The 57671-nt window shown below is 70.9% G+C and carries 35 protein-coding genes (2 of these 35 cut by a window edge); 15 read left to right on the top strand and 20 right to left on the bottom strand.

Annotation, left to right across the window (positions count from 1 at the left end; all coding sequences use genetic code 11):
- The 8 genes from AC07RM_RS20635 to AC07RM_RS20600 all read right to left on the bottom strand — a co-directional run.
- A protein-coding gene (locus AC07RM_RS20635) for a helix-turn-helix domain-containing protein (protein ID WP_177239591.1) crosses the window boundary here: on the bottom strand, positions 1–225 show its beginning. 669 nt of this gene lie to the left of the window's left edge; 225 of the gene's 894 nt are visible here — the first part of the coding sequence; the start codon lies at positions 223–225; its stop codon lies beyond the left edge, outside the window.
- Positions 226–371: 146 nt separating this feature from the next.
- The gene (locus AC07RM_RS20630; protein WP_495335699.1) at positions 372–1397 is read right to left on the bottom strand and encodes a Bug family tripartite tricarboxylate transporter substrate binding protein; all 1026 of its coding nucleotides are present in this window, start codon (positions 1395–1397) and stop codon (positions 372–374) included.
- A gap of 70 nt (positions 1398–1467) precedes the next feature.
- The gene (locus tag AC07RM_RS20625; RefSeq protein WP_261216515.1) at positions 1468–2379 is read right to left on the bottom strand and encodes an HpcH/HpaI aldolase/citrate lyase family protein; all 912 of its coding nucleotides are present in this window, start codon (positions 2377–2379) and stop codon (positions 1468–1470) included.
- Positions 2380–2406: 27 nt separating this feature from the next.
- Positions 2407–3651, bottom strand: a complete 1245-nt coding sequence (locus AC07RM_RS20620; protein ID WP_093356086.1) for a CaiB/BaiF CoA transferase family protein — start codon at positions 3649–3651, stop codon at positions 2407–2409.
- Entirely contained in the window at positions 3648–4139 is a 492-nt protein-coding gene (locus AC07RM_RS20615; protein ID WP_208508066.1) for a MaoC family dehydratase, read from the bottom strand. Before AC07RM_RS20615 ends, AC07RM_RS20620 begins: the two co-directional genes overlap by 4 nt.
- The gene (locus tag AC07RM_RS20610; RefSeq protein WP_296789359.1) at positions 4136–5371 is read right to left on the bottom strand and encodes an acyl-CoA dehydrogenase family protein; all 1236 of its coding nucleotides are present in this window, start codon (positions 5369–5371) and stop codon (positions 4136–4138) included. The genes AC07RM_RS20615 and AC07RM_RS20610 overlap by 4 nt, the downstream gene beginning before the upstream one ends.
- A gap of 4 nt (positions 5372–5375) precedes the next feature.
- Positions 5376–5876 carry a MaoC family dehydratase gene (locus AC07RM_RS20605; RefSeq protein WP_057593609.1) on the bottom strand — a complete coding sequence of 167 codons (501 nt, stop codon included), beginning with the start codon at positions 5874–5876 and terminating at the stop codon, positions 5376–5378.
- Positions 5873–7243 carry an MmgE/PrpD family protein gene (locus AC07RM_RS20600; RefSeq protein WP_495335698.1) on the bottom strand — a complete coding sequence of 457 codons (1371 nt, stop codon included), beginning with the start codon at positions 7241–7243 and terminating at the stop codon, positions 5873–5875. The genes AC07RM_RS20605 and AC07RM_RS20600 overlap by 4 nt, the downstream gene beginning before the upstream one ends.
- A gap of 147 nt (positions 7244–7390) precedes the next feature.
- On the opposite strand from AC07RM_RS20600, the gene AC07RM_RS20595 reads away from it, so the two are divergent.
- Positions 7391–8287 (top strand): HpcH/HpaI aldolase/citrate lyase family protein, encoded by an 897-nt coding sequence (locus AC07RM_RS20595; RefSeq protein WP_495335696.1) that lies wholly within the window; start codon positions 7391–7393, stop codon positions 8285–8287.
- A 59-nt stretch (positions 8288–8346) separates the two neighbouring features.
- On the opposite strand, the gene AC07RM_RS20590 is transcribed toward AC07RM_RS20595, so the two are convergent.
- The 9 genes from AC07RM_RS20590 to AC07RM_RS20550 all read right to left on the bottom strand — a co-directional run bounded on the left by AC07RM_RS20590 (position 8347) and on the right by AC07RM_RS20550 (position 15101).
- Positions 8347–9084 (bottom strand): IclR family transcriptional regulator, encoded by a 738-nt coding sequence (locus AC07RM_RS20590; RefSeq protein ID WP_495335695.1) that lies wholly within the window; start codon positions 9082–9084, stop codon positions 8347–8349.
- 8 nt (positions 9085–9092) lie between these two features.
- Complete coding sequence (locus AC07RM_RS20585) at positions 9093–9554, bottom strand: YiiD C-terminal domain-containing protein (RefSeq protein ID WP_057593613.1); 462 nt, start codon at positions 9552–9554, stop codon at positions 9093–9095.
- Positions 9555–9586: 32 nt separating this feature from the next.
- Complete coding sequence (locus AC07RM_RS20580) at positions 9587–9772, bottom strand: hypothetical protein (protein ID WP_431509414.1); 186 nt, start codon at positions 9770–9772, stop codon at positions 9587–9589.
- A gap of 13 nt (positions 9773–9785) precedes the next feature.
- Entirely contained in the window at positions 9786–9971 is a 186-nt protein-coding gene (locus tag AC07RM_RS20575) for a hypothetical protein (RefSeq protein ID WP_057593617.1), read from the bottom strand.
- 31 nt (positions 9972–10002) lie between these two features.
- Positions 10003–11037 carry a tripartite tricarboxylate transporter substrate binding protein gene (locus AC07RM_RS20570; RefSeq protein ID WP_495335694.1) on the bottom strand — a complete coding sequence of 345 codons (1035 nt, stop codon included), beginning with the start codon at positions 11035–11037 and terminating at the stop codon, positions 10003–10005.
- 38 nt (positions 11038–11075) lie between these two features.
- Positions 11076–12509, bottom strand: coding sequence for a sensor histidine kinase (locus tag AC07RM_RS20565; protein ID WP_495335693.1), 1434 nt, complete (start codon positions 12507–12509; stop codon positions 11076–11078).
- A 7-nt stretch (positions 12510–12516) separates the two neighbouring features.
- Positions 12517–13182: a response regulator gene (locus AC07RM_RS20560; protein WP_296739584.1), complete on the bottom strand. Its 666-nt coding sequence runs from the start codon at positions 13180–13182 to the stop codon at positions 12517–12519.
- A gap of 59 nt (positions 13183–13241) precedes the next feature.
- Positions 13242–14261 (bottom strand): Bug family tripartite tricarboxylate transporter substrate binding protein, encoded by a 1020-nt coding sequence (locus AC07RM_RS20555; RefSeq protein WP_495335692.1) that lies wholly within the window; start codon positions 14259–14261, stop codon positions 13242–13244.
- 108 nt (positions 14262–14369) lie between these two features.
- Positions 14370–15101, bottom strand: a complete 732-nt coding sequence (locus AC07RM_RS20550) for a GntR family transcriptional regulator (protein ID WP_495317334.1) — start codon at positions 15099–15101, stop codon at positions 14370–14372.
- Positions 15102–15193: 92 nt separating this feature from the next.
- Here AC07RM_RS20550 and AC07RM_RS20545 point away from each other — a divergent pair, with 92 nt between their 5' ends.
- From AC07RM_RS20545 to AC07RM_RS20520, 6 genes are all read left to right on the top strand, one after another.
- Entirely contained in the window at positions 15194–16570 is a 1377-nt protein-coding gene (locus AC07RM_RS20545; RefSeq protein ID WP_495335691.1) for a class-II fumarase/aspartase family protein, read from the top strand.
- Between the two features lie 24 nt (positions 16571–16594).
- The gene (locus tag AC07RM_RS20540; RefSeq protein ID WP_398493403.1) at positions 16595–17950 is read left to right on the top strand and encodes a cation:dicarboxylate symporter family transporter; all 1356 of its coding nucleotides are present in this window, start codon (positions 16595–16597) and stop codon (positions 17948–17950) included.
- Between the two features lie 13 nt (positions 17951–17963).
- Positions 17964–19370: a class II fumarate hydratase gene (locus AC07RM_RS20535; protein ID WP_495335690.1), complete on the top strand. Its 1407-nt coding sequence runs from the start codon at positions 17964–17966 to the stop codon at positions 19368–19370.
- A gap of 277 nt (positions 19371–19647) precedes the next feature.
- Positions 19648–21789 carry a sensor histidine kinase gene (locus tag AC07RM_RS20530; protein WP_495335689.1) on the top strand — a complete coding sequence of 714 codons (2142 nt, stop codon included), beginning with the start codon at positions 19648–19650 and terminating at the stop codon, positions 21787–21789.
- The gene (locus AC07RM_RS20525) at positions 21786–22523 is read left to right on the top strand and encodes a response regulator transcription factor (protein WP_495335688.1); all 738 of its coding nucleotides are present in this window, start codon (positions 21786–21788) and stop codon (positions 22521–22523) included. Before AC07RM_RS20530 ends, AC07RM_RS20525 begins: the two co-directional genes overlap by 4 nt.
- A gap of 290 nt (positions 22524–22813) precedes the next feature.
- Positions 22814–37624 carry an autotransporter-associated beta strand repeat-containing protein gene (locus AC07RM_RS20520; RefSeq protein ID WP_495335687.1) on the top strand — a complete coding sequence of 4937 codons (14811 nt, stop codon included), beginning with the start codon at positions 22814–22816 and terminating at the stop codon, positions 37622–37624.
- Positions 37625–37628: 4 nt separating this feature from the next.
- Here AC07RM_RS20520 and AC07RM_RS20515 read toward each other — a convergent pair whose 3' ends face one another.
- Positions 37629–38480 carry a nucleotidyltransferase gene (locus AC07RM_RS20515; protein ID WP_495335686.1) on the bottom strand — a complete coding sequence of 284 codons (852 nt, stop codon included), beginning with the start codon at positions 38478–38480 and terminating at the stop codon, positions 37629–37631.
- Positions 38481–38613: 133 nt separating this feature from the next.
- Between AC07RM_RS20515 and AC07RM_RS20510 the strand changes: the two genes are divergently transcribed.
- Positions 38614–39390, top strand: a complete 777-nt coding sequence (locus AC07RM_RS20510) for a metallophosphoesterase family protein (RefSeq protein ID WP_093344992.1) — start codon at positions 38614–38616, stop codon at positions 39388–39390.
- A 100-nt stretch (positions 39391–39490) separates the two neighbouring features.
- Here the strand turns inward: AC07RM_RS20510 and AC07RM_RS20505 are convergent, their stop codons facing one another.
- Positions 39491–40195: a glutathione binding-like protein gene (locus tag AC07RM_RS20505; RefSeq protein WP_093344989.1), complete on the bottom strand. Its 705-nt coding sequence runs from the start codon at positions 40193–40195 to the stop codon at positions 39491–39493.
- Between the two features lie 213 nt (positions 40196–40408).
- Between AC07RM_RS20505 and AC07RM_RS20500 the strand changes: the two genes are divergently transcribed.
- The 5 genes from AC07RM_RS20500 to AC07RM_RS20480 all read left to right on the top strand — a co-directional run bounded on the left by AC07RM_RS20500 (position 40409) and on the right by AC07RM_RS20480 (position 54968).
- Positions 40409–41137 (top strand): secretin and TonB N-terminal domain-containing protein, encoded by a 729-nt coding sequence (locus tag AC07RM_RS20500; RefSeq protein ID WP_495335685.1) that lies wholly within the window; start codon positions 40409–40411, stop codon positions 41135–41137.
- A complete protein-coding gene (locus AC07RM_RS20495) occupies positions 41134–41646 on the top strand; it encodes an RNA polymerase sigma factor (RefSeq protein WP_208511719.1) in 513 nt (170 codons plus the stop codon). Before AC07RM_RS20500 ends, AC07RM_RS20495 begins: the two co-directional genes overlap by 4 nt.
- Positions 41647–41736: 90 nt before the next feature.
- Entirely contained in the window at positions 41737–42732 is a 996-nt protein-coding gene (locus tag AC07RM_RS20490; RefSeq protein WP_495335684.1) for a FecR family protein, read from the top strand.
- 124 nt (positions 42733–42856) lie between these two features.
- The gene (locus tag AC07RM_RS20485) at positions 42857–54238 is read left to right on the top strand and encodes a filamentous hemagglutinin family protein (protein ID WP_495335683.1); all 11382 of its coding nucleotides are present in this window, start codon (positions 42857–42859) and stop codon (positions 54236–54238) included.
- 103 nt (positions 54239–54341) lie between these two features.
- Positions 54342–54968 carry an RNA polymerase sigma factor gene (locus AC07RM_RS20480; RefSeq protein WP_495335682.1) on the top strand — a complete coding sequence of 209 codons (627 nt, stop codon included), beginning with the start codon at positions 54342–54344 and terminating at the stop codon, positions 54966–54968.
- On the opposite strand, the gene AC07RM_RS20475 is transcribed toward AC07RM_RS20480, so the two are convergent.
- The gene (locus tag AC07RM_RS20475) at positions 54965–55750 is read right to left on the bottom strand and encodes an IclR family transcriptional regulator domain-containing protein (protein WP_209542791.1); all 786 of its coding nucleotides are present in this window, start codon (positions 55748–55750) and stop codon (positions 54965–54967) included. The two genes, AC07RM_RS20480 and AC07RM_RS20475, sit on opposite strands and share 4 nt — an antisense overlap.
- 200 nt (positions 55751–55950) lie before the next feature.
- Between AC07RM_RS20475 and AC07RM_RS20470 the strand changes: the two genes are divergently transcribed.
- Both AC07RM_RS20470 and AC07RM_RS20465 read left to right on the top strand, forming a co-directional pair.
- Complete coding sequence (locus AC07RM_RS20470; protein ID WP_057596427.1) at positions 55951–56865, top strand: shikimate dehydrogenase family protein; 915 nt, start codon at positions 55951–55953, stop codon at positions 56863–56865.
- Between the two features lie 26 nt (positions 56866–56891).
- Positions 56892–57671, top strand: partial view of a shikimate dehydrogenase family protein gene (locus AC07RM_RS20465; RefSeq protein ID WP_495335681.1) — the 5' portion only. It continues 54 nt past the right edge of the window; 780 of the gene's 834 nt are visible here — the first part of the coding sequence; its start codon is at positions 56892–56894; its stop codon lies off the right edge, out of view.

Genomic DNA, 57671 nt, shown 5'->3' with positions numbered 1-57671 from the left:
CCAGATCACCGTGTCGTCCACGCGCGAGCAGGCGTCCATCGGCAGCAGCACCATCGAGAACATCATGAAGTCCTGCGAGGTCTCGATGTCGAACTGGAAGGGCCCGGCCGTCTTGCGCGTCCAGCGCAGCACCGACACCCCGGTCGACGGCAGGTTCATCAGCGCACCGGCGCTGCGCAGGCCCCACAGGTCTTCCATGTCGTTGAGGTCGCGCAGGGGCAGCATGAGGTGCGTTCGGGAAGAGGCGGCGAGCGCCGAGGCAGTCGAAAGTGCGCGAATTCTCATGCATTTTCCGGGCCAGTCACCGGGGGGTAATCCCGGTCCGGCCGCCGCCCGCGGCGTCCCTTCCGCTTCCCGCGCAGCGCGCGCGGCTACTGCGCCTGCAGCCCGAGCTCCCTCGTCATCGCCTGGTAGGTGGGCCAGGTGCGCTGGATGAAGCGCTGCAGCTCGGCGCCCGTGAGCGGCGCTTCCTCCACGCCGAGCTGCGCCAGCACGTTCCTGACGGCCTCCGACCTGGACGCCGATTCGCGGCAGGCATCGGCGACGCGGCGCACCACGTCGGCCGGAAGGCCCGCGGGGCCCAGGATCATGTTGCACTCGGTGAGGTTCTCGAATGCGGCTCCGGTGAAGCCCTCGTCGGCCCAGGTCGGAATGCCGGGCAGCAGTTTCTCCGAGCGCCCGCCCGAGATGACCAGCACCGGCCGGAAGCTGCCTTTCTGGATCCCGGGGCCCAGGCCCGCCAGCGAACCAGCACCGATGTCGATGTTGCCCGCCATCAGGTCGAACACCATCGGGCCCGTGCCCTTGTAGTTCACGATGTCGAGCCTGGCGCCGGTCTGCTTGGCGAGCTGGGTCATCATGATCTGCCAGCCCGAGCCGATGCCGTAGTTGCCCACCGACACCGGCCGCTGGCGCGCGAGCGCGAGCAGTTCCTTGAAGTTCTTCACCGGCAGGTCCTTCTTCACCACCATCGGCGACACGCCGGTGCTGAAGGCCGCGATCGGCACCAGGTCCTTCGAGGTGTCGAGCGGCACCTTCTTGAGCATCACCGGTGCCTGCGCGAGCTGGCTGTGCAGCGTGATGAGCAGGGTGTAGCCGTCCGCGGGCGAGCGCGCCACGTTGTCCGCCGCGATCATTCCGATGCCGCCGGGCTTGTTCTCCACCACCACCGCCTGGCCCAGGCTCGAGGTCATGTACTCGGCCACCGCGCGCGCGGTGGCGTCGTTGGACGAGCCGGGCGCCTGCGCGGCCACCAGCCGCACCGGCTTGGTGGGCCAGTCCTGCGCGAAGGCCAGCCGCGGCAGTGCGCCGGCGCCCAGCGCCAGGCCGGCCGCGAGCAGCTGCCGCCGCCGGGCGGAATCCAGGGGCAGGGACGGTTCGATCTTGTCTCGTTGCATTTGTTTGTCTCCTTCGGGTCGCTTCAGGTGACGCGGCTGCCGGCGGCAGCGCGTCCACGGGCACGCGCGCCTACATGCCGATGCGGTCGGCCCGCTCGACCAGGTTGCGCACGATGCGCACCGACGCGATGTCGATCATCTTTCCGTCGTACTGCACGGCGCCGAGGCCCTGCGCGAGGGCCTGGTCGTAGGCCTGGATCATGTCGCGCGCACGCGCGACGTCGGCGGCCGGCGGCGAGAAAGCTTCCTGCGCGAGCGCGACCTGCGAGGGATGGATGGCCCACTTGCCGACCATGCCGAGGATCATCGAGCGCCGGCATTCCTCGCGGAAGGCATCGGGGTCCCTGAAGTCGGCGAAGGGGCCGTCGACGGCATCGATGCGGTGCGCACGCGCGGCAATGGTCAGCTTGTGGCGCTGGTAGTGCCAGATGTCGCCGGGGTAGCCGCTGGCGCCGCCGATGTCGCGCAGCGAGATGCCCTGGCTCGCCGAGTAGTCGCCCATGCCGAAGATCAGGCACTCGAGCCGCGGCGTGGAGGCCGCGATCTCCTCGACCCGCATCATGGCCTCGACCTCCTCGATCAGCACGTCGATGCCGATGCGTTTCTTCAAGCCCAGCTTCTTCTCCATCATCGACAGCAGCTTGTCGACGAACTGCACGTCGGCCGCGCTCATCGCCTTGGGCAGCATGATCACGTCGAGGTTCTCGCGCGCGCCCTCGACCACCTCGATGATGTCCTCGTAGGCGTACTCGGTCGTCAGGTCGTTGATGCGCACGCAGCGCGTGGTGCGGCCCCAGTCGAGGCCGTTGAGCGCGTGCACGATCTTCGCGCGCGCGGGGCGTTTCTCCGACGGCGCGACCGCATCCTCGAGATCGAGGAAGACGAAGTCGACGTCCATTCCCGCGGCTTTCTGCATCATCTTCTCGCTCGAGCCGGGCACGGACAGCTGGCAGCGGCGCAGTCTCTGGGGTCGTTCTTGCATGGAACTCGTTTCCTTCAGGCAGTGGTTTCAGTGGATGACGTGGTCGGCGCGCAGCGCCGCGATCTCGGCCGGCGCGAAGCCGAAGCCCTGGAGCACCGCGTCGCTGTGCTCGCCGGTGAGCGGCGCGCGCCGGTGCACGCCGCCGGGCGTGTCGCTCATGTGGACGGGCGTGCCGGCCACGGTCAGCGCGCGCGCGGCGCCCGGCTGCTCGGTCTCCACCAGCATCCCGCGCGCGCGGAAATGCGCGTCCTCGAAGATGTCCTGCGCATCGAACACCGGGCCGAACGGAATCTCGGCGCCGAGCAGCGACGACAGCTCGGCCTTGGTGTGGCGCGCGGTCCATTCGCCGACCAGGGCCTCGACCTCGGCGCGGTGCGCCATGCGCGCCTCGTTGCTCGCGTAGCGCGGATCGCTCGCGAGCTCGGGCCGGCCCATGCGCTGCACCAGCGGCACCCAGAAGCGGTCGTTGGGCACGCCGAGACTCACGTGGCCGTCCTTCGCGGGGAACAGTCCGAAGGGACACAGCAGCGGGTGGCCGTTGCCCTCGGGGCCCGGCGACTCGTGCGAGGCGCTGTACTGGTAGACCAGCCGCTCGCAGATCGCCAGCACCGCATCGACCATCGACACGTCGACGAACTGGCCACGCCCGGTGCGCTGCGCGCGCCAGCAGGCCGAGGCGATGCCGAAGGCGAGGAAGGTCGCGGGCACCAGGTCGCCGACGCCTGGTCCGATCTTGGTCGGCGCACCCGCGGGCACCGGGCCGGTGATGCCCATGATGCCGCCCATCGCCTGCGCGACCGGGTCGTAGGCCGGCCAGTCGGCGTAGGGGCTCCGGCCGCTGCGCGGGTCGCCGAAGCCGCGCATCGCGGCATACACCAGGCGCGGGTTCTCGGCGATCAGCGCCTCGTAGCCCAGGCCCAGCCGTTCCATCACGCCGCAGCGGTAGTTCTCGACCAGCACGTCGGCGCCGCGCACCATGCGCAGCAGCGCGGCCTTGCCGGCGGGCTGCTTGAGGTCGAGCGCAAGCGACTGCTTGTTGCGGTTGATCGAGGCGAAGTAGCCGCCGAAGCCGCCTTCGGCGATGGTCAGCGCGCCGGGCAGGTGCGGGCCGGTCCGGCGCGTGGGGTCGCCACCGGGCGGCTCGATCTTCACCACGCGCGCGCCCTGGTCGGCCAGCATCATGGTGGCGTAGGGGCCGGCCAGCATGCGCGTGAGGTCGAGCACGACCAGGCCGTCGAGCGCGCCGGTGGCGGCGGGGGCAGCCTGCGTCACTGTTGCGCCCAATGGCTCTTGCGCTTGAGCAGCACGGTGCGCTCGGCCTCGACGCAGAGCTTGTCGTCCTGGTTCAGGCCGTAGTGCCGGAAGCGCACGATGCCGGCGTCGTCGCGGTCGGCCGCGCGCGCTTCCAGCACCTCGCTGTAGGCATAGAGGGTGTCGCCATGGAACACCGGGTGCGACAGGCGGATCCGGTCGAGCGCCAGTTCCTGCAGGCACTGTTCGGCCGTGTCCTGGGCCGCGAGCCCGAGCACCATCGACAGGTTGATGCCGCCGAACACCACGCGCTGCGCGAAGATGCCGCGCGCATCCTGCTTCTTCATCGCGTCCTCGTTGAAATGGCCCTCGGCGGTGTTCATCACCAGATTGGTGAGCAGCACGTTGTCCATCTCGGTCACGGTCTTGCCGCGGTGGTGGCGCAGCAGCAGGCCGACCTCGAAGTCCTCGAAATAGTTGTCGGTGCTGGTGAGTTCGGCGCTTCTCATGCCGCGCCGCCTTTCTGCGCCACGGCCGCGAAGGCGCGCCCGGCGATCATGGCCTCGACCTCCGACTTGCCCAGCAGGCTGGTCGCGATGATGCGCTGCTGGATCTCCGAGGTGCCCTCGAAGATCTTCGTGAGCCGCGCGTCGCGCCAGTAGCGTTCGACCGGGAACAGCCTGGTGTAGCCCGCGCCGCCGAAGATCTGCATCGCCTCGGAGGTCACGCGCTCGGCCATCTCGGAGGCGAAGTACTTCGCCATCGAGGCTTCCTTGTCGCAGCGCCGGCCGCTGTCGATCTCGCTGCAGACGAAGTGCATGAGCTGGCGGGCCGCCTCGATCTCGGTCGCCATGGTGGCGATCTTGAAGCGGATCGCCTGGTACTCGGCGATCGGCATGCCGAACTGCTTGCGTTCGCCCGCGTAGGCGATGGCGTCCTCGAGCGCCCCCTGGGCCAGCCCGATGGCACGCGCGGCCGTGTGGGCGCGCGCGCCTTCCAGGCCCTTGGTCATCAGGTGGAAGGCCTTGCCTTCCTCGCCGATCAGGCAGTCCGCCGGCACGCGCAGGCCGTCGAGCGCGAGCTCGAAGGTCTTCCAGCCGAAGTAGCCGATCTTGGGGATCGGCGCGCCGGTCATGCCCTTCGGAAAGCTGCCGCGCTCCTTCTCGATCAGGAAGCAGGAGATGCCGAGCCAGCGCTTGTCGGCGTTGGGCGGCGGCGCGGTGCGCGCAAACAGCGTGATGTAGTCGGCGCCGTCCGCGAAGGTGCACCAGTACTTGTTGCCGGTGATCACCCATTCGTCGCCGTCGCGCACCGCGCGGCAGGAGATCGAGGCCAGGTCGGAGCCGGTATCGGGCTCGGACAGCGCGCTGGCGTTGAGGAACTCGCCGCGCACCACGCGCGGCAGGTACCTGGCGCGCATCTCCTCGGGCATGGCGGCCTTGATCCAGCCGCCCTGGGCGCGCGCGACGATCGAGGCGACCGACATCCAGCCGCGTGCCAGCTCCTCGCAGATCAGGCAGTACTCGAAATAGCCGAGGCCGAGGCCGCCGTACTGCTCGGGAATCATGATCCCGAAGTAGCCCATGTCGGCGATCTTCTGGCGCAGTTCCATCGGGATCTCGCCCTCCGGACCGTCGAGCCTGTTGGCGACCGGCAGCACCTCCTTCATCGTGAATTCGCGCGCCGCGTCGCGGATCATGCGACGCTCTTGCGTCATGTAGCCCAGACCATCTTCCGACATCGTTTCAGTTCCTCGTTTTGACCAGGTTCGTGCGCTTGAAGGCGATGACCTCCTCGCCGCGTTGGTTGCTGCCGCGCGTGTGCCAGGTGACGATGCCGTAGCCCGGGCGGTTGCTCGCCAGGCGCGCGGCCACCACTTCGGAGCGGGCCTCGAGCGTGTCGCCCGGATAGACGGGCCGCAGGTAGCTGAGCTCGTCCACGCCGAGGAAGGGACCGCCGCCCTCGGACAGGTCTTCCACCGACAGGCCGAACACCGTGTTGAACACCAGCAGCGGATTGACCGGCGTGGTCGGGTGGCCATGGGCCTGGGCGAAGGCCTCGTTGGTGTAGTGCGGGTTGTAGTGCAGCGTCAGCGTGGAGAACAGCGTGTTGTCCGCGGCCGTGACCGTGCGGCCCCAGTGGTGCGCGAAGCGGCGGCCGATGTCGAAATCCTCGTACCGGTTGCCGCGTGTCCTGGGCCTGGCCTCGGCCTTCAGGCGTTGGACCGTGATGTCGTTGGGCGTCATTGAATCGCTTCGATCAGGGAGTGGAGGTGGGGGGAGGTGGGGAGTGCCGCGACCGCGTGCACCAACTGCTCGAAGCGCGCGGCGCCGATCACCGGCTCGGCGATCGCGCGCGCCTTGGCATGCAGCCGTTGCCATTGCGCATCGAGGTCGGTGGCGGGAATGGCGACATTGGCCTGCGCGCTCAGCACGCGGCCATCGCGCGTGCGCAAGGTGGCGGTCGCGGTGTCGCGCTGCTGCGTGTCGGCGACATCGAGCGTCACGCGCTCGCGCGCCCGGCGCCAGCGCGGATTGCTTGCCGTCTCGTCGGTGTAGAGACCGAGTGCCGCGGTGTCGGCGCCGTCCAGCGCCAGCGCGGCCAGGTGGCGGATCGAGAACTTGACTTCGAGCCCGGTCGCCGGAGCCTCGATGTCGCAGACGCCGCGATGGTTGCCTTCGCCCGAGACCGTCAGCGTCAGCGTCTCCAGGTCGTCGAGGCCGACGCCGTGGCGCGCGCGCAGTTCGCGGATGGCCTCGATCGACGAGTGCGTGAGGTAGCAGGCGGCGTGGTACTTGAACAGCGTGCGCTCGATCGCGAAGCCGGACGCGGTGTCGATGGTGGCGGGGAAGGGGTTGAGCTCCGGTGCCAGCGTGCGCGCGAAACCCTGAGCGCCCTCGATCGCCTGCTCGTTCGCGGTGAAGCCGCGCGCCGCGAGCTGCGCGGCCATCAGCCCGTTCATCGCGGCCTTGCCCGCGTGCAGCGGCTTGGCCATGGTGCCGAACATCGACTTGAGACCGGCGGCCTGGGTGGCCGCGAGGCCCAGTGCATGCGCTGTGCGCGACGGGTCGAGCCCTTGCAGGTGGGCACAGGCCGCCGCGGCGCCCAGCGTGCCGACGGTGCCGGTCGCATGGAAGCCGTGGCGGTAGTGGCTCGGGCCCACCATCTCGCCGACGCGGCTCTCGATCTCGTGGCCGACCACCACGGCGCGCAGCAGCGCGGGGCCGGAAGCGTCGCGCGCCTGTGCCAGTGCCAGCGCCGCGGGCACCACCGGCACGCTGGGATGGCCGAACATGCGCGAGGCCACGTCGTCGAAGTCGAGCGCATGGCCGGCGGCGCCGTTGATCAGTGCTGCGTCCAGCGGCCGCGCACGGCGGCCGCTCGCGATCAGCGAGGAGGCTTCGCCGCTGCTGCCGCCATATTCTTCCGCGAGTATCCGCACCAGCGGTTCGCTGCTGCCGGCGATGGTCACGGCGAGCCAGTCGAGCATCACGTGCCGCGCCCATTCGAGCGCCAGCGGCGTGATCGCCTGCTGTGCGCCGCCGCCGATCCATTCGGCCAGCAGCCGCGTGGCCTCCACGTCCTTCGTCACGCCGGTGTGCGCTTCGCTCATCTTTTTCCTGCCGTCTGGTTGTCTCGTTCGCTGAAGTATCCGGGCGTGCGTCGGCGAAAAGCATCATGGATGTGATGGTTGAAGACGCGCGAGAACCATCACATATGCGATGGAGGGCGCGCGAGCGAAGCGGCAGACTGCACGCCCATGAATGCACTTCAGCACCCACCGCGCCGCTCGGCGCTCTACGTTCCGGCCTCCAATCCACGCGCCCTCGCCAAGGTCGGCGGCCTCGATGCCGATGCCGTCGTCTTCGACCTCGAAGATGCCGTCGCTCCCGAGATGAAGGAGGCGGCGCGCGGCCACCTGCTGCAGGTCTTCGAAGCCGGACGGCCCGGGCCGCAGTACAGGGTGGTGCGCATCAACGCCATCGGCAGCGCGGACTTCGATGCCGACATGCGCACCGTGGCGCGCTGCCGCCCCGATGCGCTGCTGGTGCCCAAGATCGGCAGCGCGAACGATGTGCGCTTCCTGTCGGAGGCGGCGCTGCGCCATGGCCTGGGCGCTGAATTGCGGCTATGGCTGATGGTCGAGACGGCCGATGCGCTCGCGGCGCTCGACGACATCGTGCGCGCGGGCCTCGGCGCGCGGCCACGGCTCGATGCCCTCGTGGTCGGCACCAACGACCTCGCGAAGGAAACCGGTGTGTTCGCGGGCGACGGCCGTCGCTACCTGATGCCCTGGCTCATGGGTGTCGTATTGAGCGCGAAGCGGCATGGCGTCTGCGTGCTCGACGGCGTCTGGAACGACTTCGCCGACACCGCGGGCTTCGATGCGGAGGCCCTGCAGTCGGCGCGCATGGCCTTCGATGGCAAGACCTTGATCCACCCGTCGCAGATTGCGCCGGCGAACGCGGCCTTCTCTCCGTCGGCGGCGGCGCTCGCGGAGGCGCGGGCGATCGTCGCGGCCTTCGAGCTGCCTCGGCATGCCGGCGCGGGCGTCATCAACCTCGAGGGCCGGATGGTCGAGCGGCTGCACCTCGCGCAGGCGCAGCGTCTGCTGGCGATGCAGGCTGCGATCGAGGCGCGCGGCAACAGCCGCTGAAGGGCGGGCTCAGAAGGTGTGAAGGAACCGTCGCGCGCAGCAGGTTCATTCACACCTTCTCAGCAGTTGCCGGCGGCGGCCAGCAGCGCGGGCAGCAGTTGCTTGCGCCGCTGGTGCAGCCGATCGACCGGCGCACCGATGCCGATCGCCAGCCGCTGGCTGCGGATCTTGGTGGGAATCAGGGTGGCGATCACGCCCGCGCCCGAGGTCGCGAGATTGGCCGATTCGTACCAGCCCTGTTCGCGGGCCTGCTCGACCGCGCGCAGGGTCTGCGCGATCCGTGCGATCGGGCCGCTCTTGCCGCGCTCGGCGTTGTAGCGCCGCAGCAGCAGCTCGATCTGCTCGTCCTTCATCTCGCTCAGCAGCATGATGCCGATGGCGGCGTGGTGCATGGGCCGCTTCACGCCCGGCGAGGGCGAGAAGCGCAGCGCATGCTGCGACTGGATCACCGAGATGTACTGCATCGAGAGGCCGCTCTTGCGCCCGAGCAGCACCGACTCGCCGGTCTCGTTGGCCAGGCGGCGCAGCGTGTCATGGATGGTTTCGCGCTGGCCCGGCATGTGCGTGGCCCATTCGCAGAGGAACGCGACCCGCACCGACGGGCAGTAGCTGCGCGTCGCGCGCTCGTACTCCATGTAGCCCTGGCTGGCCAGAGTCTTGAGCAGCATCGAGACGCTCGATTGCGGCGCGCCCAGCTTCTGCACGATCTCCGCCACGCGCAGCGGCCGCTGCTCGGCCTCGAACAGCTCGAGCAGTTCGAAGACCCGCACTGCGGATTTCACGAGGGTGTTCTGCATGGCCGTTGCTACGCGGTCGGTTCGGGCGGCGGCCGCAGCGCCACGAATTCGCCCGTCAACCGCCCCACGACCTGCCCGCCGTATTCGAGCTGCGACGACACCGAGATGCGGGCCTTGCCCTTGCGCGCCAGCATGCGCGCGAACGGCAGCCACTGCGCGGGTTCGTCGAAGGCCGAGCGCGCGATGAAGTCGCCCTCGATCGGCAGCTCGTAGGCCATGGTGTTGCGCTGGATCACGAGCCGGCTGGCCAGGCCCTCGGCCGTCAGCCGCGTGTTGAGCAGCGACCAGGCCGCGAGGATCGCGACCGCCGAGGCGCTGCCGCCGAACACGGTGTCGCGGTGGTTGATGTTGGGCGCGAGCGGTGCGCGCAGCACCACTTCATGCGGCGCCACCGAGGCGACGGACACGGCCATGGCCTTCGAGAGCGGGATATGGTCGTGGAGGTAGTGCTCCAGGTCTGCGGGGTTCAATGCGGTGGTCTCTTTGGGATGTGTGTGTCGTGCTACTTCGGCCGGTGCGTGTGCATGAGGTCCCACGCCAGGCCCGCGGCCCAGCCGATGCCCACGAGCCAGGCGCCGAGCTGCACGGTGTCGATGTCGGCCGGGGCGAACCAGTGGACCGCGAGGCCGATGAGCAGGCCTGCCGCTGCGCCGACGCAGGAGGTGGGGGAGATCAGGGCTTCGAGCATATCGGCCGGCGGTCTACTTGCGCACCCGCCCCCGCTTGAAGCGCAGGAACACCCCGATCGCCAGCGCCGCCAGGATCCCGCCGAGGATGAACTGCCCCAGGGCCGCGGCCACCGCGGCGCCTGACACCAGGCCGAAGCCGATGAGGGTTTCGAGCAGCTGCAAGGCCGCGTCGAGCTTCGAATGAAAGTAGCGCTTCATCTCGTGTTGCCGTTGCCGTTCGCGATCCGTCTCAAGGATTCCACCGCCGCAACCCCAGTTCCTCCGCCTGCTGCCGATACGCCTGGATGCGTTCCCGCACATAGGCATCGAGCGCGGCCCCCGTGAGCGCGAAGGGATAGAGCCCATGCCGCTCGCGCAGCGCAGCATAGCCGGGCGCGGCCATGGCCTCCTCGAACGCGGTGGTCCAGGCGCGCAGCGCGGCGTCGGGCACGTCGGCGCTGATGTAGAGGCCGCGCACGGTGGGCCACACGAGGTCCACGCCCTGTTCGCGCGCGGTCGGCACGCCCGCGAGCGCACCGCCGAGCCGCGCTTCCGACAGCACCGCGAGCAGGCGCACGGCGGTGCCGCCGGCCATGGCCTGCAGCGCCTCGGCGGCGTCGCCCGCGAACACGTCGACATGCCGGCCCTGCAGCGCGCCGAGCGCATCGCCGCCGCCTTCGAAGGAGACGAAGCGCATCGCGCGGTGGTCGCCGCCGGCGGCGCGCACCAGCAGCGCGGCCTTCACCCAGTCCTGGCTGCCGACGGTGCCGCCGGCGCCGAACACGATGCGCGACGGCGACTGGCGCAGCGCGGCCATCAGCTCGCGCAGGCTGCGGTAGGGCGAATCGCGGTGCACCACGACCACGCCGTAGTCGGTGCCGAGCGCGGCGACCCAGCGCACGGCACTGGTCGGATGCGGGCCGAAGCGGCCCTGCGCGAGGTTGAGCAGCGAGCCGCTCGAGAACGCGACCAGCGTGCCCGGGCCGCCGAGGCGGCCGGTGGCGATGCGGTCGAAGGCGACGGCGCCGATGCCGCCCGGCAGGAAGCGCTGCGCGAGCGGCGCGCGCGCGGGACGCACGGCCTGCAGCGCGTCGCGCGCGAGCGCGCAGGTGAGGGCGAAGCCGCCGCCGGCCTTGGCGGGGATGATGCATTCGGCCGCGGCCTGCGACGGGTCGGCCGGATCGAGCTGCGGCGCCGCGAAGGCGCGCATCGCGCCGCCGGGCAGCAGCAGCGCCGAGAGCGCGCGCAGCGCGTGGCGTCGAGGGTGATCGATGCGGATCGGCATGGCGGGGATTCTGGCCGCGAAACGAGGCGCGAAGGCGCTCAGGCCGTGCCCGGCTTCGGCCACCAGATGATGGCATGCAGCCCGCTGCCGCCTTCGCGTGCCTCGAGCCGCAGTTCGCCGCCATGGCGCTGCGCGATCGAGCGCGCGATGGCCAGGCCGAGCCCGAAGCCGCCCTTGCCGGCGCGCGCGCCGCGCCGGAAGCGCTGGCCGAGCTGGGCGCGTTCCTCCTCGCCGAGGCCGGGGCCGTCGTCCTCGACATTGAGGCTCCAGCCGGCCGCATCGCCGGCCGCGAACACGGTGATGGTGCCCTCGGCCGGCGTGTAGGCGATGGCGTTGGCGACGAGGTTGGTGAGCGCCTCGCGCAGCAGCGCGCGGTCGGCCACCGCAACGAGTTCGACCTGCGCATGCCCCGCGGCCTCGTCGGGTGCCTGGATGCCGAGGTCGATGCGCTTGGCGCGCGCCTGCGGCAGCAGGTCGACGGCCACCTCGCGCAGCAGGCCGGCCAGTTCGAACGCGGCTGGCGCCACGGCCACGGTGTCGCTGCGGCCCAGCGCCAGCAACTGCTGTGCGCTGCGCGTGGCGCGGCCGATCTCGGTGCCGAGCGCGTCGAGCGCGGCGCGCACCTGCAGTGGATCGTGCTGGCGCTGCGCGTAGTCGGCCTGCATCTGCAAGGTGGTGAGGTGGGTGCGCAGCTGGTGCGAGGCATCGTCGAGGAACTGGCGCTGCTGCGCCACCAGGTCCTGCGTGCGCGACATCTGGCGATTGACCGCGGCCACCAGCGGCCGCACGTCGGCGGGCAGGTCGGTGTCGGCGATGCGCGTGAGGTCGTCGGGCTTGCGCGCCTCGACCTCGCGCGCGAGGCGCGACAGCGGCCGCAGCGCCGCCGCCAGCGCGGCACCGGTGCCGAACACCAGCAGCGCCAGCACCAGCGCGTCGCGCAGGGCCGCGCTGCGCACGAAGCGGGTGCTGAATTCCTGGCGCGAGCGCGTGCTCTCGCCGACCTGGATCAGCACGCTGCGCCCGGCGCTGCCCGCGGGCGCGCGGTCGAGCTCGCGCCGGTAGGCCGCGAGCCGCACGGCCTCGCCGAAATACTCGGCGTCGTAGAAGGCCGGCACGCCGAGCGCGAGCGAAGCGGGCGGCGCGGGCAGGTCGGCGCTGCCGAGTTCCACCAGCCCGTCGGAGGTGGCGACGCGAAAGAACACCTGGCCGCTGGCCGTGAGCTCGAAGAACTCGAACATGGTGTAGGGCAGCTCGACCGAGAGCCCGCCCGAGGCGGTCGAGATGTTGGCGTCGATGGACTTGAGCGCGCCGAGCAGCGAGCGGTCGTAGGCCGCGTTGGCCGACGCGAGCGCATCGTGCCGCGTGCGCCACAGCTCGATGCCGGTGACGGCGATCAGCGCGGGCAGCAGCAGCAGCGCGAGCCGCTGCCAGAGGCTGGCGCGGCGCAGCCAGGCGACCGAGGAACGCACCATGCCGTCTTCAGTCCGCCTCGAGCACGTAGCCCAGGCCGCGCAGCGTGACGATGCGCACGCCGCTGCCGTCCAGGCGCTTGCGCAGCCGGTAGACCAGCACCTCGACGGCCTCGGGATGCACCTCCTCGTCGTCGGAGAACACGCGCTCGAGGATCTGCTGCTTCGACAGCGGCTCGCCGCTGCGCTGCACCAGCACGCGCAGCACCGCGAGCTCGCGCGGCGACAGCGCGAGCGCCTCGCCGGCCAGCGTGAACTGCCGCCGCGCGCCGTCGTACACCAGCGGCCCGCAGGCCAGCCGCGGATGCTCGACGCCGCGCGCGCGGCGCACCAGCGCATGCAGCCGGGCCTCGAGCTCGGCCAGCGCGAAGGGCTTGGCGAGGAAGTCGTCGGCGCCGGCATTGAGCGCGCTCACGCGCTCGTCGAGCGAGTCGCGCGCCGTGAGGATCAGCGCGGGCAGCCGCTGGTCGCGTTCGCGCAGCCGCTGCAGCACCGCGTGGCCGTCGAGCCCGGGCAGGCCGAGGTCGAGCACCAGCGCATCGTGGTCGCGCTGCTGCAGCGCGCGGTCGGCCAGCCGGCCGTCGTCCACCCATTCGACCTGGATGCCCGCATGCTCGAGCGCCTTGCTGAGCCAGGTGCCCAGGGTGTGTTCGTCTTCGGCCAGCAGGATGCGCATGGGGCGACTGTAGGGCGCGGCGGTGCCGCCGCCCAGGCGGCTTTCCCGCAGGTCCGCGCTCAATCGGGCTTGATGCCCGCCCGTGCGATCACCTTCTGCCAGCGCGCCTGCTCGCTCGCGATGAACTGCGCGAACTGCTCGGGCGTGCCGCCCACGGCCTCGGCCGCGTCGCCGGTCAGGCGGCGCATCGACTCGGGCGACTTCACGGCGCTCATGGTCTCGGTCGAGAGCTTGGCGAGCTGGGCCGGCGTGATGTTGGCCGGCGCGAGCATGCCGTACCACTGCGTCATCTCGAAGCCCGGGAAGCCCTGCTCGGCCACGGTCGGCACGTCGGGCAACTGGGCCAGCCGCTTGGCCGAACCGGTGGCGATGCAGCGCACCTTGCCGGCCTTGATGAAGGGGATGACCGCCGCCGCGCCGATGGCCGAGGCATCGAGCCGGCCCGAGAGCAGATCGGTCACCATCGGGCCGGTGCCGCGGTAGGGCACGTGCAGCATGAAGACCTCGGAGGTCATCTTGAGGTATTCGAAGGCGAGGTGGCCCGCGCTGCCGTTGCCGGCCGAGCCGTAGCTGAGCTTGCCGGGCTTGCTCTTGGCATAGGCGATGAACTCCTTGAGGTTCTTCGCGGGCACGTCGGGGTGCACCACGTAGAGGCTGGGCACCTTGGCCAGCAGGCTCACGGGCTTGAAGTCCTTGTTCGCGTCGTAGGGCAGCTTGGCGAAGATGTAGGGGTTGACCGCCAGCGTGCCGATGTGGCCCAGGATCAGCGTGTGCTGGTCGGTGCTGCGCGCCACCTCGCTCATCGCGATGTTGCCGGCCGCGCCGGGCTTGTTGTCGACGAACACGCTCTGGCCCAGCGTGCGCGACAGCTCCACCGCGGTCGAGCGCGCCACGATCTCCGAGCTGCCGCCCGGCGCGAAGGGCACGACGAAGCGCACCGACTTGTTGGGCCAGGTGTCGTCGGCGCGCGCGAGGCCGGCGAAGCCCGGCAGCAGGCCGCCGAGGGCGAGGGCGCTACCCGATTGCAACCATTGGCGGCGGGTGGGCGAACCCAGGTCATGGGGAAGGTCGAGGCGCATCGGTCTTGTCTCCGTGGTTTTTCGGGAAGGCCGCATGGTGCCTGGGGCTGGCTGTCGGAATGCTGTCAGTCCCGCTGGCGGCCGCGCAGCAGGTTCATTCACACCTTCTCAACCCTTCGCGCGCTGCAGGTGCGTGGTGATGAAGAAGCGTTCGCCCGGGTGCGTGGCGACCGAACTCACGAGCACCTCGCCCTCGGCGTCGAGGTAGCGCCGCAGGATCTGCAAGGTCGCGCTGCCGGCCTCGATGCGCAGCTTGCGCGCCATGGCCGCCGAGGCGTCGACCGCGCGCACCTGCTGCACGATCTCGGCCACGCGCAGGCCGTAGTGCTGCTCGAGCAGCGCGCTGACCAGCGTGTCGGGCGCGGCGCGCACCAGCGCCTCGAGCGCCGCGTACTGGGTGTCGACGTAGATGTCGGTCCAGCCCAGCGGCAGGCCCTGCGGGCCTTCCTCCATGCGCAGGCTCGAGATGCGCAGCCAGCGCGTGCCTTCCTCGCAACCGAGCAGGCGCGACAGCGCGGCATTGCTCGCGATGGTGTCGATCTCGGGCGCCAGGCGCAGGTGGGCGGCGCCGTACTGCATCAGGTCCTCCACCGAGGCCAGCGACTGCTGGAAGCCCATGCGCGCCACCGTCGACTCGACGCGCGTGCCCACGTTCTTGCGCCGCGACACCAGACCCGCGTCCTGCAGTTCCTGCAGCGCCATGCGCACCGTGTGGCGGCTGATCCCATAGTGGTCGCGCAGCTCGAGTTCGGTCGGCAGCAGCGAGCCCAGCGGGAAGCGGCCCGAGGCGATGCCTTCCTTCAGTTCCTGGGCGATGTCGGTGAAGCGCGGCTTGTTCATGGTGGCTCGATTTTGACCTAAGGGTAAACCCTATTCATGCATATGTCCGAACATATTAAATTAAATATGTCCGAACATATCAAGGCCCGTCCATGTCCTCCGCCTCCCTCCCGATGGCCAGCACCGTCGTCGATTCGATCCTTTTCCGCGACGCCTTCGGCACCGCGCCGATGCGCGCGCTGTTCTCCGACGTGGCGCTGATCCAGCGCTACATCGATGCCGAGATCGCGCTGGCGCGCGCCGAAGCCAAGGTGGGCGTGATCCCGGCCGACGCGGCCGAGGTCATCGCGCGCGAGTCGCGCATCGAGCGCATCGACTTCGACCACATGCGCCACGAGACCGACATCGTGGGCTACCCGATCCTGCCGCTGGTGCACCAGCTGGTCGCCATGTGCGGCGAGGCGGGCCGCTACGTGCACTGGGGTGCGACCACGCAGGACATCATGGACACGGCCGTCGCGCTGCAGGTGCGCGATGCGCTCGACCTGGTCGACGCCGAGATCCGCGAGCTGCGCGGCATCCTGGCCGACCTCGCGCGCAAGCACCGCGACACGCCGATGGCCGGGCGCACGCACCTGCAGCAGGCGCTGCCCGTGACCTTCGGCTACAAGGTCGCGATCTGGCTCGCCATGTTCGACCGCCACCAGCAGCGCCTGGCCGAGCTGCGCCCGCGCGTGGCCGTGGTCGAGTTCGCGGGCGCGGCCGGCACGCTGGCCTCGCTGGGCGACAAGGGCTTCGAGGTGCAGGCGGCGATGGCCGAGGAACTCGAGCTCGGCGTGCCCGCGACCACCTGGCACGTGGCGCGCGACGGCTTCGCCGAGGCGGTGAACCTGCTGGCGCTCATCACCGGTTCGCTCGGCAAGATCGCGCTCGACATCATGATCATGGCCTCGACCGAGTTCGCCGAGGTCTACGAGCCCTTCGTGAAGGGACGCGGCGCGAGCAGCACCATGCCGCAGAAGCGCAACCCGATCTCGAGCGAGCTGATGCTCGCGGCCTCGAAGGCGGTGCGCCAGCATGCGGGCCTGATGGTCGATGCGATGGTGCAGGACTTCGAGCGCGCCACCGGCCCCTGGCATGCCGAGTGGATCGCGATTCCCGAGAGCTTCATCCTCACGGCCGGTGCGTTGCACCAGGCCAAGTTCGCGCTCGGCGGGCTGATCGTCGACGAGGCGCGCATGAAGCACAACCTGGGCATCAGCCGCGGCCTGATCGTGGCCGAGGCCGTGATGATGGGCATGGCGCCGCACATCGGTCGCCAGCAGGCGCACGACGTGGTCTACGACGCCTGCCGCACCGTCAACGAGAAGGGCGGCACGCTGGCCGAAGCGCTGGCCGCGCTGCCCGAGGTCACGGCGCATTTCGACCGCGCGGCCATCGATCGCCTGACCGACCCCGCCAACTACCTGGGCCTCGCGCCCCGGATGGTGGACCGCGCGCTGGCGCTGTCCGCCCAGGCCCGGGGCTGAGCCCGGGCACCCAAGGAGACAACCATGCTCAACGATTCCACCCTGGTCGCGCCGCCGAAGAAGCTGCCCTGGTACCGCAAGCTAGGCATGCAGGTGCTGGTCGCGCTGCTGCTGGGCATCGCGGTCGGCTTCCTGTTCCCGAAGTTCGCGGGGCAGCTCAAGCTGCTGGGCGACATGTTCCTGTCGCTCATCAAGGCGGGCGTGGCGCCGCTGGTGTTCCTCACCATCGTGCACGGCATCGCCTCGGCCGGCGACGTGCGCAGCGCGGGGCGCGTGGGCTGGCGCTCGCTGGTGTATTTCGAGGTGATCTCGACCATCGCGCTGGTCATCGGCCTGCTCGCGGGCAACCTGCTGCAGACCGGCAAGGGCATGGCCTCGGTGGCCGGCGCGGCCGCGGCACCGGCGGTGAAGGCCGCCGCGCCGCAGGGCTTCCTCGAATTCATGGCGCACATCGTGCCCGACAACTTCGTCGGCGCCTTCGCCAAGGGCGAGCTGCTGCAGGTGGTGGTGCTGGCGGTGATGGTGGGCATCGGCATCCTCGCGATCCCCGAGAGCCGGCGCGAGAAGATCAACGGCGGCCTCGACATCATCTCGGAGGTGCTGTTCTCGTTCATCAACCTGGTGATGAAGCTCGCGCCCATCGGCACCTTCGGCGCGGTGGCCTATTCGGTGGGCAGCAACGGCTCCGCGGTGCTGGTGGCGCTGGCGCAGCTGGTGCTGAGCTTCTATGCGGTGATCGTGCTGTTCATCGCGGTGGTGCTGGGGCTGGTCGCGAAGTTCGCGGGCTTCAGCCTGTGGCGCTTCCTGCGCTACATCAAGGACGAGATCCTGATCGTGCTGGGCACCGCCTCCTCGGAGAGCGCGCTGCCGCGCCTGCTCGTGAAGCTCGAGCGCCTGGGCTGCGCCAAGCAGACCGTGGGCCTGGTGCTGCCCACGGGCTATGCCTTCAACCTCGACGGCACCTCGATCTTCATGGCCATGGGCGTGATGTTCATCGCGCATGCCTACGGCGTGCCGCTCACGCTCGACCACCAGATCGGCATCCTGCTGCTGATGCTGCTGACCTCGAAGGGCGCGGCCACGGTTTCGGGCGGCTCGTTCGTGGTGTTCGCGGCCACCGTCACCTCGACCGGGCTGCTGCCGGTCGAGGGCCTGGCGGTGATCTTCGGCGTCTACCGCTTCCTGTCGATGGCCATCTCGACCTGCAACGTGATCGGCAACAGCGTGGCCACGGTGGTGGTCGCCAAGTGGTCGGGCACCTTCGACGCGCAGCAGGCCGAGCGCCACCTCTACCCGGAGCGCTACCCCGACACCGCGCAGGCCGACCAGGACCTCGACGACGGCGTGGCGCCCGTCGACGCCCATGCCGCGCGGGCCTGATGCCATGACTGCCATGACCGCCATGCGCATCGAACACGACGCCTTCGGCCCCGTCGAGATTCCGGCCGACCGCTACTGGGGCGCACAGACCCAGCGCGCGCTGGGGGTCTTCGAGATCGGCGAGGAGCGTTTTCCCGCGGGCCTGATCCACGCCTTCGGCCTGCAGAAGATGGCCGCGGCGCGCGCCAATGTGCGCTGCGGCGCGCTCGACGCGGCGCAGGCGGCGCCGATCCTCGAGGCCGCCGCCGAGCTGCGCGACGGTCGCTTCGACGACCACTTTCCGCTCACCGTGTGGCAGACGGGCTCGGGCACGCAGACCAACATGAACGCGAACGAGGTCATCGCCAACCGCGCGAACGAACTGCTGGGGCAGCCGCTCGGTACCAAGTCGCCGGTGCATCCGAACGACCACGTCAACGCCTCGCAGTCGTCGAACGACAGCTTTCCGACCGTGATGCACATCGCGACCGCGCTCGAACTGCGCGAGCGCCTGCGGCCCGCGCTGCAGTTGCTGCAGCAGCACCTGCACGAGCGCAGCGAAGCCTTCGCGGACGTGCTGAAGATCGCGCGCACCCACCTGATGGACGCGGTGCCGATGACCTTGGGGCAGAGCTTCGACGCCTTCGCGCGCCAGGTCGGCCACGGCATCGACCGCATCGACGCCACCTTCGCGCGGCTGCAACTGCTGGCCCAGGGCGGCACCGCGGCGGGCACCGGGCTCAATGCGCCGCCGGGCTTCGATGCCGCCTTCTGCGAGGAACTGAGCGCGCTCAGCGGCATCGCCTTCGCGCCCAACCCCAGCAAGTTCGAAGGCATGGCCTCGCACGACGCGCTGGTGGAGGTGTCGGGCGCGCTCAACGTGCTCGCGACCTCGCTCGTGAAGATGGCCAACGACCTGCGGCTCCTGGGCTCGGGCCCGCGCTGCGGCCTGGGCGAGCTGCGCATTCCGGACGACGGGCTCACGAGCTCGATCATGCCGGGCAAGCGCAACCCGACCATCGCCGAAGTGGTGGTGCAGGCCGGGCTGCAGGCCATGGGCAACCACCTCACCATCACCATGGCGGGCGCCTCGGGCAACTTCGAGCTCAACGTGGCCAAGCCGCTGATCATCCAGAACCTGCTGCAGTCGATCCGCGTGCTGGCCGATGCCTCGCGCGTGTTCGCCGAGCGGCTGGTGAAGGACATCGAGCCCGAGCGCGCGCGGCTCGCGGCGAACGTCGACAACGCCTTGCTGGCGGTGACGGCGCTGAATCCCGTGCTGGGCTACGACCGCGTGGCGCGCATCACGCGCGAGGCGCTCGCGCGCGGCATCACGCCGCGGGCGGCGGCCATCGCCTTGCAGCTCATCGACGGCGACGCGTACGACCGGCTCGTCGATCCGGCGGCGATGGCCAGGCCCGCGGGCAGCGCTGCGGCCTGAGGGACCCGGGCGCCGGGCCGGGGGGCCGCGAAACAGCAGGGTGAAAGAAAAAGTAAGGTGCAAACTCCGCGGCCGCGCCCCAGAATCCGGGGCGAAACGGCGGCGGAGTCCGCGCGGCGATGGCGCCCGGCCTCCACCCATCCCGAGGGCGGCGAGCAGGCGCCACGGATGCCGGTAGTTCCAGAACCCCTGACGGACGAGCACACCCATTCCCGCGAAGCCCCGCATGAATTCGAGGACCCGGACGGCCACTTCATTCATGGCGCCATGCCGGACGATGTTCGGGTTGCGGTGCGCCGCGATCCGCGCGGCGCTGGGACTCGCCTGGTTGCTGCTCGCGTGCCTGGCGCTGCCGAGCCAGGCGCAGCCGGGGCCGCTGCGGCTCGATGCCGGCCTGAGCATGTTCGAGCGCAACCTCGACGGGCGTTCGCAGGCCTACTACGACGCCACCGGCCAGCTGACGCGCGAGCAGGTGGCATCGTCGCCCTACCAGGAACGATTCGAGACGCTGCCAGGCGCCCTCAACGGCGGCTACGCCCGGGGCGCGTGGTGGGTGCGCTTCCAGGTCCAGGCTTCGCCCGCGGAGGTCGAGCGCCCGCTCGAGAGCGGCTGGTGGTTGCGGCTCAATGCACCGTATGTCGACTACCTCGACGTCTGGTGGCCCGATGCCGGCGCCGGCGCGAACGGTGGCTTCGCGCACCGCGCGCTGGGCGGGATGCGTGCCAGCGCCCAGCGCGAGATGCCCTGGTCGATCTCGGCCGTGCGCCTGCCCGCGCTGCCCGATACCGAGCCGCGCTGGGTCTGGGTGCGCCTGGCGGGCGACCGCACCCTGAGCCTCGCCGGCGGTGTCTCGCCGTTGAGGGAACTGGCCACGGTGCAGCAGCGGCTCAACTACGCCGACGCGGCGGTCGTCGGCATGGCCCTGTTGATGGCGGTGGTCAGCCTGATGATGGGCATTGCGCTGCCGGACCGCCGCTTCATCGCCTACGCCGGCTACCTCGTCACGCTCGGCCTGCTGTTCGGGAGCTCGGAGGGCATGCCGGCATTCCTGTGGCTGCAGAACAGCCCCGTGGCCGCCGTTCGGCTGCACAACTTCTCGGTCTGCCTGCACACGGCGGCCGCGTTCGGCTTCGCCCGCGTGCTGCTCGACATGGAGCGGCAGTTCCCGCGCATGAACCGCGTGTTCCAGGTCATGACGCTGGTCTGCCTCGCGGCGTGCGCGGTGGCCATCGCCGGCGGCTACGGGCATGTCGCGCGGCCGCTGAACCTGGCGTGGGTGGTCTTCGCGGCCTGCGTGGTGCCGATGTGCGTCATGGCGCTGCGCCGGAACATCCAGGCCTGGCCGGGGCTGATCGGCTATGCGATCTACTTCCTGATGGGCTCGGTGCACTTCGCCAAGAACCTGCAGTGGCTGCCCTACACGCAGCTCACGCAGTACAGCTATGTGTTCGGCAGCATCCTGCACATCATGGCCTTCTTCTTCGCGCTGGGCTGGCGCGTGCGCCATCGCGAGCGGCGGGCGCTGTCGCTGTCGCTGCGGCATCGCGCGCGGCTCGCGCGGCGCGTGAACGAGCGCACGCGCGACCTGCGCCAGGAGATCGCCGAGCACCATCGCACCCACGACCAGCTGGCGCTGGCGTTGCGCGAGCAGCGCGGCCTGCTGGCCATGGTGTCGCACGAGTTCCGCACGCCGCTCGGCACCATCGGCGGCTCGGCGCAGATCCTCTCGGACGACCGGCTCGGGCTGGCGCGCGAGGAGGTCAAGAAGGAGGCCGAGAAGATCAGCCGCACGGTCTTTCGCATGCGTGACCTGGTCGACACCCTGCTGGCCGACGAATGGCTCGATGCCTCGAGCAACAACCTGAGCCTGGCGCCGATCGAGCTCGCGGTGTTCCTGCGCGAGAAGATCGAGGAGCACAACGAGGGCGTCGCCGGCGGGCGCATCTCGCTGCAGCTCGACGCGCGCGAGCTGCCGGTGCTGGCGGACGAGACGCTGATGCACATCGCGATGGACAACCTGCTGACCAACGCCATCAAGTACGCGCCGCCGCATTCGCCGGTGCGCGTGCGCGCCGGCATCCGGCGCTGCCGTTCCGACGATTTTCCCGAGGGCGACGCGATACCGGGCGTCTGCATCCAGGTGTGCGACGAAGGCCCGGGCTTCATGCCGCAGGACCTGACGCACGTGTTCGAGCGCTTCTATCGCGCGGCCGGCGTGCGGCGCATTCCGGGCATCGGGCTGGGCCTGCACATGGTGCACCGCATCGCCACGGTTCACGGTGGCAGCGTGGTCGCGTCCAACGGGCCCGGCGAGGGCGCCGTGCTGACGCTGACGTTGCCGCTGCTGGGCAGCGCCGAGCCGCCGGAAACCCGTCGTGCGATCGCGATGTCGATGGCCGACCCCGGAGGCGGCCGATGACCGCCGCCACCCGCGTGCTGGTCATCGAGGACGACGAGGACCTGCGCGACACGGTGCTGCGCTACCTGCGCGGCGTGGGCATGCTGGCCCATGGCGTGGACAGCGCCGAGAAGCTCGACGCGGAACTGGAGCGGCAGGATTTCGATGCCGTGGTGTGCGACGTCAACCTGCCGGGCGAGGATGGATTCAGCGTGCTGGCGCGGCTGCGATCGCGCAGCGCCATGCGCATCGTGATGCTGACTGCGCGCGGCATGCTGAACGACCGCCTGCATGGACTGGGACTGGGCGCCGACTACTACCTGGTCAAGCCGGTGAACCTGCGCGAGCTCGAGATGGTGCTCAACAACCTGCTGCAGCGCAGCCAGGAAACGCCGGGGCAGGGGATGCGCGAGCCCGGCGTCGCGGAGGCCGGCGAACTCGCCGTGCACGCGCCCTGGCGCTATCACTACACCACCTGGCTGCTGCTGTCGCCCACCGGCCAGCGCGTGCAGTTGTCGAACGCGGAAGCGCGGCTGCTGCAATGCCTGATCGAGCAGCCGCGCGAAGTGGTGGACCGCGGCACGCTGCTCGCGGCGATGGGGCGGCCCGGCCTCGAAGCCTATGAGCGCAACCTCGATGTCACGGTCTCGCGCCTGCGGCGCAAGGCCGAGCAGGCCAGCGGCGAGAAGCTGCCGATCGTCGCGGTGCGCGGCGAGGGCTACAGCTTCCAGGGGGATGCGCGCATCGAGCCTTGATCCAGGCGAGTACGAAGGCATTCCTTTGTCGGCGGGGCCACGGTTTTCCAGAGGGATTTGCGGGGTTCATTGCAAGAAAAAGTAAGGTGCAAATCGAGTAGCGGAACTTGAGAATTTCGCTCGAAGCGGCAGCGCAGTGATGCCGCACATGCCATGCGCCTCCTCGCGACTGCATGGCAGGAGGAGACCCCCATGAACAGCCATTCGACAGCCATCGCCCACGCGGCATCGGCTGCATTCGCTTCTGTCCGAAGCGCCTTCCGCACGCCGACCACGGAAGCGAGCCGTTCATGAACAGCGCCTACAAGACGATCTGGAATGCCGCGATCGGCGCCTGGGTGGCCGTCTCGGAAACGACGCGTGCGCGCGGCAAGCGCAGCACCAGCCGGCGCGCGGGCCGCACGGCAGGTCTCGTGGGGCTGACGAAGGCAGGCATGCTGGCGGCGCCCGTATTTCTCGCCACCGGCTTCTTTCCAGCGCAGGCGGTGTGCACGTCTGCGGGCAGCAACGTGACCTGCAACGGCGCAGCCAACCCGCTGGCGCCGAGTTTTGCGAACGGCGGCAGCAATCTGAACGTGACACTGAACCCCGGGGCGACCGTCGGCGTGCTGCTGGGTGTGGGCGGCAATGCGATGACGCTGACGGGTTCCGACGTCAAGCTCACGAACAATGGCCGGATCGATCCGCAGTTGTTCGGCGGCGGCGGCGGCATCCTGTCCTCGGGCGTCGTGTTGGGCAACGCCAATTCCAGCACGGCCACCGTCATCAATAACGGGATGATCGGCGGGACCAGGCTCTTCTCCATCGGTCTGACCGGCCTCGCGCTTGCGGTGCAGAACAGCGGCATCACATCGATCACCAACACGGGAACGATGACCACGGGGCCCGTCGTCGGCTCGACCATGAATGCGGCCGACGCGGCCGTGGTCGCTGCCTACGGCGGCGCGCAGGTCAACATGGTGAACACGGAGACCGGAACGATCACCGGCCGCATCGCGTTCGAGAGCCCGACCAGCGGCGGCAACAGCTTCACCAACGCGGGCACGATCAACGGCAGCGTTTCGCTCGGCACCGGGGAGCGCGACGACACCTTCTTCGCGGTCACCGGCTCGAGCATCACCGGTGGATCCGCAGCGGCCAGCTTGCTGGCATTGCCGTCGGGCGGCAGCCTGAACTTCGCGGCCGGCGGCACGGTCGATGCGGGCCTGGGCGGCACCGACCTGCTGGTGCTGCGCAACACCCTCAGCGGTCCCGGTTCGGGCAATGCCGGCGAGGGCACGATCAAGGCCTCGCAGTACCTGAACTTCGAGAACCTCCAGGTCGACAGCGGCACCTGGACCCTGAACGGTGCGGTGGTCAGCGGCAGCGCCCTGCTTCGCGGCGGCGTCGCGATCTTCGACGATGCGGGCGCCTTCGGTACCGGCACGCTGACGGGCAGGGGCGGCGCGATGCAGGCCGCGGTGAACGGCCTCACGCTGGGCCAGAACGTGAACCTCGTCAGCGGCCTGATCGTGCAGGGTGACAACAGCTTCACGCTGAACGGTACCGTCAGCGGCGGCAGCGGATTCACCAAGAACGGCACCGGTACGCTCACGCTGAACGGCGTCAACACCTTCAACGGCGGTTTCGCGCTCAACGGCGGCGGCCTGACGCTGGGCAACGCGAGTGCGCTCGGCTCGGGCCTGTTCCTGGTGGGCGGCAATGTCGCTCTCAACACCTTCTTCACCGGCACGCTCAACAACCAGGTGCAGCTCAGCGGCGCGCTGACGCTCGACGGGACGGGCACGCTGACCTTCGGCGCACCCATCTCGGGCGGCGGCAGCCTGAGGTCGAACGGCAACCTTGCACTGGCCGCCAGCAACACCTATGGCGGCGGCACGACGATGGGCGGCGGCAGGCTGGACGTGGGCAGCAACACGGCGCTCGGCACCGGCGACCTCACCATCGACGGCGCCTCCGTGCTGACCGGCGCGGCCGGCGTGACGCTCGCCAACAACGTGGTGCTTAACAACACGCTGAACTTCGGCGCGGCCGGCAGCGGCGGCGCGCTCACGCTCAATGGCGTGATCAGCGGCGCCGGCGGCATCAGCCTGGCCGGCGCGCCGGGCGTCACGCTCAACGGTGCCAACACCTTCACCGGTGGCTTCAACCTCGGCGCCGGCACGCTCACCGTGGGCAACGACACGGCGCTGGGCCAGGCCGGCGTCACGGTCAGCGGCCCGAGCTCGTTCGAGGCGAACCAGGCGGTGAGCCTCGCCAACGACTTCCGCCTCAATGCGGCGCTCACCGTCGGCGGCAGCAACGACCTCGCGCTCAACGGCGCGATCACCGGACTGCGCGCATTGACGAAGAACGGCACGGGCCGCCTCACGCTGGGTGGCGCGAACACCTTCTCGGGCGGGGTGGACCTGCAATCCGGCGCGCTGCGCGTGGGCACCGACACCTCGCTCGGCGGGGGCGACCTGACGGTGAGCGGCACCGCCGCGCTCGACGCGAGCGCGGCCGTGAACCTCGCGAACGACGTGGTGCTCAATGCGAACCTGAACGTCGATGGCGCGAACGACATCGCGCTCGGCGGCCAGATCCTGGGCACCGGGGGCATCATCTACAGCGGCACCGGCACCTTGACGCTCGGCAAGGCCAACGGCTTCACCGGCGGCACCACGCTCAACAGCGGCACGCTGAGCCTCGGCGACGGCCTCGCGCTGGGGAGCGGCAAGCTCTTGGTGGCCGGCAACGCGAACCTGCGCAGCGGCGTGGCGAACATCGGGGTGAACAACGGCGTGTCGCTGGGTGCCGGCGCCACGCTCGGCGTGGACGGCAGCAACCCGCTGACGCTGACCGGCACCATCGACGGCGACGGCGCGCTCGCGTTGTCCGGCACGGGCGCGGTGGGTCTGACCGGTGCCAACACCTACGGCGGCGGCACGACCGTCACGGGCACCACGCTGATCGTCGCCAACACCAGCGGCAGCGCCACCGGCAGCGGCGCGGTGCAGGTGCAGGGCGGCGGCACGCTCGGCGGCAGCGGCAGCATCGCGGGCACGGTGAACGTCGGCGAGGGCATCCTGTCGCCCGGTGCCGGCGGCGCGGGCACGCTGACCGTCGGCGGCCTGAACCTCGCGGCCGGCTCGACGCTGAACTACGAGCTCGGCCAGGCCGGCGTGGCGGGCGGGGCGCTCAACGACCTGATCAGCGTCAACGGCAACCTGCAGCTCGACGGCACGCTCAACGTGACGCAGTCGCAGGGCGGCAAGTTCGGCGCCGGTCTCTACCGGCTCATCGACTACACCGGCACGCTGACCGACAACGGCCTGGAGATCGGCACCGCGCCGACCGACGCGAAGAACCTGCAGGTGCAGACCAGCGTCGCGAACCAGGTCAACCTGGTCAACAGCGACGGCGTGACGCTCACCTTGTGGGACGGCGCCGATCCGGCGAACTTCAACGACGGCAAGATCGCGGGCGGCAGCGGCACCTGGCGCGCAGGGGGCTCGACCTCGAGCTGGACCGGCGTCGACGGCACGCTCAACGCCGGCTGGCAGCAGGATGGCGTGGCCATCTTCAGCGGCCAGGCCGGCATCGTCACGGTCGACACCCAGGGCGGGGCGAAGCCGGTGGGCATCGGCGGCGCGCAGTTCGCGGTCGACGGCTACACGGTCAACGGCGATGCGCTCACGATCGGCGCGCCGGCCACGGTGGTGCGCGTGGGCGACGGCACCGCGGCGGGTGCGGGCATGACCGCGACCATCGCTTCCGAGATCGCCGGCGCGGGCGGCCTGGTCAAGGACGACCTGGGCACGCTGGTGCTGGACGGCAGCAACAGCTACAGCGGCGGCACCACCGTCAAGGGCGGCATCCTGCAGATCGCGTCGGATGCCAACCTCGGCGCGGTCGGGGGCAGCCTCGCGCTCGAAGGCGCCACCTTGCACGTGACGGGCGACACGGCCAGCAAGCGCGCCGTGAGCCTGGGCACGGGGGTCAACAGCTTCGACATCGACCAGACCGTCGCGCTGGACGGCACGGTCAGCGGCGCGGGCAGCCTGCGCAAGATCGGCACGGGCACCTTGCAGCTCGGTGCGGCCAATGCATACGTCGGCGGCACCGACGTGGCCGCGGGCGCGGTCGAGGCCCTGGTCACGGGCGCACTGGGCAGCGGCCCGGTGTCCGTGGCCGACAACGCCTCGCTGGCCTTCACCAACACAGCCGAAGCGGGCGCGCTCGCGATCACCGTGGCCGCGCGCGGTGGCGCGCCGGGCGACAACGGCGGCTTCGTCGCGTTCCGCGACAGCAGCTCGGCCGGCGACGCGAGCATCACGACGAACCAGGGCGCCTCGGTCGAGTTCCGCGACGCCTCGAGCGCGGGCAATGCGGTGATCGAGAACCGCGGCGGCTCGACCACGCTGTGGTTCAACGCGAATGGCGGCAAGGCACAGATCACGAATTTCGCCGGCGGGCTGGTCAACCTGCTCGACGACGCGAGCGCGGGGCAGGCGCGCCTGGTCAATGGGAACGGCGGTGTGATCGACATCGCCGACCGTGCGAGCGCGGACCAGGCCACGGTGGTGAACGACGCGGGGGCGCTGCTGCGCATCAGCAAGCTCACTACGGCGGGTGTGAGCATCGGCTCGCTCGAGGGCGCGGGCGACGTGCAGCTGGGGGCCAAGGCGTTGACCACCGGCGGGTTGAACACGAGCACCACGCTGTCGGGCACGATCAGCGGCAATGGTGGGTCGGTCGTGAAGGTCGGCAGCGGCGCGCTCGGCTTGAACGGTGCCAATACCTACACCGGTGGCACCACGGTGGCGGGCGGCACGCTCGCCGCGAACAACGCGAGCGGCAGCGCCACCGGCACCGGTGGCGTGCAGGTGCAGTCGGGTGCCACGCTCGCGGGCTCCGGCAGCATCGCGGGCACGGTCACGGTCGCCGACGGCGGCGTGCTGTCGGCCGGCAATGGCGGTGTCGGCACGCTCACGCTCGGTGGCCTGAACCTCGCGGCCGGCTCCGTGCTGAACTACGAGCTCGGTCAGGCCGGCGTGGCGGGCGGCGCGCTCAACGACCTGATCAGCGTCAACGGCAACCTGCAGCTCGACGGCACGCTCAACATCGCGCAGTCCGCGGGCGGAAAGTTCGGCGCCGGCCTCTACCGGCTCATCGACTACACCGGCACGCTGACCGACAACGGGCTGGACATCGGCAGCGCGCCGACCGACGCGAAGAACCTGCAGGTGCAGACCGCGGTGGCGAACCAGGTCAACCTGGTCAACAGCGAAGGCGTGACGCTCACCTTGTGGGATGGCAGCACGCCCGCGAACTTCAACGACGGCAAGGTCGCGGGCGGCAGCGGCACCTGGCGCGCGGGTGGCTCCAGCTCGAGCTGGACCGGCATCGACGGCAAGCTCAACGGCGGCTGGCAGCAGGACGGCGTGGCCGTCTTCAGCGGCCAGGCCGGCACCGTCACGGTCGACACGCAGGTGGGTGCGAATCCGGTGCGCCTCGGCGGCGCGCAGTTCGCGGTGAGCGGCTACACGATCAACGGCGACGCGCTCACGATCACCGCACCCCAGACGGTGGTGCGCGTGGGCGACGGCACCAACGCGGGCGCGGGCATGACGGCGACCATCGCGTCCGCGCTGACCGGTACCGGCGGCCTGGTGAAGGAAGACCTCGGCACGCTGGTGCTCGACAGCGTCAACAGCTACAGCGGCGGCACCACCATCAAGGGCGGCGTGCTGCAGATCGCTTCCGACGGCAACCTCGGCGCGGAGACGGGCGGCCTCGCGCTCGAGGACGGCGCCACGCTGCACGTGACCGGCGGCGCTTCGGGCACGCGGGCCGTGAGCCTGGGCGCGGGTGTGGCCACCTTCGAGGTGGTCCCGGTCGAGACCCTGAGCCTCGGGGGCAAGGTCAGCGGCGCGGGCCGCCTGCGCAAGACCGGCGCGGGGCTGCTGCAGCTCATCGTGGCCAACGACTACACGGGCGGCACCGAGATCGCGCAGGGCAGGATCAATGCGACGGTGACGGACGCGCTCGGCAGCGGGCCGGTGTCGGTGGCGGGCAATGCCACGCTGGTCTTCGCCAACACGGCCGAGGCGGGCAAGCTCGCGATCACCGCGGCCGCGAGTGGCGGCGCGCCGGCCGACACGGGCGGCTTCGTGCAGTTCCTCAACGGCAGCTCGGCCGGCGAAGCGACCCTCGTGGCGAACCAGGGTGCCTCGATCGAATTTCGCAACACCTCGAGCGCGGGCAAGGCCGTGATCGAGAACCGCGGTGGCTCGACCGACTTCCGGCTCAATGCCAGCGCGGGCCAGGCGCAGATCACCAACCTCGCGGGTGGCCGCATCCGCCTGTTCGACGACGCGAGCGCGGGGCAGGCACGGCTGGTCAACGAAAGCGGCGGGCTGATCGACTTCTTCGACCGCGCGAGCGCCGACCAGGCCACGGTGGTCAACAACGCGGGCGCGAAGCTCGATATCGGCAGCCTCGTCAATGCGGGCACCAGCGTCGGTGCGCTCGACGGCGCGGGCGACGTGCTGCTGGGCGCGAAGGCGCTGACCACGGGTGGGCTCAACACCAGCACCACCCTGTCGGGCACGATCAGCGGAGCCGGTGGCTCGGTCGTCAAGGTGGGCAGCGGAACGCTGGCGCTCACGGGGGCCAACAGCTACACGGGCGGCACCACGGTGGCGGGCGGCACGCTGGCCGCGAACAACGCGAGCGGCAGCGCGACCGGCACGGGCGCCGTGCAGGTGCAGGGCGGCGCCACGCTCACGGGCACCGGCAGCATCGCGGGCGCGGTCACGGTCGCCAAGGGCGGCACCCTGTCGGCGGGCAATGGCGGCGTCGGCACCCTGAGCGTCGGCGCGCTGAGCCTGGATGCCGGCTCGACGCTGAACTACGAGCTGGGCCAGGCCGGCGTGGCCGGCGGCTCGCTCAACGACCTGATCAACGTCAACGGCAACCTGCAGCTCGACGGCACGCTCAACGTGGCCGAGAGCGCGGGCGGCAAGTTCGGCGCGGGGCTGTACCGCCTCATCAACTACACCGGCACGCTGACCGACAACGGGCTGGACATCGGCACCGCTCCGACGGGCAAGCTCTCGGTGCAGACCTCGGTGGCGAACCAGGTCAACCTGCTCAACAGCGACGGCCTGGTGCTGAACCTCTGGGACGGCGGCAACAGCGCCAACTTCAACGACGGCAAGATCGCGGGCGGCGCGGGCACCTGGCGCGCGGGCGCGCCCGGCGACAACTGGACCGACGCCAACGGGCTGGCCAACGGCACCTGGGTGCAGGACGGCTTCGCGATCTTCGGCGGCCAGGCCGGCACGGTCACGGTGGACAACAAGGGCGCGGGCGGTGCGGTGCGCCTGGGCGGCGCGCAGTTCGCGGTCGACGGCTACACGATCAACGGCGACCCGCTCACCATCAGCGCCCCCCAGACGGTGGTGCGCGTGGGCGACGGCTCCAGCGCGAGCGCGGGCATGACCGCGACCATCGCGGCGTCGATCGGCGGCGCGGGCGGCCTCGTGAAGGACGACGGCGGCACGCTGGTGCTGACCGGCAACAACAGCTATGCGGGCGGCACCACGGTCAAGGGCGGCATCCTGCAGATCTCGGCCGACAACAACCTCGGTGCGTTCGGCAAGGGCCTGGCGCTCGACGGCGGCACCTTGCGCATCGCGACCGGCTCCGCGCCGTTCTTCGCCTCGCGCGCGCTCGCGCTGGGCGCGGGCGGCGGCACCATCGACCTGGGCAACAGCGTCTTCGGCGTGGGCGGTCTCATCAGCGGCAACGGGCTGCTCACCGTGACCGGCAAGGGCGGCACCCTGGGCCTGGTGGCGGCCAACAGCTACAGCGGCGGCACGCTGCTGCAGGACGGCGCGAGCATCACCACCACCGCGAGCGGCGTGCTCGGCAGCGGCGCGGTGCGCCAGCAGGGCAACGGCACCACGCTGCTCTACACCGACAAGGCGAGCGCGGGCGGCAACGACTACACCGTGGGCCGTGCCGCGAGCGCGGACAGCGGCAACATGCTGGCCTTCGCGCAGAACGCCACGGCCGCGAGCTCGAAGATCACGCTCAACGGCGCGGGCTGGCAGACAGCGGGCGTGAACTCGGTGCAGTTCAGCGGCAACACCAGCGCCGGCACGTCGACCATCGCCAACGCGGGCGGGTCGGTCTACTTCTTCCAGGATGCCAGCGCCGGCAGCGCGACCATCGCCAACGGCGGCAAGAGCCAGCTGAGCTTCGGCGGCAACGCCACGGCCGGCGGTGCGCAGATCGGCAATGCATCGGGCGGCCTGGTGCGCTTCGCCGACAACAGCTCGGGCACGGGTGCCACGGTCGCCAATGCCGCGGGCGGCGTGGTCGATGTCTCGGGCTCGACCGCCAAGACCGGTGTGGAACTGGGCTCGCTCTCGGGCGCGGGCAGCGTGGTGCTCGGCGCCACGCAACTCACGGTGGGCGGCCTGGGCGGCAGCGACACGATCTCGGGCACCGTCAGCGACAAGGGCAGCGTGTTCGCACAGCCGGGTTCGGGCACGGGCGGTTCGATCGTCAAGGTCGGCGCGGGCACGCTCACGCTCAGCGGCGCCAACAGCTACACCGGCGGCACCACCGTCGCCGCGGGCACGCTCGCGGTGAACAACGCGAGCGGCAGCGCGACCGGCACGGGCGCGGTGCAGATCCTCGGCGGCGCGGTGCTGTCGGGCAGCGGCAGCATCGCGGGCGCGGTGAGCATCGCCAAGGGCGGCGCGCTGTCGGCGGGCAATGGGGGCCCAGGCACCTTGACGCTCGGCAGCCTGAGCCTGGCCGATGGCGCGGCGCTGAACTACCAGCTCGGCCAGGCCAACACCGTCGGCGGTCCGCTCAACGACCTCGTCAACGTCAACGGCAACCTGCAGCTCGACGGCACGCTCAACGTGGCGCAGTCCGCGGGCGGCAGCTTCGGCGCGGGCCTGTACCGGCTCATCAGCTACACGGGCAGCCTGACCGACAACGGCCTGGACATCGGCACCGCACCCGGCGCCAAGACCGACCTGCAGGTGCAGACCTCGGTGGCGCAGCAGGTCAACCTGATCAACCGCGCGGGCCTGTCGCTGAACTTCTGGGATGGCGGCGACGCGAGCAAGTACAACGACGGCCAGGTGGCCGGCGGCTCGGGCACCTGGCGTGTCGGGATTCCGGGCGACGGCTGGACCGGTGTCGACGGCAAGATCAATGCGGCCTGGGCGCAAGGCCAGTTCGCGGTGTTCGGCGGCACTGCCGGTACTGTCACGGTCAATGACGCGGGCGGCACGGTGCGCATCACCGGCGCGCAGTTCGCCACCGACGGCTACCGCGTGCAGGGCGATGCGATCGAGCTCGGCAATGCCGCGACCACCGTGCGCGTGGGCGACGGCACCGCGGCCGGCGCGGGCATGACCGCGACCATCGCATCCTCGCTGACCGGCACGGGCGGCCTGGTCAAGGAAGACCAGGGCACCCTGGTGCTCGATGGCAGCAACAGCTATAGCGGCGGCACCACGGTCAAGGGGGGCATCCTGCAGATCGCGTCGGACGCCAACCTCGGCGCGGCCACGGGCGGCCTCGCGCTCGAGGGCACCACCCTGCATGTGACCGGCGACACCGCCGGGACGCGCGCCGTGAGCCTGGGGGCGGGTGTCAACAGCTTCGACATCGACCGGACCGTCGCGCTCAACGGCACCATGAGCGGCGCGGGCAGCCTGCGCAAGATCGGCGCGGGCATCTTGCAGCTCGGTGCGGCCAATGCATACGCCGGCGGCACCGACGTCGCCGCGGGCGCGGTCGAGGCGCTGGTCACGGGCGCACTGGGCAGCGGCCCGGTGTCCGTGGCGGACAACGCCTCGCTGGCCTTCGCCAACACGGCCGAAGCGGGCGCGCTCGCGATCACCGTGGCTGCGCGCGGCAAGGCACAGACCGACAACGGCGGCTTCGTCGCGTTCCGCGACAGCAGCTCGGCCGGCAACGCGAGCATCACGGTGAACCAGGGGGCCTCGGTCGAGTTCCGCGACGCCTCGAGCGCGGGCAATGCGGTGATCGAGAACCGCGGTGGCTCGACCACGCTGTGGTTCAACGCGAATGGCGGAAAGGCACAGATCACGAACTTCGCCGGCGGGCAGGTCAACCTGCTCGACGACGCGAGCGCCGGGCAGGCGCGCCTGGTCAACGAGAGCGGTGGGGTGATCGATTTCGCCGACCGCGCGAGTGCGGACCAGGCGACGGTGGTGAACAACGCGGGGGCGCTGCTGCGCATCAGCAAGCTCAGCACGGCGGGCGTGTCGATCGGCTCGCTCGAGGGCGCGGGCGACGTGCAGCTGGGGGCCAAGGCGTTGACCACGGGCGGGTTGAACACGAGCACCACGCTGTCGGGCACGATCAGCGGCAACGGTGGGTCGGTCGTGAAGGTCGGCAGCGGAACGCTCGGCCTGAACGGTGCCAATACCTACACCGGTGGCACGACGGTGGCGGGCGGCACGCTGGCAGTGAACAACACGAGTGGCAGCGCGACCGGCACGGGTGCCGTGCAAGTGCAGGGCGGCGCAACGCTCGCGGGCAATGGCAGCGTGGCGGGTGCGGTGAGCATCGCCAAGGGTGGTGTGCTGTCGGCTGGCAATGCAGGCGTCGGCACGCTGACGCTCGGCAGCCTCAGCCTCACCGATGGTGCAGTGCTCAACTACGACCTCGGTCAAGCGAACACCGTGGGCGGCGCGCTCAACGACCGCGTCCAGGTCAACGGCAACCTGCAGCTCGACGGCACGCTCAACGTGGCGCAATCGAAGGGCGGTGTGTTCGGCGCGGGCATCTACCGCCTGATCGACTACACCGGCAGCCTGACCGACAACGGCCTGGACATCGGCAGCGCGCCGATCGCGGCGAAGGACCTGCAGGTGCAGACCTCGCTGGCGCAGCAGGTCAATCTCGTGAATCGCACGGGCCTGTCGCTCAACTTCTGGGATGGCGGCGACAACACGAAGTACAACGACGGCAAGATCGCCGGCGGCGCGGGCACTTGGCGTGTGGGCGTGCCGGGCGACGGCTGGACCGGTGCGGACGGCAAGATCAACGCGGCCTGGGCACAGGACCAGTTCGCGGTGTTCGGCGGCACGGGTGGCACGGTCACGGTCAGCAACGCGGGTGGCACGGTGCGCATCAATGGCGCGCAGTTCGCGGCCGATGGCTATGTGCTGCAGGGCGATGCGATCGAGCTCGGTGCTTCGGGCACGGTGGTGCGCGTGGGCGATGGCTCGGGCACTGACGCCACGCGCAGTGCCACGGTGAACGTCGCGCTGACCGGTGCGGGCGGTCTGGTCAAGGACGACGTGGGTCGCCTGATCCTCGGTGGCACCAACACCTACACCGGTGGCACCACGGTCAAGGCCGGTGTGCTGCAAGGGAACACGGCGAGCCTGCAAGGTGGCATCGTCAACGGTGCCGAGGTGGTGTTCGACCAAGCCAAGACCGGCAGCTATGCCGGCACGATGAGCGGCAGCGGCAAGCTGCGCAAGATCGGCAGCGGTACGCTGACCTTGACCAGTGCCAACAGCTACGCAGGCGGCACCTTCGTCGACGCGGGCACGCTGGCCACCGACATCACGGGCGCCCTCGGCAGCGGCGCGGCGAGCGTGGCCTCGGGCGGCACGCTGCAACTGGGTGGCGGCTTCGATGCACGCACCACGGCCATCGGCAACCAGGGAACAGTGCGCTTCCAGGGCAAGGCGAACGCGGGCACGTCGACCATCACCAACGCCGCGGGCGGCGTGCTGGCCTTCGCGGACGACGCCTCGGCCGACAAGGCCACGGTGCTCAACCAGGCCGGCGCGCAGGTGCGCATCGACCAGGCGACGACCGGCGTGAGCTTCGGCTCGATCGGCGGCGCCGGCGACCTCGTGCTCGGTGCCAAGGCGCTGACGCTGGGCGCGAGCGGCGACAACGCCACGCTGTCGGGCACGATCAGCGGCACGGGTGGTTCGGTCGTCAAGGTGGGCAGCGGCACGCTGACGCTGACCGGTGCCAACACCTACACCGGCGGCACCACCGTGGGCGCGGGCACGTTGAGCGTGAACAACAAGAGCGGCAGTGCCACGGGCACGGGTGCGGTTCAGATCCAGAGTGGCGCGACGCTCGCGGGCAGCGGCAGCATCGCGGGCGCGGTCACCGTCGACAAGGGCGGCATCCTTGCCGCGGGCAACAGCCCCGGCACGCTGACACTCGGTGCACTGACCCTGGCCGGCGGCTCCACGCTGAACTACGAACTCGGCCAAGCCGGCGTTCCTGGCGGCGCGCTCAACGACCTGATCAATGTGACGGGCAACCTGAACCTCGACGGCACGCTGAACATCGCGCAGTCGGCGGGCGGTAGCTTCGGCCCTGGCTTGTATCGCTTGATGAGCTACGGCGGCAGCTTCACCGACAACGGCCTGGACATCGGTACGGTGCCGGGCTCGGCCAAGGCTGTCGACCTGCAGGTGCAGACCTCGGTGGCGAACCAGGTGAACCTGGTGAACCGCGCGGGCCTGTCGCTGAACTTCTGGGATGGCGGCGACAGCACCAAGTACAACGACGGCCAGGTGGCCGGCGGCAGCGGCACCTGGCGCGTGGGCAACCCGCAGCCCTCGATGGACGGCTGGACCGACATGGACGGCAAGCTCAACGCCAACTGGGCACAGAACCAGTTCGCGGTGTTCGGCGGCAAGGCCGGCACCGTGACCGTGGATGCTGTTGGCGGCGCGGTGCGCATTGCCGGTGCGCAGTTCGCGACCGACGGCTATGTGGTGCAGGGCGATGGCATCGTGGTGGACAACGCGAACTCGGTGATCCGCGTGGGCGACGGCACGGCCGCGGGTGCGGCGATGACGGCCACGCTCAATGTCGCGCTGAGCGGTACGGGCGGGATCTCGAAGGAGGACGCGGGCCGGTTGATCCTCGGTGGCACCAACACCTATACCGGCGGCACCACCGTCAAGGGTGGCGTGCTGCAGGGCAGCGCGACGAGCCTGCAGGGCACTATCGTCAACAACGCCGAGGTGGCGTTCGACCAAGGCAAGACGGCGGGCACCTATGCGGGCGCGATGAGCGGCACGGGCAAGCTGCGCAAGATCGGCGCGGGCACGCTGACCTTGAGCGGCGCCAACAGCTACAGCGGTGGCACGCTGGTGGATGCGGGCACGCTGACGACTGACACCACGGGTGCGTTGGGAACTGGTCCTGCCAGCATCGCTTCGGGTGCCACGCTGCAGTTCGGCGGCAAGGCCGATGCGGGCAAGCTCGCGATCGCCAACGCGGGCACCTTGCGTCTGCAGGACACCGCGAGTGCCGCGGGCGCCACGGTGACCAACGCGGCGAGCGGCCAGGTGCGTATCGACCTCACGACCGCCGGCACGAGCATCGGCTCGCTCAGTGGCGCGGGCGATGTGGTGCTCGGCGCGAAGACGCTGACGACCGGCGCCATCGGCGGCGACAACACGATCTCAGGTGCCATCACCGGCACCACAGGTTCGCTCGTCAAGGTCGGCGCAGGCACGCTCACGCTGGCAGGCACTGCAACGTACGCAGGCGAGACCCGCGTGACGGGCGGCACCTTGAAGGCCGGCGCCACCAACGCCTTCAGCGCAGCATCGAGCGCTGTAGTGGCCAGCGGCGCCACCCTCGACCTCGGCGGCTTCAGCCAGAAGATGGCCGGCCTGACCAACGCCGGCACCGTCTCCCTGCTGGGCACGGTCCCCGGCACCACGCTCACCTTGACCGGCCCCTACGTCGGCAACAACGGGCTGCTGCGCCTGGGCGCGAAGCTCGACAACCCAGGCATCGCCGACCGCCTCGTGCTCGACGGTGCATCGGCCAGCGCGAGCGGCAAGACCACGGTGCAGGTGACCAACCTCGGCGGCCTGGGTGCACGCACCAGCGGCGCGGGCATCGAGCTGATCAGCGCCAAGAACGGCGCGACCACCACCGCGCAGAGCAGCAAGGACGCCTTCGTGCTCTCGGGCGGCCGTGTCGACGCCGGTGCCTACGAGTACCGCCTGTACGCCGGCGATGCGGGCGGCGAGGGCGAGAACTGGTACCTGCGCACCGAAGCAGAACCGGGCGCATCGCTGCCGACCTACCGCGCCGAAGCCTCGCTGTTCGCTGCGCTGCCGAACCAGCTGCGCCAAAGCAACCTGGGCATGCTCGCAAGCCTGAGCCAGCGCATCGGCGACGACGACGTGCGCGGCAGCGGCGGCGCGAGCACGAGCGTGGATGGCGGCAACCGCAGGGCCTGGGGCCGGCTGATCTCCACCGACATGGACATCCGCCAGGGAGGTACCGTCTCGCCACATGCCGAGGGCCGCGTGAGCGGGCTGCAGGCCGGCACCGACCTGTGGGCCAACCCGAACTGGCGCGCCGGCATCTACGTGGGCCAGCTCGAGGGCGACACGCGTGTGAGCGGCTTCAGCAGCGGGCTCTTGAACGGCGCCGCGGGCCGCAACGACCTGCGCAGCCAGTACCTGGGCCTGTACGGCACGTTCACGAGCGACGACGGCTTCTATGCCGACACGGTGCTGCAGGCAGGTCGTCATCGCTACACGGTGCAACCGCAACTGAGCGCGGGCGTCACGGGCAAGGGCAACAGCCTGCTGGCCTCGATCGAGGTCGGCAAGGCCTTCGCGCTCGGCACGGGCGGCTGGTCGGTGGAGCCGCAACTGCAGCTGATCCATCAGCGCCTGCGCCTGGACGACGTGGCGATCCCCGGTGCGCTGGTGCAGCAGGACGCAGACAGCAGCTGGACCGCACGCGCGGGCGTGCGGATCAAGGGCAGCTTCGCGACGGGAGCGGGCACGCTGCAGCCCTATGCGCGCCTGAACGTCTATCGCAGCTCGAAGGGCAACGACATCGCCCGCTTCGTGAACCCGGCAGCCATCACGCCGGTGGGTGCACCGATCGGCGGCACGAGCACCGAGCTGGCCGCGGGCTTCACGCTGGCACTGAGCCAGCGCACGAGCCTGTATGGCGAGCTCGGCAAGCAGTGGGCTTCGGGTGGCGTGGCGCGCGTGGGCAGCTCGGTCAATGCGGGGGTGGGTGTGCGCGTGAAGTGGTGAGATTTCAGTCCGGAGGCTTCCCGCCCTGGGCCTCGGCCCGCGCGGGAATCGCCTCGGTCCACACAGCGATGTCCTCGGGTGTCATCGTGCTCGCGGGCGTGAGGCGTCCGTCGACATAGCCGAGCCGCTCGATGTCGTGCAGGAACTGCTCGCGCGAGAGCAGGGTGCCGGCGCACACGTTGTCCCCCGGGGCCTCCGTCGCGCGCAGCTCGCCGGCGAGGCGGCCCATCAGCATCGTCATCACCCAGCCGGGCACGTGGTCGCGCTCGGCGGGATAGATGTAGCCGAACAGCGTCAGGTGCGCGAGCAGCACGCGCCAGTGCGCGCCGAAGCGCTCCAGCAGCCCGGGCCAGTCGAGCCGCTGCGCGTTGACCTGCAGCAGGTGCGCGATGTCGCCGCCGTCGTAGCGCTCGCGTTCCATGATGAAGGCCTTCGACACCAGGCAGTCCTCCACGTTGGCGACGCAGACGGAAACGCCGAGCACGTCGGCGCGGCAGTTGCCGTGGAACCAGCGCGCGTCCACCGGCATGAGGCCGTTGCCCGAATTGAAGATCAGGTCGATGAACTCCTGGCCGTCGTAGACCTTGCCGAGCCAGTGCGGAAAGGTCATCTCGGTGCGCCAGCCATGCCGAAGCGCGACCTGCGCGATGCGCTCGTAGTCCTCGCGGCGGATGAAGAGGTCGAGGTCCTTGGTCGAGCGGCGGATGCCGGTGTAGCAGGCCTGCGCGAACGCGCCGCCGACGAGGAACGGAATGCCGGCCTCGTCGAGCGCGCGCAGCGCGCGCCGGTAGAAATCGGCCACCTGCGGCTCGACTTCGTCTTCGAGCGAGGGCGCGAGCATGGTGGAGGGCGTCATGCACGCAGTGAATGCCGCCGCGCCGGAGGCAGGGCAGGGGCAAAGGGCCCCATCGAATGTCAGACGGGCGCCTACAAGCGCAGCGGGATGAGGCCGATGACGGCGCGCGGCGGCGGGGTGCACGGTGGATTGCATGCCTACCCCCAAATCATCCACCCACGTCCGCTTCGCCGCCGTCGGCGACATCCATGTGCAGAAGGACTCCGCGGGTTCGCTGCGCGACTTCTTCGCCCAGGCCGCCGACGAGGCCGACGCGCTGCTGTTGTGCGGCGACCTGACCGACTACGGCACGGCGGAGGAGGCGCGGGTGCTGGCCGAGGAGCTCGGCGGCCTCTCGATTCCCATCGTCGCCGTGCTGGGCAACCACGACTTCGAGTCGGGCACGCCCGAGGTGGTGAACGAGGCGCTGACGCGGATCGGCGTGCGCATGCTCGACGGCTCGGCCTGCGAGATCGAGGGCGTGGGCATCGCGGGCGTCAAGGGCTTCGCGGGCGGCTTCGGCCGCGCCTCGCTCGGCGCGTGGGGCGAGCCCGCGATCAAGATGTTCGTGCAGGAGGCGCTCAACGAGGCGATGAAGCTCGAGTCGGCGCTCGCCAAGCTGCGCACCCGGCGCCGCATCGCGATGCTGCATTACGCGCCGATCGTGGGCACGGTGCAGGGCGAGCCGAGCGAGATCTTCGCCTTCCTCGGCAGCAGCAGGCTCGAGGAGCCGCTGCTGCGCTACCCGATCGATGCCGTGTTCCACGGTCATGCGCACCGCGGCACGCTCGAGGGCCGCACCATCAACGGCACGCCGGTCTACAACGTTGCCAAGCCGCTGCTGCAGCGCAGCCGGCCCGACGTGCCGCCGTTCCATCTCTACGAAGTGCCGCGCGAGTCCGCTTCGGAACCCGAGCTGGCCGCGCACTGAACCGCGGACGGCGGCCGCTCGACCCTTCAGGCGCGTCGTGATGAAGAAGCGCCGGCTCGGGTGCGTGGCGACCGAACTCGCGAGCACCTCGCCCTAGGCATCACGCCGCCTTCGGAATCGTCAGCCCCGCGATCACCGCGGGCCGCGCCACGAAGCGCTCGAGCACGCGCGCCACGTTCGGGAAGCTGTCGAAGCCGACCAGCTCGCGCGCCTCGTAGAAGCCGATCAGGTTGCGGATCCACGGGAAGCTCGCGATGTCGGCGATGCTGTAGTCGTCGCCCATGATCCATTCGCGGCCGGCCAGGTGCTTGTCGAGCACGCCGAGCAGGCGCTTCGATTCGGCCACGTAGCGGTCGCGCGGGCGCTTGTCCTCGAACTCCTTGCCGGCGAACTTGTGGAAGAAACCGAGCTGGCCGAACATCGGACCGATGCCGCCCATCTGGAACATCACCCACTGCAGGGTCTCGTAGCGCTTCGCGGGGTCGGCGCTCAGCAGCTTGCCGGTCTTCTCGGCCAGGTAGAACAGGATCGCGCCCGACTCGAACAGCGGCAGCGGCTTTCCGCCCGGGCCATCGGGATCGATGATGGCGGGGATCTTGTTGTTGGGGTTCAGCGAGAGGAAGGCCTCCGACATCTGGTCGTTGCTGCCGAAGCTCACGAGGTGCGGCTCGTAGGGCAGGCCGATCTCCTCCAGCATGATCGAGACCTTCACGCCGTTGGGCGTGGGCAGCGAGTAGAGCTGCAGCCGCTCGGGGTGCTGGGCGGGCCACTTCTGGGTGATCGGGAAGTCGGCGAGGGAGGTCATGGCGTGAGCCTTTCTTTCTTGGAATGACGGAAGAGGGCGCTTCGGCCCGGCGGCCGGCCCCCGGGGCGAGCCGGCGATATTGCCCGATCCGCGCATCCGCTGCCGGGCACCAGGAATGCTTTGGTGTAGCACCGACGTCATATTCGGGCGCGAGGATGGCGGGCTTCCAGAATGGCGCACCCACCTTGCCGGCTCGATTCGTCTCCTCGCAGGGTGCGCCCGCTCGCCGCCCGTGGGCAGCGCCATGCCCTGGCGCTGTCGCTGCTGTGTGGGCTCTGGATGCCCGCGCCGGCCGCGGCCGGCGACAGCGACGCGGCGCGCGTGGATGACGCGCCCGCCCTGCCCGAGGCCGCCGCGCCCGGCGTCGATTTCGACATCGCGGCGCAGCCCCTGGCCGCCGCGCTGCAGCGCTATGCACTGCAGTCGGGCCGCCCGGCGCTGTTCGACAGCGCGGTCGTGAGCGGCCGCACTTCGGCCGCCGTGCGCGGCCACCACGCACCCGAAACCGCGCTGCGCCTGCTGCTCGAGGGCACGGGCCTGGCCGCCGAAAGCATGCGCGACGGGCCGGCCGATGCCTTCGTGCTGAGGCCGGTCGACGCGCGCGCGCTGGCGGCGCGAACGGCCGCGGACGGCGTGGACACCGACTACGGTGCCTGGGTGCAGGCACGCGTCTGGCAGGCCCTGTGCGCCGATGCGCGCACCGCGCCCGGCAGCTACCGCACCCTGCTGCGCTTCGAGGTCGATGCCACCGGTGCGCTGCAGAAGCCGCGCCTGCTGACCTCGACCGGCAATGCGCGCCGCGACGCCGCGGTGCGCGAGGCCCTGCAGCGCGTGCGCGTGGACCGCGCGCCGCCGCCCGCGATGGCGCAGCCGCTGACCCTGGTGCTGCTGCCGCGCGACCCCGCCGACCCCGACGCGCCGCGCTGCGAGAACCGGCCATGACCGAGGACGCGCGCCCGATCCTGTCGGACTACCTGTCGCGGCACTACGCCAGCCTCAAGCGGCGCGTGACGCGGCTGCTGGGCAACAGCGACCTGGCCGGCGACGCGCTGCAGGACACCTGGCTTCGGCTGCAGAGCCGCGAGGAGGAGGACGCGATCCAGAGCCCGGGCAGCTACCTGGTGCGCGTGGCCGTCAACATCGCGATGGACATCCAGCGCCGCCAGAGCCGCTCGCTGTCGATCGACGAGGTGCAGTCGCTGATGGAGCTGTCGGACCCGGCGCCGGGCCCGGCGCGCACGGCCGAGCTGCGCTCCGAGGTGACGAGCCTGCTGAAGTTCATCGACCGCATGCCCGAGCGCCGCCGCACGATCCTGATGCTGGTGCGCTGGGAGGGGCTGCAGCAGAAGGACGTGGCGGCGCGCCTGGGCCTCTCCATACGCGTGGTCGAGCACGAACTCAAGCGCGCCCACGACTACCTCGACGCGCAGATGAACCATGACAAAAAATAGTTGGGGGTTTGGGGTGGCGCCGTTCGTCTGGGTGGGTGAAGCACTTTTCCATCGTTTCTTCGGCGCACCGGGGCTGTCCGGCATGAAGCCATGACGGCATCGGCCGACGACCGCGATACATCGGGTGGCGCGCTGCCGGCGCAGGCGCGCGTCTGGCTGCGCCTGCTCGCTTCGGGCGAGGTCAAGGCCTCGGACGCCGAGGCCTTCCAGCGCTGGCTCCACACCAGCGAGGCGCACCGCGCGGCCTTCCACGAGGTCAAGCAGCGCTGGGCGTCGCTGCGGCCCGTGAGCGGCGAGTACCTGCGCACCCGCCCGGCGGCGGCCGCGGCGCACGAGCGCGCGCTGCAGGGCCGGAACTTCGGGCGCCGCGCTTTTCTGGGCGCGGCCGTGAGCGCCGCCGCGGTGGCCGGCGTGGCGGTGGTGGCCTACCCACAGAGCGGGCTCTGGCCCGCGGCGGGCGAGGGCACGGCCGACGACCGCACGGCCGTCGGCGAGCAGCGCACGCTGGCGCTGGCCTCGCGCGTGCAGGTGACGCTCAACACCCAGACCCGGATCCGCCGCGAGCGCGCGGCCGGCCAGCTCACGGGCATCGACCTGCTGTCGGGCGAGGCCGCGATCGACCTGCTGGCCGAGGGCGGCCCGTTCGGCGTGGTGGCCGGCGCCGGGCGCAGCCTCGCGCACGCGGGGCGCTTCGAGGTGCGGCACCTCGACGGCAAGGTCTGCGTGACCTGCATCGAGGGCGCGCTGCGCATCGAGCATCCGGCTGGCGTGCGCGCGCTGCAGGCCGGCCAGCAGGCGGTGTACGACGCGCAGTCGCTCAGCGGCATCGCGCGCGTCGCGCTCGAGAACGTGTCGGCCTGGCGGCGCGGCGAGCTGGTGTTCGACCAGACGCGGCTGGCCGAGGTGCTGGCCGAGATCAACCGCTACCGCGCGGGCCGCGTGCTGCTGGTGAACGGCGCCGCGGGCGAGAAGCGGGTCAGTGGCCGCTTCCGGCTGGCCTCGCTCGATTCGGCGCTGGCGCAGCTCGAGCACACCTTCGGGCTGCGTGCGCGATCGCTGCCCGGCGGGCTGCTGCTCTTGAGCTGAAGCGGCGGCTCAAAAAAAGTTGGGGGTTTGCGCACGGCCCGTTCGTCTTAGCGCACCGGAAATTCAGCGCACCACCCACGGTGCGTGGAACTCCACGACCTTCACTTTCGGGCAAGCACTTCTCATGAGCACACGCGGATCCCTGGGCACCCCCCACCCATCGACCAACCAGCCGGCCCGGCGGCGCTTCCGCATGGCACCGATCGCGCGCGCCATCGCCGTGACGCTGGTCGCCAACGGCGCGCTCGTCGATGCGCAGGCGCAGCGTGCCTTCAGCGGTGCCTGGTTCGCCAACAAGACCACGGTGCAGGGCGCGGCCGCGGCCACGGGCCGGCTGCCCAACGGCATGCCCGCGTCGATGCTGACGAACCCCGCCGGGCAGCAACGGGCCAGCGACGAACTGCGGCGCTCGATCGGCAACCTCGACATGGCGGCGCGCACCATCGCTGCCCAGCAGGCGGCGCAGGCGGCCGCGCGCCAGGCGGCGCAGAACGACGGCACCGACATCCCCGACGGCCTCGCGCCCGGCGGGCTCGCGGTCGACACCAACAGCCTCACCGCGGGCTGGCTCAACGCCAATGCGCCGGTGCAGACGGCCGCGGGCGGACGCACCCAGGTCAATATCCAGCAGACCGCGGACAAGGCGATCCTCAACTGGGAGAGCTTCAACGTGGGCCGCAACACCACGGTGCAGTTCGACCAGAAGGGCGGGGCGAAGCCCGACGGCACCAATGCATGGATCGCGCTGAACCGCATCAACGATCCGAGCGGCCGGCCGAGCCAGATCGCGGGCCAGATCAAGGCCGACGGCTCGGTCTACCTGATCAACCGCAACGGCATCGTCTTCAACGGCACCAGCCAGGTCAACACGCGCTCGCTGATCGCCTCGAGCCTCGCGCTGTCGGACAAGCAGTTCAACCTCGGCATCAACAACCAGCAGAAGTTCGACGGCCAGGGCAACGACTTCGCGATTCCCCAGTTCGGCCTGTTCACGTCGATCAAGCCCGAGGTCTTCGGCCCGTCGGGCTTCGTGCCCGGCGAGGGCGGCGCGCCCGACCGCATGGGCGGCGTGGACCGCTTCGATCCCGGCGCGGCACCGGGCGAGGTGCGCGTGGACGCCGGCGCGCGGCTGGCGGTCGAGTCGGGCGGCAAGGTCATGCTGTTCGCGCCCAAGGTGCGCAACGCGGGCCACATCACGGCGCCCGACGGCCAGGTGATCCTCGCGGCCGGCGAGAACGTCTACCTGAAGACGCCCTCGACCCAGGACCCGAACGCGCCGCGCGGCCTCGACGTGGCGGTGTCGGCCGTGCCGGGCTGGGCCTTCACCGGCGGGCAGGTGCAGGGCGCGCTGAAGCTCGTGCCGGTGTATGGCGACGCGAACTTCGTCAACAGCCTGCGCGACGTGGTGATGCCCGAGATGGCGGCGCGCGCCAAGTCGGTGGGCTACGAGGTGGTGAACACCGGCACTGTGCAGTCCGACCGCGGCAACATCACGCTGCAGGCGCAGGACGTGCGGCAGTCGGGCGTGCTGGCCTCGACCACCGCGCTCAACAACCGCAACGGCTCGATCCTGCTGCGCGCCTGGGGCCTGGGCACGCACATGTACTCGGACGGCGTCAACGACCTGATCAACTGGTCGGCCGGCACGCTCACGCTGGGCGAGGGCAGCATCACGCAGGTGCTGCCGGACGCGGGCGACCGCAGCGAGATCGAGGCCTCGGCGCTGGTCACGCGCTACCAGCCGGGCCGCGTGGCCCTGTACGGCCAGCTGATCGACGTGCGGCCGAAGGCGGGCGTGCTGGTGCCCGCGGGCAGCATCGTGGCCGAGTCGGCGGTCAACCCGCTGTTCACGCAGCTGCCGTACTTCAAGCCCGGCAGCCTCGGCGACGCCAGCCGCATCTACATCGACAGCGAGGCCTTCCTGAGCGTGGCCGGGCTGCAGGGCATGCAGGTCGACATGTCGCGCAACTTCGTCGAGGCCGAGCTGCGCATCAACGAGCTGCGCGATTCGCCGCTGCTGCTCGACTCCTGGCTGCGCGGCAAGAAGGTGATCGTCGACCGGCGCGCCAACGGCCTGTTCGACGCCGGCCCGATGTCGGGCGTGCAGTGGGTGACCGGGCCCGACGGCAAGACGCTGGTGCCGGGCGCCTGGGTCGGCACGCCGCTGGCCGACGTGTCGGGCTGGGTCGGTGTCGGCAAGACCGACCTCGCCGAGCTCTCGGCCAGCGCGGGCAGCATCAACCTGCGCGCGGGCGGCGCGGTGATCACGCGCGCGGGCTCGGTGCTCGACGTGTCGGGCGGCTCGGTGCGCTATTCCGACGGCATGAACACGGCGACCAAGCTCATGGGCGCCGACGGCCGCGTGCACACCATGGACAAGGCGCTGCCCGACATCACCTACACCGGCATCGCGGGCGAGTTCGCGAGCGAGCATGCGCGCTGGGGCGTGAAGGAGAACTGGCGCTCGCCGCTGATCGGCGCCAACTACAAGGAAGCGGGCTATACCGAGGGCCGCAAGGCCGGCGACCTGCGCATCTACGCGGGCGACGCGATGGTGCTCGAGGGCGACATGCTCGGCGGCGTGGTGGCGGGCGACCGGCCGCAGGCCAAGGCCGCGGCCAGCCTCGGCGGCCGGGTCGAGCTCGGCGAGAACACGCCCGACGGCCGGCCCTGGTCGCCGGGCACGATCATCGTGAGCCACGATCCGAAGCGGCTGGCCAAGGACTTCGGCGCGCTCACCACGCTCGGCGACGATTTCTACGTGCAACTCAAGCCCGACGAACAGGGCTCGCGCAAGCTGAGCTTCCTGTCGGACGACATGCTCAGCAATTCGGGCATGGGCAGCATCGTGCTGAACACCATCAACGGCGACTTCGAGCTCGCGGCCGGCGCGAAGCTGCAGCTGTCGCCGGGCGCCTCGCTGACGGTGGCGGGCACCGAAGGCTCGACCCGGGACATCCGCATCTTCGGCCAGATCCGCACGCCCGGCGGGCGCATCGGCCTGTCGTCGAGCAACGGCGCGCTCGAGATCGGCGCGCAGGGCCGGCTCGATGCCAGCGGCCAGTGGCTCAACACCTGGCGCGAAGGCCCGGGCAGCGGCGCCTGGGCCATCGATGGCGGCGCGATCTCGATCAGCGTGGGGAAGATCGCGGCCGATCCGGCGGCGGTCTTCGACGTCTCGGGCGGCGGCCGCGTCGATGTCGCGAAGAACGGCCTGCCCGCGTTGCGCGCGGGCAATGCGGGTTCGGTCACGCTGGTGGGCGTGACACCCGAGCTGGACCTGGGCGCGCTGAACCTGCGCGCCTTCGCGGCCGGTTCCGCGGGCAGCCTGGTGCTCGACGTGTTCTCGCCGGTGCAGATCGGCGGCAGCGCGGCCACCGATCCCGAGACCGGCAAGCCGCTCGTGACGCTGCTGCCGCCCACGCTCTACGGCGAGCGCGGCTTCGGCCGCGTCACGGTCTCGGTGCGCGGCGAGGGCGGCATCGTGGTGCCCGAGGGCGTGACGGTGTCGCAGCAGGCGTCGAGCCTCGATCTCGCGAACTTCGACTGGCGCCACCTGCCCGGCGGTGCCAGCCTGGCCGATGCCGCACCGATCGGCATGCTGCGGCCCGAGGAGCGCGCGGCGCGCAAGCCCACCGCGCTGTCGCTGGGCACCACCAACGGCGCGATCTCGATCGGGGCGGGCGCGGTGGTGCGCACCGACATCGGCGGCAACCTGTCGCTCGGTGCCGGCGGCGAGCTCGGCACCATCACCGTGGCCGGCCGGCTCGACGCGCCGGCCGGCAGCATCTCGCTGTCGGGCGGCAAGGTCACGTTGCGGGCCGGCGGCGAACTGCTGGCGCGCGGCGTGCCGCTGACCTACCTCGACAACCGCGGCCGCCAGGTGGGCGAGGTGCGCGACGGCGGCTCGGTCGACATCCAGGCCGGCGAGGTGCAGCTCGAGAAGGGCGCGCTGATCGACGTGTCGGGCGCCACCGGCGAGATCGACGGCGTGGCCGACACCGGCCGCACCGGCACGCAGCTGCCGAAGGCGACGCCGAAGATCCGGCTCGACAGCGACGGCGGCCTGATCCAGGTCAAGGGCCAGGGCTTGATCGAGAGCACGCTGGTGGGCAACGCGGGCGGCCCCGGCGGCATCGGCGGGCGCATCCGGATCAACATGGACGTGCCCGCCGCGCCCGGCGGCTCGCCGCTGGAGCGCCTGAGCCAGACGCTGCAGGACCCGGACTGCTTCGGCTTCTTCGTCGACGGCGCCTGCAACAACTGGCGCCAGGGCCTGGACTACGACTGGGCGCCGGGCCTGCGCAGCTTCGGCTACGAGGTCGACGGCACGATGATCATCCCGTCGAGCCTGCTGGCGCACCTGGCGGAGAGCAAGGAACTGGTGCTGTCCGACCGCCTGCCGGCGCCCGGCCCGGTCGGGGCGCTCGACCCGGCGCAGTTCGGGCTGACGCCGGCCACGCTCGACCTGTTCCGCGACACCCTGTTCGGCGGCGAGCTGCTGCGCGAGATCCTGCAGAAGCCGGGCCAGGCCTTCGCGCTGACGCTGCGCCCGCAGTCCTTCGCGAACGGCGGCTTCGCCGACCTCGCGCTGGTGAACTCCTCGCAGGGGCCGATCCGCCTCGACGACGCGCACATCAGGATGGGCCGCGCGATCTCGCTGCAGGGCCGGAGCCTCGGACACGCCGACACCTCGTCGTCGCTGAGCGCGCCGCACCTCACGCTGCTGACCGTGCCGGGGCCGGCCTCTGCCTCGCTGGTGGCCGAGGTGCCCGATGCCAAGGGCGAACTGAAGCTCGCGGGCCAGTTGATCGAGATCGTCTCGGGCAACGAGGCGGGCGTGTCGCCCGAAGGCACCGTGCGCATCGGCGGCTTCGGCCGCACGCGGTTCGAGGCCGGCGAGATCCGCATCGGCGGCGCGCTGCCCGATCAGATCAACGACGACACCCGGCTGCAGCTGAACCTCGACGTCGACGGGCAACTGGTGCTCGCGGCCGGCCAGGTCTATCCGAGCACGGCCATGACCGGCGTGATCCGCGCCACCGGTTCGATCGCCGTCGAGCGGCTCGGCGAGCCGGGCGACGCGCCGCTGTCGGCCGGCGGCACCCTGCGGCTGGAGGCACCGACGATCGCGCAGAACGGCGTGCTGCGCGCGCCGCATGGCCAGATCGAACTGGCCGCGAGCGAGCGCCTCGCGCTGGGCGCCAACAGCCTGACCTCGGTGTCGGGCGCCGGCGTGGTCGTGCCCTACGGCACCTTGCTCAACGACGAGCACTGGCACGATCCCACCAAGGCGGTGGACGCGGCCAATCCCTCGGGCGGCTCGCTGAGCGCGCCGCCCGAGAAGCGGATCACGCTGAAGTCGCCCGACGTGGCGCTGGCGCGCGGCGCGACCGTGGACATCACGGGCGGCGGCGACCTCTATGCCTGGGAGTTCGTGCCCGGGCCCGGCGGCTCGCACGACGTGCTGAACCGGCCCGGCACCTACGCGATCCTGCCGGGGCAGACCGCCGCCGCGCCGGCGAGCGCCGCCGAAGCGGGCCAGCGGGTCTGGCTCGCGGGCGGGCCGGGCCTGGCGGCCGGCTGGTACACCCTGCTGCCGGCGCGCTATGCGCTGTTGCCCGGCGCCTTCGCGGTGCAGGCCACCGGCAAGGCCTGGGGCGGCGCGCTGGCGCCGGCCACGCTGGCCTCGGACGGCAGCCTGGTGATGCAGGGCCGCGGCGGCAATGCCTACAGCGGCCAGCAGGACGCGCAGGCCTCGGCCTGGCGCGTGATGTCGGGCGACACGCTGCGCAAGTACACCGAATACAACGAGGCCACGGCCAACGACTTCTTCTCGTCCGAGGCCTTCAAGCTCACGCAGTACCGGCTGACCGGCCAGAACGTCGTCACGCCGCGGCTGCCGCGCGACGGCGGCGCCGTGGTGTTCGATGCCGGCAAGCGGCTCACGCTCGACGGCACGCTGCGCTCGGCGCCCGACGCGGGCGGCCGCGGCGGGCTGGTCGACATCGCGGGCAGCAAGATCGCGATCGTCGGCGCCGGCCTGGACGCGACCGGCCTGCAGGCCGACGGCTACCTCGTGATCGATTCGGCGAGCCTGTCGAACTTCGGCGCCGGCAGCCTGCTGGTGGGCGGCAAGCGCCAGGGCAATGCGCTCGGCCTCGAGATCGACGTGACGGCCACCGACATCGTGGTGCGCAACGGCGAGGGCTCCGAGCTCAGCGGGCCCGAGATCATCCTCGCGGCCAGCGAGCAGGTGGCGATCGAGGGCGGCAGCCGGGTGCGCGCCAAGGGCGCGGGCGGCCGCGGCTCGGGCAACCTGGTGATGAAGCCGATGGCGCCGGCGGTCTACACCGACCCCGACGGCAACCTCGACGACAACGGCGACGGCGTGATCGACGCCAGGGACGCGGCCGACGACGTGCTCACCTCGCCGACGAAGGACTGGGGCGCGCTGGTGCGCCTGGCCACCGGCGATGCGGTGCAGGTGCTGCGCCAGAACGTGGACACCACGCGCGGCGGCCTGGTCACGATCGGCGCGGGCGCGCTGGTCGACGGCGGCGCCGCGCTGCTGATCGACGCGACGCGCACCACCGAGCTCGCGAGCTCGGCGCGGATCGCCGGCGCCGACCTGTCGGTGTCGGCCGGCCGCATCGGCTTCGGCGGCGGCACCGAGGGCATGGTGCTCGACAGCGGCGCGCTGGCGCAGCTCGCCAACTCGCAGCGCCTGACGCTGCGCAGCTACTCGGACTTCGACTTCTACGGTTCGCTCGACCTCGGCGCGGCCGGCCTGCATTCGCTGACCTTCGACGGCGCCGCCTTCGTCGGCCGCGGCACGGGCGACGTGACGATCCGCGGCGATGCGGTCACGCTGATCAACAGCGGCGGCGGCACGGGCGGCAGCGGCACCGGCAACGGCGCCTTCACGCTCGATGCGGGCACGCTGGTGCTGGGCGCGGGCCGCAAGGACTTCGCCGGCTTCGGGTCGGTCACGCTGGCGGGGCGCGACCAGATCGTCGGCGAGGGCGCGGGCGCGGTGGACACCGGCGCCGCGGCGCTGACCCTGGCCACGCCGCTCTTGACCGGCCGCGGCGGCGCGGCCCAGACCATCGCCACCCAGGGCGCGCTGCGCGTGACGGGCGGCGGCGCGGGGACGGCCACGCCTTCGGACCTGCAGGACAGCCTGGGCGCGCGCCTGACGCTGAGCGGCAAGAGCATCGATTTCGGCGGCCGCGCGGTCGCGCTCGGCGGCAGCATCGGCATGACGGCGACCGGCGGCCACCTGGTGGTGGGCGAGGGCGCGCTGATCGACGTGGGCGGTTTCGCCAAGCGCTTCTTCGACCTGGCCGAGTACGCCGACGCGGGTCGCATCGACCTGTCGGCCGTGGGCGGCGACGTCCGGCTCGAGGCCGGCAGCCGGCTCGGCCTCGCGGCGCACCCGGGCGGCGGCAGCGCCGGCACCCTGGCCCTGGCCGCATCGAACGGCGGCACCGTGGTGCTCGACGGCACCATCGCCGCGCAGGCCGGCGCCGGCGGCAAGGCCGGCAGCTTCTCGCTCGACATCGAGGCGCTGCCCGACTTCGCGGGCTTCAGCCAGCGGCTCAACGATGCCGGCTTCAACCGCTCGCGCCAGTTCCGCATCCGCCAGGGCGACGTGGTGCTCGGCGGGCTCACGACGGTCGAGGACTTCGGCCTCACCACCGACCGCGGCAGCATCGACATCGCCGGCACCGTGGACGCGCGCTCGGCCTATGGCGGCACGATCCGCATCACCGGCGGCAACGGCGTGGCGATGCGCGACGGCGCGAAGCTGCTGGCCGGCGCGACCGGCGAACTCGGCAGCGGCCGCGTCACGCTCGAGGCGGCCGGCGGCCGGCTCGAGCTGCGCGGCGGCCAGATCGACGTGGCGGGCAACGAGGGCGGCAAGGTGCGCCTGCGCGCGCGGCAGAACGCGGGCCACGACGAGATCGAGGTCGGCGCGCTGAACGTTTCGGTCACGGGCGCGCGCTCGGCGGTGCTCGAGGGCACCAGCCGCTACGAGGCGCAGGACGGCACGGTCGATGCGGTCAAGGCCGAGGCGATCGCCGATGCGCGCCGCTTCAGCGCCGCCGCCGGCGCGATCGCCGGCCGCCTGGGCACCGGGCTCGCGGTCATGCCGGGCATCGAGATCCGTAGCGCCGGCGACCTGGCGCTCAACGGCGACTGGAACCTGTTCGCCGATCTGCCGGGCGCGCGCGACGGCACGCTGACCCTGCGCGCCGGCGGCAACCTGCTGATCAACGGCCACCTGAGCGACGGCTTCGATGCGGCGGACCGCAGCGGCGTGCTGCAGCCCGGCGCCTCGTGGAACCTGCGGCTGGTGGCCGGCGGCGACCTCGACTCGGCCAATGCGCTGGCACTGCGGCCGCTGGCCGCGCAGGCCGCGGGCAAGGGCTCGATCGTGATCGGCACCGCCAACACCGCGCAGCCGAGCGACAGCGATCCCGCGCCCGACAACGGCGCCGGCAAGCTGGTGCGCACCGGCACCGGCGACCTCGAGGTGCGCGCGGGGCGCGACCTCACGCTGGCGCACAAGGAGTCGGCGATCTACACCGCGGGCCGCAAGGACACGACGGTGTGGAGCGACTTCACCACCGCCAACCCGAAGGCCAGCTACGGCGTCGACGGCGGCAACCTCGACATCGGCGTGCAGGGCAGCATCGACGCCGCGCCCGCGGGACAGCGCTTCACCGAGTGGCTCAACCGCCAGGGCACGCTGAATGCGCAGCGCTATTTCGGCGAGTACGAGAACGGCGAGCTGGGCATGCGGCCCGATGGCAGCTTCGGCCCCCTGATCCATCCGACCGAGCAGTCGAGCTGGTGGATCGACTACGGCCGCTTCCAGCAGGGCGTGGGCGCGCTCGGCGGCGGCAACGTGGCGGTCCATGCCGGCGGCGACCTGCGCAACCTGCTGGTCGCGCTGCCCACCAACATGCGCGTGCGCGGCGGACTCTCGGCGGGCGAGGCGATGACCGTCGAGATGCGCAACGGCGGCGCCATGCAGGTCGAGGCCGGCGGCGCGATCCGCGGCGGCCAGTACTACGTCGCGCGCGGCGCGGGCGAGATCCGCGCGGGCGAGACCGCGGTCGGCCGCACCGTGACCCTGAGCCGCGACGACAGCATGGGCGGCATCACGCGCACCAGCTACGGCGTGGCGCCGGTGCTCGCGCTCGGCGATGCCACGCTGAGCCTGCGCACCGCGGGCGACCTGGTGCTGCAGACAGTGGTCGATCCGCTGCTGGTCACCTACGGCGAGGGCCTGCGCCCCGACGGGCAGCAGCTCAACTACGGCGCCTACATGAGCGGCTACACCGACCGCAGCGCGCTGAAGCTGGTCTCCACCGGCGGCGACATCCACTTCGTCAACCGCGCGGAGTTCATCTTCCGCGACGTGCTGCTGCGCAGCTTCGACCACGACACGCTGGTGGGCTTCGGCGGCAACCGCTATCCGGCGCGGCTGTCGGCGGTGTCGCTCAACGGCGGGCTGTCGATCGAGGGCCCGCTGTACGTGCTGCCGGGCACCACCAACGACGTCTCGCTGGCCGCGAAGAACGACATCCGCTTCGCCGCGCCGCTCGCGATGGCCTATGCCACGCCGGCGATGATGCCCTCGCCGACCATGCCCGCCGGTGCCGGCTCGCCCTTCAGCCAGATGAACATGGAGGACATGCTCGACAACTGGATCAACTGGTCGGGCGCTTCCTTCATCAAGGACCCGTACCTGCGCAGCGTGAGCAATCCGTCGGTGCTGCCGCTGGCCGGCGACTACGAGCCCAGCCGCATCTATGCCGCCGAGGGCTCGATCTTCGGGCTCGACCTCAAGGCCAACGAGCAGACCTGGGTGCGCGCGGGCAAGGACATCCGCGGCGTGCGCGTGGCGGGGCGCAACCTGCGCGCTTCCGACACCACCTTGCTGGAGGCGGGCAACGACATCCTGGCCACGGTGCGGGTGGATCCGATCGAGCGCGAGAACGCCATCAGCAACAGCCTGACCGGCAACATCGAGATGCAGGGCCCGGGCACGCTGACGCTGGCCGCCGGTCGCGACGTCTACGCCGACAACCTGCAGGTGCGCACGGTGGGCAACCAGCGCTACGACCGGAACAACCGGCCGCAGCCCGACACGCAGATCAATGGCCTGCCGGCCAACAGCGCCGCGATCACCGTCATGGCCGGACTGAACGGCGCCGTGGGCTACGACGCCTTCGCCGCGGCCTACCTCGATCCGGCCCGCGTGGCCGCGATGCCCGACTACCTCAAGACCCGCGCGCCCGACGGCACGCAGGTGCCGATCTACCTGGTGGACCAGGTCGAGACGCGCCCCGGCGGGCAGGAGAAGACCGTGCGTCGCGGCCTCGTGTCGTACATGAAGGACATGACCGGCGAGACGCTCGCACCGCTCGATGCCTGGACCCGCTTCCAGGCGCTGCCCGAGCCGGCGCGCCAGCAGTTCCTGCGCCAGGCCTTCCTGCTCGAGCTGCGCGAGGCCGGCCGCGACCAGAACGAGCCGGGCACGGGCGGCCTGCCGCGCAACGGCGGCTACAACCGCGGCTACGCGGCGATCGACACGCTGTTTCCGGGCAAGGACTGGAAGGGCGACGTGGCGGCCAACACGCTGATGCTGCGCACCATGGCCGGCGGCGACATCAATGTGCTCACGCCTGGCGGCGGGCTGCAGGTGGCGGCGCTCGGTGCCACCGTGCCGGCCGGCTACGGCCTGGTCACGCTGGCCTCGGGCCACATCGACATCTTCGCCAAGGACGACGTCACGGTGAACCAGTCGCGCATCCTGTCCTTCGTGCCCGAGGTGACGAAGCAGGGCAGCGACCAGATCATCTGGTCCACGGTAGGCAACATCGATGCCGGCCGCGGCGCGAAGACATTGCGCGTGCCCTCGGCGCCCGAGGTCGTCACCGACCTCGACGGCGTGACCGTGGTGCGCGAGAAGTCGGACATGAGCGGCAGCGGCATCGGCACCGTGGGCGACGGCGACGTCGACCTAGTCGCGCCCAGCGGCACCGTGAATGCCGGCGATGCCGGCCTGCGCGTGGCGGGCAATCTCAACATCGCCGCGCTGCAGGTGCTCAACGCCGACAACATCCAGGTCAAGGGCGAGACCAAGGGCCTGCCGGTGGTCGCGGCCGTGAACGTCGGCGCGCTGACCAATGCCAGCGCGGCCGCGGCCCAGGCCGCGGTGGCCGCGCAGGAGAGCCTGCAGCGCGACCGCACCGCGGCGCGCCAGGCATTGCCCTCGGTGTTCACCGTGCGCGTGCTCGGCTTCGGCAACGAGCCAGCCGAGGGCGGCAGCCGCAACCCGCCGTCGCCCGCGGCCGGACGCGCGGGCGACAGCGCGGTGCGCTACGACCCCGCGAACCCCGTGCAGCTCGTGGGCAACGGCCGGCAGTTCGATGCCAGGCAGGTGGCACGGCTGACCGACGAGGAACGCCGCGCCTTGCAGGGCCGCTAGGCCCCACGCCCTCCGGCGCCTGCGTCCCGCCTCCCGCGAACCGGGGGGCGGGGCGGCAGCGTGCCTCTTTTCGCCCGCCGATGCACACCGAGACGGAGCCGCCATGAGCCTGAACATCCCGTGCCGCACTGCAGACCATTCCTTGGACGACGCTTCATGCGGCGAGCCGCCCGATCTGGCGCCGCGGTGCGCCGCCTTGCAGGCCATCCTGGTCGCGAACTACGAGCACCTGCGGCGCCGGCTGCTGCGCCACCTGGGCTGCCCCGACCTCGCGAGCGAATGCCTACACGAGGCCTGGCTGCGGCTCGGCGACCTGGGTCTGGCGCACGATGTGCAGAACCCGCTGGCCTACATCCACCGCATGGCGAGCAACCTCGCCGTGGACCGGCTGCGCAGCCATCGGCCGTGGCAGTACGCGGGGGAGGAGCAGGTTGTGCTCGATGAATTGGTCGACCGGGCGCCTGGGCCCGAGTCGATTGCACAGGCGCGTTCCGATGTGGCGGCGGTGGAGCGTGCGATGGAGCGGTTGCCGCGTCGGCATCGGTCGGTGCTGATTGCGCTGCGTATCAATGAGATGACACGGCAGGAGGCGGCGGCGCGCTTCGATCTGTCGTTGCGCAGTGTGGATACGGCGTTGCGGCAGGCACTGGACTATTGCGCGGAGAGTGCGGGGCAGGAGGTGCTGACCGGCGTGAGCAGCTCGCGGCGCGCGCTGCGGGCAGCAATCTAGATCAAGTTGCGCATCGCCTGCGCCGTCTCCCGCAACACCGGCAACACCCGCGCCACCGCGTCCTCCGAGCTTTCGTGCCCCATCGGCATCGTGATGTTGAGCGCGCCCACCAGCGTGCCGTGGCGGTCGCGCAGCGGCACCGCGATGCCGCGCGAGTTGAGGTCGAGCTGCTGCTCGGACAGCGCCCAGCCCTGGGCGCGGATGCGCGCGAGCTCGAGCTTCATGCGTTCCATGCTGGCGATGGTGTGCGAGGTGAAGACGGTGAGCTGGCGCGTGGCGAGCCATTCGTTGAGTTCGGCGTCGCCGCGCAGCGCGAGCATCAGCATGCCCGAGGCCGTGACCTGCGCGGGCACGCGCGCGCCGAGCACGTAGCCGGTGCTCATGCTGCGGTTGGGGCCGTTGCGCGCGATGTAGACCACCTCGTCGCCGTCCATCACGCTGAGGTAGGCGATCTCGTTGGTGCCGGCGGCCACGCGCTGCAGAAAGGGCTGCACCACGCGCGGCAGCCGCGCCGATTCGAGGTAGGACTGGCCCAGGCGCAGCACGCGCGGCGTGAGCCAGAACAGCTTGCCGTCGCTCGCCACGTAGCCCATGTGCTGCAGAGTCAGCAGGTAGCGGCGCGCGGCCGTGCGCGTCATGCCGGTGCGCTGGCCGGCCTGGCTCGCGGTCAGGCGCGGGTTGGCGTCGTCGAAGGCCTCGATGATGCTCACGCCGCGCTCCAGGCCGGCTATCCAGTCGCGCTTGTCGAGGCCGGGCGGTGCGGGTGGGTCGTCGTTGCTCATGACCGGGGAGTGTGCCTGCGCCGCCGCCCGACCGCAGTGCTCGATGGGTGGGCAAAAACCCTAGGTTTGAACGATTGACGATCTTGAAAGATCGATCATCGAACGAAATGGCTGTTTGGCGCCAGCAGACTCAGGGCGAAAGGACTATAAAGCCGGGCATCCAGCCTCGAAACGAGCGATTGACGAACGGAAAGACGCCCATGAGCCTCCCCATCAGCGGCAGCACCCAGGCCTACCTGATTCCCGGCGACCCGGTGCGCAATGTGCGGCTGCCGCGCATGTTCAACGCCGCCTTCGAGCGCTTCGGCATCGACGCGGTGCTGCTGCCGATGCAGGTGCCGGTGCGCGACTTCGCGGTGTTCTTCAAGTCGGCCTTTCTCGCGCGCAATGTGCGCGGCATGGTGATCGCGCCGCCGCACAAGCCGCTGGTGGTCGACCTGCTCGAGGGCGCAGGCCTGTTCGGCCGCGTGGCCGGGTCGGTCAACGTGGTGCGCCGCACCGAGGCCGGCCAGCTAGAGGGCGACCTGTTCGATGGCGAAGGCCTGATCGGCGCGCTCGACCGCTTCGCGATCCCGTTTCGTGGCAAGCGCGTGCTGATCCTCGGCGCGGGCGTGAGCGCCGCGGCCATCGGCGTGGCGCTGGCCGAAGGCGGCACGGTCGATGGCGCCGAGTACATCGCCTTCTACGACAGCTCCGCGGGCAAGGCCGCGGGCGTGGCCGCCAAGCTCGATGCCTTCTTCGACGCCCGTGTGGTGGCGGTGGACAGCAACGCACCCGAGGGCTACGACCTGGTCGTCAACGCGACGCCGCTGGGCCTGGCCGAGGACGATGCGCCGCCGGTCGACGTGGCGCGCATGGACGGCCACGCTGCCCTGTTCGACATCCTGCTGCGCAACCAGCCCACGCCGCTGGTGCGCGCGGCACGCGCGCGCGGCCTCAACGCGCAGGCGGGCTTCGAGATGCTGATCCAGCAGATGCCGCACTACTTCGACTACTTCGGCCATGCCGATGCGGCCGCGGCCCTGCGTGCCGACTCGGACTTCCTGCGCGAAATCGTCTATCCCGACGCGATGCGCGCCGAGATCGCCACGCCGTTGCGTTACGGCGCGGCCTGAACCTCTTTTTACCTTCGGCTACGCGCATGATTTCCGGCAAGACCACGCTCATCGCCCACTTGGGCTATCCCACCGAGGCCTTCAAGGCCCCGATGATCTACAACCCCTGGTTCGAGGAACAGGGCATCGACGCGGTGGTGGTGCCGATGGGCGTGAAGCCCGAGGACTACGCGGCCTCGCTCGCGCAGATCTTTCGCTTCAGCAACCTGCGCGGCGCGCTGGTGACGATGCCGCACAAGGTCACGACGATGTCGCTGGTCGACGAGGTCACGCCCACCGCGCGCATCGCGGGCGCCTGCAACGCGATCCTCAAGCGGCCCGACGGCACGCTGCTGGGCGACCAGTTCGACGGCGCGGGCTTCGTGCGCGGGGTGGAGCGCAAGGGCCGGCCTTTTCGGGGCACGCGCGTGCTGGTATCGGGCGCGGGCGGCGTGGGCTCGGCCATCGCGGCCTCGATCGCGGCGGCCGGCGCGGCCGAGCTGATGCTGTTCGATGCGCATGCGGCTTCGGCCGAGGCGCTCGCAGGGCGGCTGCGTGAACACTATCCGCAATTGAAGGTGGCCACCGGCTCGAAGGACCCGGCGGGCTTCGACGTGATCGTCAATGCCACGCCGCTGGGCATGAAGGCCGACGATCCGCTGCCCTTCGACATCGAGCGCATCGATGCCGGCACCTTCGTCGGCGAGGTCGTGATGAAGACCGAGTACACGCCGCTGCTCGAGGCGGCGCGCGCCAAGGGCTGCGCGGTGCAGGTCGGCACCGACATGCTGTTCGAGATGATCCCGGCCTACCTCGAATTCTTCGGT

This window comes from Variovorax sp. GW821-FHT09B05, from assembly GCF_059418265.1.
The sequence above is the reverse complement of the archived record's forward strand: the minus strand, read 5'-3'. Positions and strand labels throughout refer to the sequence as shown.

Coding starts and splice junctions, on each gene's coding strand:
- AC07RM_RS20630 (WP_495335699.1), bottom strand. CDS start 1,397: ATGCAACGAGACAAGATCGAACCGTCCCTGCCCCTGGATTCCGCCCGG.
- AC07RM_RS20625 (WP_261216515.1), bottom strand. CDS start 2,379: ATGCAAGAACGACCCCAGAGACTGCGCCGCTGCCAGCTGTCCGTGCCC.
- AC07RM_RS20615 (WP_208508066.1), bottom strand. CDS start 4,139: ATGAGAAGCGCCGAACTCACCAGCACCGACAACTATTTCGAGGACTTC.
- AC07RM_RS20610 (WP_296789359.1), bottom strand. CDS start 5,371: ATGTCGGAAGATGGTCTGGGCTACATGACGCAAGAGCGTCGCATGATC.
- AC07RM_RS20605 (WP_057593609.1), bottom strand. CDS start 5,876: ATGACGCCCAACGACATCACGGTCCAACGCCTGAAGGCCGAGGCCAGG.
- AC07RM_RS20600 (WP_495335698.1), bottom strand. CDS start 7,243: ATGAGCGAAGCGCACACCGGCGTGACGAAGGACGTGGAGGCCACGCGG.
- AC07RM_RS20595 (WP_495335696.1), top strand. CDS start 7,391: ATGAATGCACTTCAGCACCCACCGCGCCGCTCGGCGCTCTACGTTCCG.
- AC07RM_RS20590 (WP_495335695.1), bottom strand. CDS start 9,084: ATGCAGAACACCCTCGTGAAATCCGCAGTGCGGGTCTTCGAACTGCTC.
- AC07RM_RS20580 (WP_431509414.1), bottom strand. CDS start 9,772: ATGCTCGAAGCCCTGATCTCCCCCACCTCCTGCGTCGGCGCAGCGGCA.
- AC07RM_RS20575 (WP_057593617.1), bottom strand. CDS start 9,971: ATGAAGCGCTACTTTCATTCGAAGCTCGACGCGGCCTTGCAGCTGCTC.
- AC07RM_RS20570 (WP_495335694.1), bottom strand. CDS start 11,037: ATGCCGATCCGCATCGATCACCCTCGACGCCACGCGCTGCGCGCGCTC.
- AC07RM_RS20565 (WP_495335693.1), bottom strand. CDS start 12,509: ATGGTGCGTTCCTCGGTCGCCTGGCTGCGCCGCGCCAGCCTCTGGCAG.
- AC07RM_RS20560 (WP_296739584.1), bottom strand. CDS start 13,182: ATGCGCATCCTGCTGGCCGAAGACGAACACACCCTGGGCACCTGGCTC.
- AC07RM_RS20555 (WP_495335692.1), bottom strand. CDS start 14,261: ATGCGCCTCGACCTTCCCCATGACCTGGGTTCGCCCACCCGCCGCCAA.
- AC07RM_RS20550 (WP_495317334.1), bottom strand. CDS start 15,101: ATGAACAAGCCGCGCTTCACCGACATCGCCCAGGAACTGAAGGAAGGC.
- AC07RM_RS20545 (WP_495335691.1), top strand. CDS start 15,194: ATGTCCTCCGCCTCCCTCCCGATGGCCAGCACCGTCGTCGATTCGATC.
- AC07RM_RS20540 (WP_398493403.1), top strand. CDS start 16,595: ATGCTCAACGATTCCACCCTGGTCGCGCCGCCGAAGAAGCTGCCCTGG.
- AC07RM_RS20535 (WP_495335690.1), top strand. CDS start 17,964: ATGACCGCCATGCGCATCGAACACGACGCCTTCGGCCCCGTCGAGATT.
- AC07RM_RS20530 (WP_495335689.1), top strand. CDS start 19,648: ATGTTCGGGTTGCGGTGCGCCGCGATCCGCGCGGCGCTGGGACTCGCC.
- AC07RM_RS20525 (WP_495335688.1), top strand. CDS start 21,786: ATGACCGCCGCCACCCGCGTGCTGGTCATCGAGGACGACGAGGACCTG.
- AC07RM_RS20520 (WP_495335687.1), top strand. CDS start 22,814: ATGAACAGCGCCTACAAGACGATCTGGAATGCCGCGATCGGCGCCTGG.
- AC07RM_RS20515 (WP_495335686.1), bottom strand. CDS start 38,480: ATGACGCCCTCCACCATGCTCGCGCCCTCGCTCGAAGACGAAGTCGAG.
- AC07RM_RS20510 (WP_093344992.1), top strand. CDS start 38,614: ATGCCTACCCCCAAATCATCCACCCACGTCCGCTTCGCCGCCGTCGGC.
- AC07RM_RS20505 (WP_093344989.1), bottom strand. CDS start 40,195: ATGACCTCCCTCGCCGACTTCCCGATCACCCAGAAGTGGCCCGCCCAG.
- AC07RM_RS20495 (WP_208511719.1), top strand. CDS start 41,134: ATGACCGAGGACGCGCGCCCGATCCTGTCGGACTACCTGTCGCGGCAC.
- AC07RM_RS20490 (WP_495335684.1), top strand. CDS start 41,737: ATGACGGCATCGGCCGACGACCGCGATACATCGGGTGGCGCGCTGCCG.
- AC07RM_RS20485 (WP_495335683.1), top strand. CDS start 42,857: ATGAGCACACGCGGATCCCTGGGCACCCCCCACCCATCGACCAACCAG.
- AC07RM_RS20480 (WP_495335682.1), top strand. CDS start 54,342: ATGAGCCTGAACATCCCGTGCCGCACTGCAGACCATTCCTTGGACGAC.
- AC07RM_RS20475 (WP_209542791.1), bottom strand. CDS start 55,750: ATGAGCAACGACGACCCACCCGCACCGCCCGGCCTCGACAAGCGCGAC.
- AC07RM_RS20470 (WP_057596427.1), top strand. CDS start 55,951: ATGAGCCTCCCCATCAGCGGCAGCACCCAGGCCTACCTGATTCCCGGC.